This window comes from Paenibacillus massiliensis subsp. panacisoli DSM 21345 (assembly GCF_000426545.1).
Lineage (GTDB): Bacteria > Bacillota > Bacilli > Paenibacillales > Paenibacillaceae > Paenibacillus > Paenibacillus panacisoli.
The window spans coordinates 576,713-634,383 of sequence record NZ_AUFO01000001.1 but is presented as its reverse complement, the minus strand read 5'-3'; the positions used below and the strand labels follow the sequence as shown (position 1 = coordinate 634,383).

The following is a 57,671-nucleotide window of genomic DNA, read 5'->3' as shown; positions in this document are numbered from 1 at the left end:
GGCTGAACCAATCGGGCTGCTGCACCATTCAGGCAGATGACGCCGCTGTCCTTGGGACCACGAATGACGTAAGTCTCCAATCTGGCACCGTTATTGTTGTTCACAATCTGGACCTTCTCGTTCTCCAGCAGATCAGCCTGCTCCATCAGCGTCTCATCTATGGTTATGCTGCCAACATAATTCAGATTGGCTTCCGTGACCGTTGCCCGATGAATCTTGGACTTCATCATCGTTCTATACATGGGACAGAACCTCCGCTTTTTGTAATCTCATATTGTCAATCAGCCGAGTACGGCCAAAATGAACGGCGAGCGCCATAATAACTTCTTCCTCAATTTGTTCCAATCGCTGCGTTAGATCCAGTGGTTGAAGAGACGGGAAAGTCAAAATTTCAACATAATCAATCCGCGCTAATGGTGATTGGTTAATCGTCTGACGCAGTATTGCATCAAGCTCCCCGACTGTCGAAGCTTCCTGCTCTGTTACAGCCGCTTGGGCGGTGCGAAGCGCCTTGGATAGCGCAAGCGCCTGAGAACGTTCCTCCGGGCTCAGATAGACGTTTCTGGAGCTTAACGCCAGTCCATCTCCCTCTCTGACAATAGGACACGGCACAATAGTTACGTTCATGTTGAGATCCATTACCATTTGCTGGAGCACGGCCACCTGCTGCGCATCCTTCATACCAAAGAAGGCTTTGTCAGGCTGTACCATATTGAATAGCTTGGCAACAACCGTGGTCACGCCGTCAAAATGACCTGGTCTGGACGCCCCGCAGAGGCGGTCTGTCAGGTCGCTCACCCGAATTTTCGTCCGAGTAGGCTGAGGATACATTGTATCTACAGTCGGCATAAACAGAATATCTACGCCTTCACGCTCTGCGAGAGCTGCGTCGCGTTGCTCATCCCGCGGATAGCTGTCAAAGTCTTCATTAGGCCCGAACTGAATGGGATTCACAAATATGCTGATCACCACAATATCCGACTGCTCTTTGGCAGCTCTCATCAGGCTCGCATGCCCCTCATGCAGGTAGCCCATCGTAGGGACGAAACCTACGCTGCGCTCTTGCACTGCTGCTCCGTTAGGACGGCGAAGCTCACTTAGCAGACGGCGTAATTCCTGAACATCCTTTACAATTCTCATTTGCTGGTCACCTTCTCTGGAGTCTTCTCGCTCGCAACTTTACCGTAGAGTGCTTGAATTACGCTGTCATCAGCCGTAAATACATGCTCCTTGGCTGGAAAGCTCCGATTTTTGACTTCATTTACATATTGCCCAATACTTTGCTTGATCTGCTCGCCAATGTCGCCGTAGGTCTTCACGAAACGCTTAGGCATATAATCGGACGTATATTTGAGGACATCGTGGTACACAAGCACCTGCCCGTCACAGTCTCGGCCTGCACCGATTCCAATGGTCGGAATTTTCAACTCTGATGTAATGGCAGCCGCTACTTCTTCGGTTACGAGTTCCAGTACAATACCGAAGGCACCAGCCTCTTCCAGAGCCTTGGCATCTCGCATCAGACGCTCAGCATCCGCAGCATCCTTGCCTTGAATACGATAGCCGCCAATCTGATTCACGGACTGTGGTGTCAGACCGATATGCCCAAGCACAGGAACTCCTGCCTGGACCGTAGCACGAACCGTGTCCGCAATCTCCGCGCCGCCTTCCAGCTTGACCGCATGGGCATGTCCTTCCTGCATCAGTCTGCGGACCCCCTGCAGCGCTTCTGTTATGCCGCTGTGATAGGTCATAAAGGGCATATCCGCGACAATAAATGTATGTTCAGCTCCACGTGCCACAGCGCGCGTATGGTAGACCATATCGTCGAGTGTCACCGGAATGGTGGAATCGTAGCCCAGCACGACATTCCCTAATGAGTCACCTACGAGAATGATATCGACGGCGGCCTCTTCCGCAAGCCTCGCGGAAGGATAATCATAGGCTGTAATCATGCTCAGCGGAATTCCATCCTGCTTCATTTTTTTCATCTTCACAATGTTCAGTGGTTGTGCTGCCATTGTTTTGTTGCTCCCTTCAGTTCTTTTTTGGGCAAAGCAAAAAAACCTTTCAACACGTAATGAAAACGCGTCACAAAGGTCCGAACAGCCAAAAAAGAGTCACTCGCGATCGTCCCTTCTGTCTCGGTCCTGTTCGGCTCAGAGCAGAATCCAACGCGGGCCAGCAAATGAAGTATGTTGGTCAGCTTTGTATGGATGGGCAATGCCCCGGAGTGCAGTTCGGCTAAATCCGATACCGCCTCCGTTACATTATAACAAAGCATGTAGCATAAATCCATCCTGGAAGTAAGTTACATTTTGTATAAAGTTACGCTTGATTCGCTAAGGCTTGAGCTCTATTTCTCCCGAAAATACAGGCACCACTTGACCATCATCCAGACGCAATAGCAAGGCACCACTCGTATCCAAACCCGTAGCTGTGCCTTCAACAGTCTCTCCTCGGATGACAGAACGAATTCTACGCCCTAGCGATACCGAGAGCGCCTCCCAAAGGGCTGCAATTGGTGTGAATCCCTGCTCTGCATACAGATCATACAAGCTCTCTAGCTCAGACAAGATCGCCGCGATCAGCTCCGTGCGATTGATGACCTTACCTGATTCCAGTCGTAGCGAGGTTGCTACGCCCTTTAGCTCTTCTGGGTAATCCTCTGCCTCCAGGTTGACATCAATTCCAATCCCTGCAATGCAATACCTTAGTCGTTGGTCCTCAACAGCGGACTCCAGCAGAATACCACATAGCTTACGACCATTCACAAGCAGATCATTCGGCCATTTGATCTCAGCCTGCACACCTGTACATTGCCGAATGGCCCGACATACAGCCACACCCGTCACCAGCGTAAGCTGTGAAGTATACTGAAGAGGCTGTTGAGGTCGGAGAACTATGCTCATCCAGATGCCTTTTCCCGGTGGCGAGAACCATTTCCGACCGAATCGCCCGCGACCTCCAGTCTGCTCCTCTGCAAGCACAGTCAATCCCTCAGCCATCCCAGACTCCGCGAGCTCCATGGCCACCTGCTGCGTCGAGGCTGTACTCATCAGCACACGTAGCTCTTGCCCGAATCGCCGAGTGTCGATGGCTGTAGCCAGCTCTCCCTGCTGCAGCCACTCGGGACGGCGCGACAGGCGATAGCCAAGACGAGGGGATGCAGCAATTTCATACCCCAGCTTGCGGAGCTTGTTTACATGCTTCCAGACCGCCGTACGACTAATGTCCAGCTGGCGACTGATATCCTCTCCGGAAATATCATTGCCTTCTGAGTCCAGCAACAGGCGTAGCAACTGCTCATGCTTGTTCATCGTTCATCACCCGCTTCGCTTCTTCAATTAGAGCCTCACGCTCATTTCCTACTTCCCCACAGGCTACCTTATACAATAAACGAGCCATGAGCTGTCCCAGCCAAGGTCCTCCGCGACGCTCCAATATAGCCGCCAATTCCCCGCCTGTAATCTCCAAATCCTTCAGTTGAAGCACCGGAGCTGAGCTTAGCCATTCCTGCCCACGTGCAGTGATTAGCTCCATATGACTTCGGGCCTCCAAAGAAAGCTCACGATACTCAGTCGGCATCACCCGTTGCACCTCCAGCCAATCCTCTGCTGCTACAGGTCCATATTTTAGAATCAAGCTGATCCACAGCCGATGCAGCCCGACTGCTGGTGTCGCTTGCTCCATGATTTCATTCATTATTCCGCGCTGCAGCGAGGCCTCCATGCGTAGCAGAGCGATTGCACGCTCTCGCACTTCATTCGAGCAGGTCCACCCTCGGAGCACTGGGTCTAGCTCTTCTGCCGATACACGCGTAGACAATGCCAGCATGCCCCAGCGCAGAGGAGGTGTCAGCTCATCCAGACGTGTCAGCAGAGCTGGATCGACCTGCTCCCATGGTGTAGGGACCTTCGTGTAGCTGAGCAGGCCAGAACGTCGCAGCAACTCAAGTCCTCTTAGAGGGTCTGGGCCTTCCAGTAGCTTCTCGATCTCGGTGCGCACACGCTCCATTGCAATATGCTGCAGAAGTTCTCTTTTGTGAAGCAAGGCCTTCCACGTGTTATAAGCAATACTGAAGCCAAAGTTCGCCGCAAATCGCACACAACGAAGCATGCGCAGAGCATCCTCCTCGAATCGCTGCTCAGCCTCGCCTACACAGCGAACAAGCTCCAGGCGAATATCCTCTTCACCTGCAAAGGGATCGACTCTTGTGCCATCAGGCCGCATTGCAATAGCATTCATCGTAAAATCCCGTCTTCTTAAGTCCTCGGTGATCTCCTTGACAAAGGCTACGTCCGCAGGTCTGCGGTGATCCTTGTAGTCGGATTCCGTTCTGAATGTTGTGACTTCATAAGGGTTGCCTTCAAGCATGACTGTAACCGTCCCATGCTGTATCCCCGTAGGAATGGCATCTGGAAAAAGATTCAGTACCTGCTCAGGCTCCGCCGCCGTCGTTATGTCCATATCATGCACGGGGCGCTTTAGCAGTTCATCGCGTACACAGCCACCTACAAAATAGGTCTCATAGCCTGCTGCTATCAGCTTATTCAATACATTTAATCCATTGCTGACCATATCAGGGTCAGCGTAACGCCAACCATACATAGCGTTCCCACCTTTACTGCTGTAATCCGCAAGCGTTACTACCGATATTAGGAGCCTGCCCCATCAAGCCTGAGCTTTCAGCTATGGCAGATGTGGCACATGGCTGGTCGGGTTACTTTTTCAGCCATTTATCGGCTTCAAAGCAGACGTCTCAAGTCCCAGTACCCTGTAGTAAATATCTTCATACTGCTGAGTGATTAATGTATCGCAAAATACGGTCCGTGCGCGTTCAAGGCAGGCTTCTCTGAAGTTTGCCGCGAGCTGTTCATCCGTCAGTAACTGAATGGCATAGTCCGCCATGCGCTCTGTATCGCCAATTCCAGCTAGGAATCCAGTCTCTCCATGAACGATCAGCTCAGGAATTCCACCAGCCGTTGATCCTACTGTCGGTACGCCGCAGGCCATGGCCTCCAGACCAACCAATCCGAAGCTCTCCTTCTCCGAAGGAAGCAGGAGCACATCTGCCATTGAGATGACTTGCGCAATTTCGTCCTGTTTGCCAACAAAGAACACCTCATCCTGCAGTCCGAGCTCTTCAATCTTGCAACGAATTTTCGGCAGATCAGGGCCTTCACCTACCAGCAGCAGTTTGGATTTCACTTTTTGCTGTACTCGGTAGAAGATATCCAGCACATCGCTGACACGCTTAACCGGTCGGAAGTTCGAGATATGCATCAGAATCTTCTCATCTGGCCGGGCAAAATCCCTCCGCAGGGAAGCGGCATCTCTCGGGAAATACACCCGCTTGTCTACAAAATTGTAGGTCAGATCAATCTGACGCTCGATATCCAGCACATCAATCGTCTCTGTAATCAGATCCTGCGATACAGCCGTAACCGCATCGCTCTGGTTAATAGCCAGCCTGATGAGATCCTTAAGCGATTCATCCTGAGCCAGCACCGTAATATCCGTACCATGAAGGGTTGTTACTACTTTTAATTGATCTCCGACCATCTGCTTCGCAAGGAAGGCACATACCGCGTGTGGTACCGCATAATGGACATGCAGAACATCCAGATTCTTCATTTGCGCGACCTGTGCCATCTTGGTAGCGAGCGACAGATCATATGGAGGGTATCGAAACACGTAATAATCGTTGACTTCAACTTCGTGATAAAAGATATTCCGATGGAAATGTCCACCTAACCTAAACGGAATCCCATTCGCGATAAAATGAACCTCGTGACCACGCTCGGCCAAGAGCTTACCTAGTTCTGTAGCAACTACGCCTGATCCCCCCAAGGAAGGATAACAGGTGATACCAATTTTTAATTTGCGATCCATGTTCCAAAGTCACCTCTTTTTCCTACACTTGAATTAACTTCTATATGTACCATCCTTGTACGAAACAAAGACGGGTCTATTCCCGAAAAAAATCCCGCTGTAACGTTCAAAAGCGCTACCCGCGGGAATGAAAATGTTCAACTACAATCGGTGTTTTGCAGGCAAATCCTTCCGCCAGCTGAATCAGCGAGCGCTGCCCGAGTAAGGAATCTCTGGCACGCACGCGCTGTAGATACCCCTGGTTCAGAGGTGTTGCGACTACATCATCGCCTTCAGCAGGTGCATCGAATTGGGAGCGATAGCACATCAGGCTCTGCTCCTTGAGCTCATAATGCTCGCTTACGTCTACGATGACATCGGCCTGTCCAAGATCATTGATAAAGTAATAGTACAGCTGTTGTACATGTACTGCTGGTAGCTCTGACATATACCGACGCAGCTTCGCGTTGAAGACAGCCTCTTCCACCAGCTTACTGCACATTACATGATCCGGATGCCTGTCCTCCCAGTATGGTGCAAACACGATGGATGGAGCATGACGGCGAATCTCTGCTGTTACAGCAGCAATATGCTCTGGTGTTATGTACAGTCCCCGATCTGGCAGTCCCAGATTGCTTCTTGTCGTCAGTCCCAATATCCGCCCGGCCTCGTCGGCTTCCTTCTGCCGAAGTTCTACAGTCCCGTTAGAGGACATCTCGGCACGAGTGAGATCACAGATTCCTACCCGCATTCCTGCCGACACATGCTTCGCAATTGTACCTGCCATTCCAATCTCGGCGTCATCCGCATGAGCACCGAATATCAAGATGTCCAGACTCATGCGTTCCCAGCCTCATCTACACCAGGCTTGTATTTATGAACCAGATTGCGCCAAGCGAAGTCTCCCCGATCTACAGCCTTTACGAGAATTTCAGCAGTCGCAATATTGGTCGCCAGCGGAATCCCCTGTACGTCACACAAACGCAGCAAGGCCGTGATGTCAGGCTCGTGCGGCTGGGCCATAAGTGGATCACGCAGGAAAATGATCAGATCCATTTCATTTTGTGCGACAAGAGCACCAATCTGCTGATCTCCGCCTAGTGGACCGCTCATGAAGCGGTGGATCTTCAACGAGGTCACATCCATGATACGTTGTCCGGTTGTACCCGTAGAGTACAGCTCATAATCCTTAAAGACATGCTCGTAGGCTGTCACAAAATTAACCATTTCGTCTTTTTTTCTGTCGTGAGCGATAAATGCAATTTTCAGCATAGATGTGTACCCTCTCTCATCCAGTTAGATACTAATCAATAAAATGCTCGAATCCATACACCATTCCAGTGCGCTCCATTACCTTTTGAATACCAATCTTAACCCCTGGCATGTATCCAGCACGTTCGTAAGAGTCATGACGAATTTTGAGCGATTGCCCATAGTCACCGAACACAACCTCCTGCTGAGCGAATACACCCGGTAATCGAACACTATGAATACGGAAGCCCTGATAGTAGCCTCCGCGCGAGCCTTCAATTGTCTCTTCCTCATGCGGATTGCCTTGACGGAGCTCCTGACGCTGCTCGGCAATCATCTCCGCTGTCTTCACAGCAGTTCCGGAAGGAGCATCAAGCTTGTGATCCCCGTGATACTCAATAATCTCAAGATGCGGGAAATATTTAGCCGCTTGGGCAGCGAATCGCATCATTAGAATAACGCCAATGGAGAAATTGGGTGCAATCAGCCCACCGATCCCATGCAGCTTGCATTGCTTGTCCAATTCTTCAATCTGCTCAGGCGTGAAGCCCGTCGTCCCCATGACAGGGCGCACACCATGCTGGATGGCAAGCAGTGTATGCTTGTATGCGAATTGTGGGGTTGTGAAATCCACCATGACCTCCGCACCACTGCTTGCCAGTGCCGACTCCAGATCTTCCGTTACGAGCACTCCGGCTGGTTCTAATCCAACCATCGCTCCTGCATCCATCCCAACCTCGGAACGACTCACTGCAGCAACCAACTCAAGCTCTTGATCCTGCAAAGCCAGCTTAACTACTTCTCTTCCCATACGTCCGCCGGCTCCTACAACTGCTACTCTAATTTTATCTGCCATATCTGCATCTCCTTTTGCTGCTGTCTGGAAGTCGTTAGTTTCATCTTCATCAGGCCCGAGTCAATGGGGCTCATGTCCGGTATCCGCCTCTAATTTGCGACGGTGCATATCTACTAACAGACGATTCAACTTCTCCTCATGAGGAAGAAGGGCTTGCGCCTCCTGAATCGCACGAATAGCGTCATCGTATCGGGATAGCTCTCCATAGGCTAATGCCGTCAGTACAAGCGCATCCCCGCTTAAAGGGTCTAGTCTTACTGCCTCCGTCAGGAGGGATAAGGCCAAATGCGTAATCGCCTGATCATGGCGCTGGTCTCCTTCTAGGAGCCTGCGGGCCTCTGCTGTATATTGCCTAGCTTCCAGGGCGTGCAAATGAAGCACATATTCCTCTTGCCCGGGCGCCAGCTGTATAGCTCTTTTTGCGAATTGTACAGCCTGATCCAGGTGATTGCTACGGGCATGAGTGACGGAGCATCGGTAGTGATGGCTGGCAACATGGGGCTCCTGGGCAATAGCCTGTTCAAAATAACGGATTGCCGCTTCAAAATCGCTGTTCAATATGCATTGGTATGCCTTCTGAATGCAATCATCCGCCTTCATGCTGCCGCACCTCCGTAATCCGGTTTAGTACAGCATATGTAAGGATAGCCTAATCGGTGTCCTTTTTGGTCCAGCGATTTGCGTCGCGTGTGTTGAATTTGTGCATCACTTTATCGTGGGCCTGTGTTAGGTCAATGCCAAGGGAATTGGCAAAGCAAATGGTGATAAACAAGATATCCCCAAGCTCCAGTTCAATGGAGTTATCTGCTTCGTCTGCCTTCTTCGGCTTCTCACCAAAAGAATGATTCACCTCGCGTGCGAGTTCTCCCACTTCCTCCGACATGCGTGCCAGCATAGATAAAGGACTGAAATATCCTTCTTTGAACTGCGAAATATACTGATCAACTTCACGCTGCATGTCTGCAAGTGTTTTGTCCATGAATCCAATCTCCTTTTACAACTCACTATAGAACGAACAGTCGCGCCAAAGCTCCAAATTCCAATAAGAGCTGCTTGAGCTGGTCGTTACGATGGTTTATCCATATGTTATCGTAAAGAAGATTTGAAAACAAATATTTTTTATCTTCCATGAACAAGGTATACTATGTAAGGTTGCCCGGAAAAATATTCTAAAGGCAACGCCAAATTATTAACAGTGAGGGATAATATGAAGACGCTGAAGTCTCTGGAGCCTTTTAAAACCATACTACCAATCGTGCTAGGTGCTGCTGTATTTGCTTTTGGAATCCTGTATTTCATCATTCCTAACAAACTGATGGAAGGCGGAGTAACAGGCATAACGCTTTTGCTGAACTATGCCTTTTCCATCTCGCCATCCCTGTCCACCCTTCTTCTTAATATACCTCTCTACTTGATCGGGTGGAAGGTTCTCGGCGGAAGACAGATGATCTACACCGGGATCGGCATCGGAGCGCTAACCTTCTTCCTGTGGCTATTCGAAAGAATGATCAAGGCTGGCTGGATCGAGCCTTTTGCAACCGAGCATGATATTTTACTAGCTGCATTATATGCAGGTGTAACGCTGGGGGCCGGGTTAGGCATCGTATTCCGCTTCGGCGGCACTACTGGCGGCTCTGATATTATAGCCAGAATATTGAATCGTCGGTATGGCTGGAGCATGGGACAAATTATGCTTGGCATTGATGTCATTATCATCGGGACCTCATTACTCTATATTCCCAAGGAGAAGATCTTGTACACACTGGTTGCCGTCTTCATCGCTTCCAAGGTCATTGATTTTATTCAGGAAGGGGCCTATTCGGGCAAAGCCTTCATGATTATCAGCGACCATGCAAATGAGATTGCCTCTATCATTACCAAGGACATGGAGCGAGGGGTAACGATCATTCCAGCGATTGGCGCCTATTCACAGCAGGCCAAGTACGTCGCTTACTGCGTTGTCTCCAGACAGGAAATTCGTCGCTTACAGCAAATCGTGAAATCTGTCGATCCGCGAGCATTCATGATTATTAGTGAAGTTCAGGATGTCCATGGTGAAGGCTTTAGAGAAGAGTAATGAAAAAAATTGCCCCAAGGCTATAAGACCTTATTGTCTCATCGCCATTGGGGCAATTGCTGGTAGAACAACCTATTAGCTCCTGAAGCGTGGCTTCCAGGGGCTTTCTCCATTATACTTGCGATAAGCTGCGTAGCTTAGTGCGCAGGATAGCAGGATGGATATGACCAGCATGGCATTTCGACTGTCAGCCATCGGGACAAAGCTGGCGAATGCAGATGCGTCCTTTTCTCTACCGAATAACACGTTTAACGTCTCACTTCCGCTGCCCATGGCAGACTGAAGTGCAGTAATATCTAATGGCTGCCGATCCGCAACTCCCCGCATATACGACATCCAGGAGTCCATTCGAACCACCGCAGCAGACGACCCGCTCACAATGACGGCTGTACGAATGGTGGCATAATGCTCCTCCATTGATTGAAGCTCTGTTGATACCCCGCTTTTGCTGCCTTTGGAGAATTGAGTCTGCATGGCGTTCAGATCTTCCTTTAATATCTTGAAATACTGCTGCCAAAGTGGATTTTTCGGATGAACAAGCGTGTCCGTAGCCAATCTCAAGCTGGCGGCCACGCGAACGGTCTCCTCCTGGGAAGCCTGTACAGACCGTAAAGACTGCTCCAGATCAAGAATGCTACCTGACAGGGCGTGCACCCCTTCCATCGTAAGCTGTTGCTGAACATCTCCGCTGGCAAAGAGGCTGCGAATACGTTCAAGCTCCTGCTGCACCGCGCTAATATCACCATCAGATGCATATCTATAGAGCAGCTCTGCCCGCTGATTCAATTCTCTAATCGTAGCTTCTTTCGCACCTGCGATCTGAACGCCAGCGTCCGCTATACCTTCAGGAAGCAAAAGAATGCTAGCAAGAAGTATGCTGACAGCAACAGCACATAACTGTTTGAATCGGTTCATCGGACACCCCCTTATCCTTAGCTTATGGACAAGAGGAAGCGACTAGAACTTCCCGTGAAGGGAGACCATCAGAATATGCCCCAGTGCACAGGCGAGTGTGTGATCACCTTTTTCCAAAATGTAATGTAGTCTGTTGAGCTGTGCTTGAAGTGTGTTGTTGTGCTTGAGCTCAGCTGAGCTGGACTGTCGCACCTACTCCAAATATCAATGATATTAGCGCTGCTGTTCCTCTTGCCGAACGCCGCGCACACCCAGATACCTGAACAAGCCCCCGAGCAGGACACTACCAAGCGTCAGCAGGAATGTAAAATTGCGTACAGCCGGAACATGATCATGCAGCGTAGCAGGTAGCCAAGGGAAAATCCCATATGTATAATCCATCGTATCATTCAGGAAGGTCCACCCTGCTGCCAAGGCCAAAGCCCCCGCTCCAAAGGTAAAAAAACGCACATACAGCAATACCTCTACCGCCATAATCGTGTGGGAGGCAACGAGCATCCAGTCGGTAGGCTGAATCATTCCTCCCTGGGCTGCCCCAGCAAAGATAATTGCAGATGCCCATACACCGTATTTCACGCTGGTCACTACCGCAAGAGCTTCCAGTACTGCACGCAGCGCCCTGCCAAGCAAACGTTTGGGAGGATACAGTAAAAATAACAAGGCTGCACAAAAAAATAGACTTGCTGTCGGACTATCGGGTACAAAAACTAACAGCCAGCCTGGGTATTCCTCCCAAGTATAGCGAAGCTGCGCCCCGTACCATACATACCCATACACAGTGCCTGCCAGATTACAAATGAACAGTAGCCACAAAAAATACCGATTCGTCAAAAAAGCCCGACTCCATAACAACGAAATTGACAACCCATGTTCCCCCTCCGGCAAGGACGTGGACCTCATAAACAGATCCAGCCATGTACACACTTTAAAAAGCCAAGAAATCGTCCTTGGACGCTCCTCCACAAAAAAACAGACCGCACTTGGCGGAAGGATTCTTGCAAGCAAGGTCCGATCTCTTCGGCTCACGCAAAGCTTATGTACAATATCTAAAAGTGTACCACCATCTTGAAGAAACCTGACCGCATATACGGTCAGGCTCTGTATTCTATTCTACTGTGGCTGCTGCATTTAAGCAAGCTTGCAGCTTATCGAATCATCGCTTTCAGTTCATCCGTAAGATTCCGAAAAGCTACCTCGTCTTTGGAAGCTAATGCCTCGTCAATGGCTAGGTACAGCTTCTCACTACGATACTTTTGCAAAGCATCATCAAGCACCATTTCAGCTGACAGTCCCAGCATGACTTCATAAGTAACTTTCATTTTATCCATAGGATGCACCTCCAAACTAGGGTTCAAGGAATTTGATATTGCTTGCCTTTCTCTACATAATTCTGTGCCGTAAGAGCCATTCGCTCCAGATCCGCCTCTGTCAGCTCGCGCACTACTCGTGCCGGGGAGCCTAGTGCCAGCGTATAGGGAGGAATCTTGCTACGCTCCGTTATGATGGAGCCTGCCCCTACTAAAGCATATTCACCAATCTCTGCGCCGTTAAGTACGATAGCCCCCATGCCAATTAATGTACCTTTGCCGATCGTGCAGCCATGGATAATAGCAGAATGACCTACCGATACATCCTCTGCCAGCACCAGCGGCTGATTCGTGTTCACATGACCCACGACGTTATCCTGAATATTGGAACGCTCCCCAATGATTACTGGCGCCATATCTCCTCGAAGCACCGCATTGAACCATACTGAGGATTGTGCAGCGATGGTGACATCCCCTACCAGCTTGGCCCCTTCGGCTACATACACGGTAGGATGAACAGAAGGCAGATAGTCCTTGTAAGCAATCTTCATAGAACTCACCCTTTCTACATTTGGATGAGATTCTAGCAACCACCGTCAGGAATGTCAACACAGCTCGATGCCATAGCTTCGAACGGCTTCCTTACCCCATGCTGTCATCTGGATCGCACCTTGCTCCTGATCCGTTGACCTGAGCATTCCCAGATGCATCATCATCCGGAGAAGACGTCTAGTGAATATATCCTCTGCTGTATCATAGTAGAAGGGCTTGATATATCCCTGTACCTGCTCGAACAGCTCTTGACTGGATATCCACTGCTCCGTGCATGTACAAATCCAGTAGACCAGTGAGAACAGATTCGGGATAGCGCCTTTATACAATCTTAACCAAAATCTGAACAACTGTATCATACTGTCCTCAAGCGGTATATCCAGCGCCTCTCGTCCTGCATCTGTCAGGATCAGCAGTCCGTTCCGTTCCTGAATCAATCTGCGGTGCAGTGCATAATCCAGTAGCAATGCCAGACGATCAGGGTAATGCCTGAACGACCTCCCGTATCCAAACCGCCAGCCTCCCTTGGCTGTAAGCTGCTCCGCAATATGCATATGCTCTATGAGCTGCTGTTGGCTTCTTCTGTACATGACACCTTCTGCATTCAAGGTAATCTCATGACCAGCTACAAATTGCAGCATGAGTCTCAGATCCTCAGCCAGCAGATGACCTTCATCCCGATATGCCTGTGGGGGGGGCAGGCTTGTCACTGCCGCTCGCATGCTTTTGCTGATCGTATGGCGAAGTCGCTTCTTCAGATCCTCCGGCATCTGATACAGGTAACGCGTGTTGTGCGTCGAACCGTTGAATAGCCAGCCCGAGTTGCGCAAACGGGATACGACCGTTCGGGGCGTCTGCTCGGCGCTCTCTTCCGCGTCTCCAATAGCTTGACGGGCTGTAGCCAGCAGCTCCTCCATGCTCAGGTAGGGTCTTTCGTCAAAAAGGAGACTGTTCAAAAATCTGCGGTCTGCTACATGCAGTTCCTGCACCTGTTGCTCGAAGAAATCCCTTCCTCCCAGCTTGCTAAGAATTCCCTGAATCAATTCGTGCTTGGAGTTAGGCTTGCATTCACAAGCATAATGATCGGCAATTCTGTTCAGTTGTCCAATATCCGCAAAGGTGAGCATATCTGCAAGGTTCAAGGGTTCCACCGCCTTATCTTCGTCCTGTCGCTGGAGAATGGATTCTAGCCTTAGAAGCAATGCTGTCTATGCACATCTTTGACGAATTTATGCTCTCTTAAACGTAAAATAGAGTAAAAAGAAAAAAAGGCTTCCTTCAGCCGAGGCTGTAAGAAAACCTTTGAATATTTCTTCCTATAGCAGATGCTATGCCTAAAGCAAATGATCCGTGCTGTTGAACAGCACCTTCACCCATTCCAGATCCTCTCTTTTGATAATCGTAAGAGATAGATTCCCAATTCGTTCGCTCACATGCTCGGGGTACAGTCTGGAATACAACTGGGCAAGCAAAGCACCATGCGATACTATAAGCAAATTTTTGTCCTGATGTTTATCCCATACATCCTGCAAAAACTGCATTCCACGCTCAATCAGAGCTGACTCCGATTCCTGGCCAAGATTGAGCAAATGCCATTCCTTGCCCCAACGAGCTTCCCGCTCCTCCTGAGTCAAGCCCTCAACCTCGCCATAAGCCCGCTCTTGTAGTCGTTGGTCCGGCTCCAGAACCGGAATTTTCAGTATTTCGCCCAAAATTTCTCCAGTCTCTCTTGCTCTGGACAAGTGACTTGTAACAATAGCGTGCCATTCAAAAGGCTCCTGGAGTAGCCTTTCTCCTAGCAAGCGGGCCTGTCTTCTGCCCTCGTCATTAAGTGCAATGTCACTTTGCCCCTGAATCTTACCCATTGCATTCCAGTCTGTAAGACCGTGTCTGATCAAACCTAGCAGCATTGTAGTTCCTCCGTAGTTCGATTAGTCCAGCTTCTATATTGCGAGCTCACTGCATACTTGGCATTTGATCTCTTGTTCTTTGTTCACCTAGCGCCTCACTCGGTGCACCCAACTGATGGACACCAGAGCCAGAGCCACCGCGAGTACAGACAGCACCATCCAATACTGCGGATACGTAGGAATCAGATTCCCTACAATCGGTTCCATAATGCCAATATGGCCTTCGGGAACATGCACAATAAAGCTTGATGAAGCCGAATCTGATCCAGCCACACCGGTAGGCATCAGGCCTGATGGTTGCAGGGTTGTCTCTGTCGGTCGGACGTTGCGTCCGCTAAGGTTCAGCACCAAAAAACTGCATAAAAATAGGGCGAGAAATCCTGCAATCCAGAGCGATACATGCCTGCGAAGTGCAGGACTGATTCTGGAACGCCGATTTTCGCCAGGAACTAGCCATGGAGATTCTGCGTAGATCCGCTCCATGACTCTGCGATTTACTTGCTCTGCTTGCTCTTCAGTTACTTCATCTACGAACTCTTGAACAGCCAAGCTTTTCACTTGGCCCAAATCTTGATCTGCCGAACAGTGCTCACAATCCGCCTGATGGTCCTCAGCCATCTTGCGGCGCGGGTCTTGCTCGGACAAATGATCTAGCTTGCCGAACAATTCCTTAGCCTCCCTGCATTTCATCGGCTCTTCAGTCCTTCCCTTTCCTCAAATACGGGTTCAAACAAATAAGGCTCCAATTGGTTCTTAACACTTGAACGCGCCCTGAATAAAAGAGATTTTACAGCACTTACCGTCTGTCCGAGAATCTTTGCAATCTCCTGGTAGTCCAGTTGATCATATTCTCTGAGAATCAAAGCGGAGCGTTGCTTCTCAGGCAGATTCTTGATCGCTTCCCGTACCATCTCGACCTGCTCTGTACGCAAGATCGCCTGCTCTGGTATCAGATCCGTAGGTGCAACCGGCACATAACCACTTTCCTCTAACGGTACACTTCCGCTCCGCTGCTTACGCAGTTCGCTGAGCACCGTATTCCGTGCAATTGTGTACAGCCAGGTTGAGAACGATGCATCCACTTCACGGAAGGTCCCGAGGCTCTTATAAGCCTTGTAAAAGGTCTCTGAGCACAAGTCCTCTGCCATCATCTCCAGGTTGGAGCTTTTTAACATATGATATACAAAAGCCAGAATTTTACGCTGATACCTGCGCATGAGTTCTGAATACATTTCCACATTGCCTTGCTTAATTTCCTGAATCAACTGGGAATCTGTCATCATCCGAGTGAGAGCCTCCTCGCCCCTAACATGCCTGTTCCCCGTTCGACTCTATATATGTATTACCGAACAGGTTATTAAAAGTTGCGGTCAAGCCGCATATTTTTCTGAAAACAAACAAAACAACATCATCAACAAAAAAAGAGCATCCGTCCGTCGAAACACACTAAATATAAATAAAAATAAAAAAAACAACCAGGTTCCAAAAATGCCTAGTTCATTGTATCACAAAAAACCAGTGGTCAAAAGCTCCAAACAAGCCCGAAAATCATGAAAAAATAATGTGAACAATCAGAAACATTTCCAAACCCTTACTGTGCCTCATCCCAAAGGTCTTTTGCTCAAGACTTTTATCATGTAATTTAACACAGACCTTTAGTATAGATTTGGGGAATGACCTAAGCGTGGCCTTAGAAGAGATCTTCAGCCTAGAATATATTTCGAGATTCTACCTCGAAATATACCATATGCTTTCTCAAGCCTGTGAATTCCTTAGTATGAATATCGGATTTTTATAAATCTTTTTTAAGACTCCTTAGAACAAAAAAAAGACCACCTAGGCCAAGGCCTAAGTGGTTACTACTATGTCTCAAGTAGTTTAGTTAAAGGATAGGAGTGGAGAGAAACCATACTGTACTTTTATTATATGTATCCGTTTTCATTTTGTCAACACTCTTTTTTAAGCGTTTTCTTTTTCCTTAATATTGAAAATCGGGTCCCATATAGGCAATGAATGGACGAGCCGCCTGCCCTCCATCCACCCCCGCATGAACCCGAGATGTCTAGCTAAATAACAACATGATGGCCTTGGGACTGCAAGAGCTCCCTTGCCCGGTTCCATGCTTCCTCCTGTCGGAAGGACAGACGCAGGATGCCAGGCACATCCTCCCTACTCTCAATAATCTGCATGTTGCTCAGATTGATACGATGGTCGCCCAGCAATGTCGCAATCTGACCGATGATACCAGGTGTATCCGGTACATCAATATACAAATCGAACGTTGACGTGATCATTCCCTTACGGCGCTCAGGCAATTCACTACGGAATGCTCCGGCTGTCGCAAACTCCTGCTCAACCCCAGAACCATCCTGGCATTCCAGCAGCTCGGTAAAACGTTCGATCTGGCTATTCCAATCTCGCAGTAACCGCAGTAGTACCTGCCTATTGCTAAGCAGGATGTCCCGCCAGACGATAGGATCACTGGAGGCAATCCGCGTAATATCCCTGAAGCCTCCAGCAGCCAGTGTACTGTAGAGTGGATTTTCCTCATCATAAGCCCGCACCTGATTCACGAGTGAAGCTGCGATAATATGCGGTAAATGACTTATTGCACCTACAATATCATCATGCATGATAGGCTCTACTGTCACAACCTGCGCTTTCGTGTGGCCCAGCAGCTCCTTCAAAGCGTTCACGGCTTGCTCAGGCACCTTCGCGTCAGGACACAGCACATAATAAGCATTCTCGAACAGCACAGAAGAAGCTGCTGTTACCCCTGAACGCTCCGAGCCTGCCATTGGATGCCCGCCGATAAAATAAGCTCCTTGAAGGTTCGTCTCAGACGCCAGGCGGGTAATCGAGGATTTAGTACTACCGACATCCGTAATAATACAGCCCTGCTTGAGAGGAAGCTCTGCCAGCTTGAGCAAATAATGCTCCAGCAGACTTACTGGCACGCATAGAAAAATAAAATCGGCATCCTCGGTTGCTTCCTCCAACGAAAGAGTAGCCGTATCCACGACGCCTCGTGTAATCATGGGGTCCATGAGTTCTGGCATATGAGCGTGGCCGACGACGGTGATTCCCGGTTTCCCCTTAAAGCAAAGACCAAGTGAACCGCCAATCAGCCCCACTCCAACTATAGCTATTTTCATCAGAATCTGTCCTATCAGTTATTTACGCTTTAACTGCTCTCAGTACCTCTTCAAGCGCATGAATAAAGGCTGCGTTCTGCTCTGGAGTCCCTACCGTTACGCGAATGAATGTTGGATGTTTCTTAAAGCCTGCACGGATAATGATTCCTTTGCGCAGCAAAGCGTCAAAGACCTCGGATGAAGGACGTCCAACATCCACCAAGACAAAGTTCCCATTAGCGGGGAAGGTCGCAAGCCCAAGACGCGAGAATTGCTCCTGCAAATAAATAATTCCGTCAGCATTCTTCTGACGGCAGTGATCAACAAAGGCCTGATCCTGAAGCGCTGCTCGTGCTGCAGCTTGTCCCAGGCGAGACGTGTTGAACGGCTCCCGCACCTGATTGATCAGCTTGATCACGGCTGCACGTCCAATTCCATAACCTACACGCAGAGCAGCAAGTCCATAGATCTTGGAGAACGTACGAAGAATGACAAGATTATCGTATCGGGATAGCAATTGAATGCTATTGGGATATGAAGCATCGGTTACATACTCGAAGTAGGCTTCGTCCAGTACGACCATTACATGCTGTGGAATACGATCCAGGAAAGCAGTGAGCTCATCCTCGGTAACAATAGTTCCTGTAGGATTATTCGGATTGCACACCCAAATGATTTTGGTCCGTTCGTTCACACGAGACAGCATCGCACTCAGATCATGAGTCCCATTTTCCAATGGAACCTCAATGGTTGTGGCTCCTTCGATATCAGCATTGCTCTTATAAACGGAGAATGTCGAATCTGCCATGATCGTCTCGTCGCCTGGCTGCAAGAAAGCACGCGCAATCAGAGCAATCACTTCATCCGAGCCACACCCGAAGATAATCTGATCAGACTGAACACCAACATGCTGAGCCAGCTGTGCTGTCAGCTCAACAGCACTCCCGTCCGGATACAAGAACAGCTGTGATAGCTCATTTTGAATCGCTTGGGCTACTAGAGGGGAGCTTCCATATGGATTCTCATTGGAGGCCAGCTTGATGACCTCGCTCAGACCCAGCTCCTTCTTTACTTCTTCAATCGGCTTGCCCGGCTTATAGACCGGAAGACCGACAATACGCTGTTTTGGCTGCATGCCAGTTTCCCCCTTCTAGATGCATCATTGCGCGTACGTGAGCACGTACGCGCAATGCAAAAAATTATACTCTCAATTGTGCCACAAACTGACGAATTTGCAATAGTCCATCCTGTCTGCTACCAGACTCGCGAAGCAGAGGAATAGTCTCTTCAATCTGCCGCACGATGGCACTGCCCACCACGACGCCATCGCACATCTGCGAGAAGTGCTGCACTTGCTCCCGTGTAGAGATCCCGAAGCCGACAGCAACTGGAATATCAGTGAAGCTCTTGACTTTGGCGATGAAGCTATCCACTTCATTATGGAAGGAGGACCGCTCACCCGTTACGCCAAGCGAGGATACACAATAAATAAATCCGCGTGCATTCTTCACGATCTTCTCAATTCGCTGATCGGATGTCGGGGCTACCAGCGGCACGAGATGGACATCGGCCTCTTCCGCCATCTTACCCATGACTTCCGCCTCCTCAATGGGGAGGTCGGGAATGATCAGACCACTGATATCATGCGTCCGAATCGTTGCAAAAAAGGTCTCCAATCCCATCTGTAGAATAGGATTATAGTAGGTGAAGAGAATGAAGGGTAGCTGTGACCCGGCTTCTCTCGCTTGCTTGGCAACCTCCAGACACGAGTGAATCGTAATTTGGCTCTGTAAGGCCCGCTCGGAGGCACGCTGGATGACCGGACCATCAGCAAGAGGGTCCGAATAGGGAACTCCCAGCTCCAGAATATCTGCCCCGGCCTCCTCCAGCTCGTGAATGATATCCAAGGTCGTATTCAGATCCGGGTCTCCCACCGTCAGGAAAGGAATTAGCGCTGTTCTCCCTTCACCGCGCAGACGCGTGAAGACTTCATCCATTCGATTCATGACGGCTCACCCCCTGTATACTTAATGATCGATTCTACGTCTTTATCACCGCGTCCAGACAGGCAAATGACTACAACATCATCACTGCTCAGTTGAGGCGCCAGTTTGATGACCTGGGCGATTGCATGCGAGGATTCAAGCGCCGGCAGGATTCCCTCCAAGCGGCACATGAGCTGCAGGGCCTCGATAGCCTCATCATCGGTAATCGGTACGTATTCCGCTCGTTCAATATCCTTCAGATAGGAATGTTCTGGACCTACCCCCGGATAGTCCAGGCCCGCCGAGATCGAATGTGCAGGCTGCACTTGCCCGTATTGGTCTTGCAGCAAATAGCTCATGGAGCCCTGGAACACGCCGTGTGTCCCTTTTGTCATCGTAGCCGCATGATACTCTGTATCTACACCTTTACCTGCTGCCTCTACTCCGACCAGCTTCACAGTCTCATCCTCCAGAAAAGGATAGAACATGCCGATCGCATTGCTACCCCCTCCGACAGCGGCTACCACGACATTCGGCAGTCGGCCCTCTGCCTCCAGAATCTGACGGCGCGTCTCATCGCCGATGACTCGCTGGAAGTTACGAACCATCATCGGATACGGATGCGGTCCAACCGCAGAGCCCAGAATGTAAAAGGTATCATGCACATGGCTAACCCAGTAACGTAGCGCTTCATTACCGGCATCCTTGAGGGTCCGTGTCCCTGAAGTGACAGTAACGACCTCTGCACCAAGCAGACGCATGCGAAATACGTTCAGCTGCTGGCGAACGGTATCCTCCTCGCCCATGAAGACTTTGCATTCCAGCCCAAGCAATGCAGCCACAGTCGCTGTAGCTACACCATGCTGCCCTGCACCAGTCTCAGCAATAACCTTGGTCTTGCCCATTCGCTGTGCCAGCAGTCCTTGTCCCAGTGCATTATTGATCTTATGCGCACCTGTATGGTTCAGGTCTTCACGCTTCAGGTAGATCTTGGCTTGTCCGAGATGCTCACTGAGTCGCTTCGCATAGTACAGTGGCGTCTCCCGTCCCGAATAATTCTGCAGCAGATCATTCAGCTCCGCATTAAATGCTGGATCATCTGCATACTTCCGGTAAGACTCCTCTAGCTCAAGCAAAGCATTCATCAGGGTCTCAGGCACAAATCTGCCCCCGAACACCCCAAAGCGTCCGTTCATATCAGGATATTGTGTCAAGCCGCTTCACCCTCTCCACAAAACTTGTAATTTTCTGTATATCCTTCATCCCATCTGTCTCTACGCCACTGGATACGTCCAGTCCGTCAGGAGCATATAGCGCTATGAGTTCTGTGACATTCTCTGAATGCAGGCCTCCAGCGACGAGCAGTGTAATTCCATGCTGCTGTGCCCAGTCTTGATAAGCAGGAATTCTGTCCCATGCAAAGGTTCGACCCGATCCTCCCCCATATACGGGGTCATGTGTATCTAGCAGTAGAGCATCTATAGTCCCGATATAGTCATCCAACTGGTTATGTACAGATGCTTCTGTACCATCCGTAATAGGAAGTGCTTTGATCACCCTTAGGCCCAATTGTTCCTTAACTGCACGGCAAAATTCAGGACTCTCCTGCCCATGTAGCTGAATAATATCCAGCGGGGCTGTGTGAAGCAGTTCCCTCAGCTCTTGTAGCTCGGGATTAACAAATACGCCGACACTTTGCGGCGCAGCTTCCGTCTGCCATTCCCTTAGAATAGGGATCAGCTCGGCCGCCTGCTGTGCTGTGACCCGACGCTTGCTTGGCGCAAATACGAATCCGATATAATCCACTGGTAAATGTACCATAGATTTTAGCACTTCAACGCTTTGAAGTCCACAAATTTTTACGACCGTCCTTTCCATGCTGTTGCTCCTTTCCCCAAGCTCATAAAGCATGATCCCCAATACTATTAGCGTTGCATTGCTGTTATCATTAGCATTACTGCGCTGCTTCTGTGTTGCTTCTGTTCTGCTTTCATTCTGTAGCTGTTGTCGCCACTTTCCTATTGCTGTAGCTTACCTTCCATTAATTCGAGCACAGCACGTCCGATATCCTGCTGACGCATGAAATATTCCCCTACCAGTATCCCCTGTGCTCCTGTTCCTCTAAGAAACTCTACATCCTGCGGCCCAGCTATGCCACTTTCACTAATTAGTGTTACATCATCCGGTACCAAGGCAGCTAATTGCTCCGTCGTCTCCAGTCTGGTCTCGAATGTACGCAGATCCCGGTTGTTCACCCCGATGAGGGTTGCTCCATCCACCTCTAATACCGTTTCCAGTTCTTGACGATCATGAACCTCCACGAGTACATCCATACCTAGTTCACGAGCTGTGCGATGGTAGCTGGCGATCTGCTCTGGTTCCAGAATGGCCGCGATCAACAGAATTGCATCTGCACCCAGCACTCGTGCTTCATAGATTTGCAGCTCATCAATAATAAAATCTTTCCGCAGCAACGGAATGCTGACGGCATTTCGAATAGAGCGCAGTACCTCGGGTCCCCCTTGGAAATATTCCACATCCGTAAGCACCGAGATGCAATCTGCACCAGCCTCTTCATAGGCACGAGCAATGTCCAACGGATGAAAATCAGGGCGAATCAAGCCCTTGGAGGGTGAGGCCTTCTTGACCTCTGCGATTAGGCCCATAGGCCGTGTGCGATTTTGTGAGAGCGCAGCCTCGAAGCCCTTGGTAGCAGGTAACTCTCTAATCACTCTTTCTGCCTCTGCGATAGAAAAGCTTTCCTTAAGTCTCGCAACTTCTTTGTGCTTGGTGACGACGATTTGATCAAGATACATGCTCATATCCTCCTGTTGCCATAATTAACTGCTGTAGTTTTTCCTTTGCTTTGCCTGTATCAATGACCTGTGCAGCGGTGGCTACACCTTCCTGCAAAGAATCGGCCAGACCTGCGACATAGATGCAGGCACCTGCATTGGCCAACACTACATCACGATACGGTCCCTGCTCTCCGTTCAGGACACGGTGGATGATATGTGCATTAGTAGCTGTATCCCCACCCAATACCTGCTCCAGAGGATATGTGCTAAGCCCCAATTGCCCGGGATCTATATCGTATGTCAGTATATCTCCATTCCTGAGCTCCGACACCGTCGTCGGGGCTGAAATGCTAATCTCATCCAGTCCTTCATGACTGCATACAACCAAAGCCCGTTTAGAACCTAGTCGCTGAAGCACGGCTGCCACAACATCCGTCTTGCTCCGATCATAGATACCAAGTAGCTGACGATCAGCTCCTGCCGGATTCGTAAGCGGACCAAGCATATTGAATACTGTTCTGACCCCAAGCTCACGTCTTGGAGCTGCTGCATACTTCATAGAAGGGTGATACAGCTGAGCGAACAGGAAGCATATACCGACATGCTCCAAGCACTCCTTCGCCTGCTCCCCGTTCAGATGAATATTCACACCTAGAGCTTCAAGTACATCTGCGCTGCCAGCTCTACCACTAGCCGAACGATTACCATGCTTGGCGACTCTCACAGAGGCTGCTGATGCGATAATAGCAGATACAGTAGAAATATTGAATTTATGAATACCAGATCCCCCAGTACCACAAGTGTCAAGGAGCTGACGCTGCTCTACCTGTACGCCTTGTGCATGCCCACGCATCGCTTCTGCGAAGCCCGTAATCTCCTCGACCGTCTCCCCCTTCATGCGCAGTGCTGTCAGCAAGCCGCCAATCTGAGCGGACGTGGCCTTTCCATTCATAATGTGCTCCATCATGCTCCGCGCTTCGAACTGGCTCAAGTCCTTGCCTTCCAGTATGTGGTTCAGTCCGTTCTGCATCAAGTGCTCCATGTTCATTGCCTACTCCTCCTCTTCTCAATTTGTAATCCTTCTTATGAATAATGCAGTGTCTGCCAGCGACACCTTTGTCTTATATGCTTATTGCATGCATGTCATCTGAATCAAATCAAGGAGCGAACAAGTAATCCTGATTCAGCACATCTCCCAATTTAGCAGGCTGTGGGAACATTTCTTCAGCCGTTCGAATCGCCTTCAGCATCGCCTTGGCCTTATTGATGGTCTCCATGTATTCACTCTCTGCCACAGAGTCCCATACAATCCCCGCTCCAGCCTGTACGTAGGCTCTGCCCTTGCGGAATACAATTGTCCGGATCGTAATACAAGTATCCATATTTCCCGTGAAGCCCAGATAGCCGATCGCTCCAGCATAGGCTCCTCTGGACTCACGCTCAAGCTCCCCGATAATCTCCATCGCTCTCAGCTTCGGAGCGCCCGAGACGGTTCCAGCTGGCAGGCAGGACAGGAAAGCATCAAAGAAATCCTTGTCCTTGGCAAGCTGTCCCGATACGTTGGAGACAATATGCATAACGTGTGAGTACCGCTCAATCTCCATGAATGTGTCACAGGTGACCGTGCCGAATTCAGACACTCTGCCCAGATCATTCCGCCCAAGGTCCACCAGCATCAGATGCTCTGCCCGTTCCTTCTCGTCCTTCAGCAGCTCCTCTGCCAAAGCCTGATCCTCTGCCTCTGTGCTCCCGCGTGGTCTCGTGCCTGCAATGGGTCTCGTCTCTACGCGGCCATGATCGACCTTGACCAACGCCTCTGGAGATGTACCGACGATGATTTCCTCGCCCATTTTCAAGTAGTACATATACGGAGAAGGATTCATTGTCCTCAGTACGCGGTAGACATGCAACGGCGATACCTCGGTATCAATATGGAAGCGTTGGGACAATACCACCTGGAAGATGTCCCCAGCGCGAATGTATTCCTTGGCCCGCTCCACATTCCCTATAAATTGCTCCTTCGTCACATTGGAGTGGATCGTTCCCAGCTCTACATCACCAGGTACTGTAGCTGCACTGAACGGGTCCTCCTTCACAGGCTGCCGCAGCTGCATGGCCGTCGCTTCCAGCTTCCGCTCTACAGCGGCATACGCCCGGCGAATATCATCATCCGTTGCACCTTCTGGGACATGTACATTGCCTACCAGCAGCATCTGCTGCTTGACATGGTCAAATACAATGATTTGATCACAGAACATGAAGCGAATATCATCCATATTGAGGTCATCCACCGCATGAGCGGGTAGCTTCTCATAATATTGCAGGAGATCATAACCGAAGAATCCGATCGCCCCTCCAGTGAACGGCGGCATCTCATCCAGCTTGGGGCTGCGGTATTTCCGCAGCAGCGTCTTGAGCGCCTCAATCGGCTTGCCGTGCACCTCTTGCTCCTTCCCGTTGCTGTTGATGACGAGCCGTCCTTTTTTGCCGGAGATCATCAGAAAAGGGTCTTTGCCAATGAAGGAATAGCGAGCCCATTGCGCCCCACCCTCCACACTTTCCAGCAGAAAAGCATGCTCCTGCTCCGCATAACGGCGGAAAATCCGAATGGGTGTCTCCATGTCAGCCAGCACCTTTTTATGTACCGGGATCAGATTGTATTGACCGGCCATCGAAATTACAAGCTCTACATTAGGGGTCAGCATTTGATCGCTTCCTTCCTTCAATTCAAATATTTGCACTGCGACTTGTGATGGATAATATCTGGGCAAATAAAAAAGTCCCTACCGTAAGGTAGAGACTGTTGTCGTTAATGGATGTCGATTGCCGCCATATTTTGGGTAGTCCGATACTTGACATTAGAGTAACATCTATCGACGCCATTCTAATGAAGCAAGACTGCTCGAGGCTATATAGCTCCAGAGACTATAGAATGGCCCAGCTTCGCTGAACACGTAGTACTCTATAATCCTCGGTGAACTCATGCCTTTAGAACCCTTCGCAAGTCTATTCGTCTTACACCGATCCCGTTCAAACACACAACAGGATACTGCTGTATTAATCTCGTAGACAGACTTTTGCGAAAAATATGGACCTAGCTTATCTCAACTCTTCTCATCTCGACTCAACTGACTCTACTTCACTCAACTTAGCTATCCACAATATATGGAATTATTCTTAGCCAAATTAGACTGTCGTGATCTGACCAATAGTTCATCATATCACTATAACCAGCTTCACTTGGGCACTCTAACTTTCACTCATCTATACTAGGCGCTTCCGCGCTAGCACTCATCTACTTATCTAATAACCTAACAATCCTGCCTAGCTTGCATTACATACTCATCTCGTGCTGAACTCATCTGAACTATAGGTACACTATAGCGTAAAATGACACTCCTTGGCAACTCCCAAATTCATGAGCTGCTCTTGGAGGACGACAAGTCTGGTCGCAGGACCTTCGCGCCGCGTAAATACACATGGTTGATCTCACGCTGCGTCTTGTTCGTATTGATCTGAACCATAAAGCGGATACAACGCTCTAGACTTCCTTGCACTGGTATCTCAACAGCGCACATCAGCGGGACGAGCTCCCAGCCCTCCAGCTCCCGAATGGCCTTGGCGGGAAAAGCGGCATCCAGATCCTGTGTCATAGTGATCCACACATGGCAGATCTGCTCCGGCTGAATCTGATTCCGGGATACAATATCATTCAATAGCTCTGCGGTCGCTTCGAGAATCTCGTCCGCATTGTTCGAGCTTACGGTCGTTGCTCCCCGAATTCCTCGATTATACACGCTTACTCCTCCTCTCTAAGCTGCTCGATGACCTCTCTGACCATCTCTATGGAAATATCCTTCACAATATCCACACGACCTATCGCCCGTGGCACTACGAAAGTGACTACTCCCTCTTTGAACTTCTTGTCATGCATCATGGCGGCCAGCAGCTGCTCTGTATCCAGATGCTTGGGCAGTACAGTGGGCAGCTTCAGTGCCTTCAGCATGCTCCGTGTCTCCACAGCGAGGGACGGGTCAGCTCCCAGACGTACGCCGAGCAGAGCTGAACCTACCATCCCGATTGAAATGGCCTCTCCGTGCAAAAATTCTCCGTAGCCAGCAATTGCTTCAATGGCATGACCGATCGTATGTCCCAAATTCAGAATGGCACGCAGTCCCTCTTCTCGCTCATCCTGAGAGACAACCGCTGCCTTGACTGCACAGCCTTGGCCCAAGCCATATTCAAGCGCATCGGGCTGCAGTGCCAATAGCTCTTCGGCATGCTCAAGACACCAGTATGCGAAGGCTTCATCCCAGATCAGACCGTGCTTCAGCATCTCTGAGAGTCCCGCTGACACCTCACGTGGAGGCAATGTCAGCAAGGTGTCCACGTCATACAATACAAGCTCGGGCTGATGGAAAGCGCCAATCATATTTTTGGCCAAAGGATGGTTAATGCCTACCTTGCCCCCTACACTGCTATCGTGCGCGAGAATGGTCGTCGGTACCTGGATGAACTTGATGCCACGCATGAAGCTCGCAGCCACAAAGCCCGCCAGATCGCCTACTACTCCGCCGCCCAGTGCAATGACAGCAGAGCTCCGATTCAGTCCAGCCTCCAGTGCAGTAGTGATGACTTGCTCATATACCGTCAATGACTTGGATGTCTCTCCAGCCTTCACGATCGAGGCAACTGTCATGTAGCCCTGCTCCCGCAGGCTGTTCTCCAGTATCTTCAAATATCTCGGAGCAGTATTATCATCAGCTACAATGAGTAGCGGGCTCTTGCTCGATATACCATGTTGGCGGAAATAAGTGCCGGCCTCTGGTAGTAGCCCCCTACCGATATAGATAGGATACGTGCGTTCTTGATCCAATTGAACTGTAATGGTCTGCATCTTAGTAGCTATCCAGCTGTGCCTGATATGCTTTCATATTGGCATGCATCTCTTCAATGGAATCTCCGCCAAATTTTTCGAGCAGGGCCTTGGCAATCTCCCAGGCAACCACATGCTCCATGACGACACTTGCAGCAGGTACAGCACAAGCATCAGAACGTTCTACCTGAGCCGTGAAGGCCTCTTTTGTATCAATATCCACGCTTTGCAGCGGCTTATACAGAGTAGGAATTGGCTTCATAACCCCGCGCACAACGACAGGCATTCCGTTCGTCATGCCGCCCTCGAATCCACCCAGACGATTCGTTCTGCGATGGTAGCCTTTGTCCTCTGTGTGCAGAATCTCATCATGCACCTGGGAACCACGGATGGTTCCTGCTTCGAAGCCGATACCGATCTCAACACCCTTGAAGGCATTGATAGACATAACCGCCTGCGCAATCCGAGCGTCCAGCTTGCGGTCATATTGCACGTGGCTGCCGAGTCCAATCGGAACACCCTCTACGATGCATTCTACGATGCCACCGACCGTGTCGCCTTCCTGCTTGATCTGATCAATGTACGCTTCCATCTTTTTCTCAGTCTCAGGGTCCGTTACACGCACCGAGGAAGCTTCCGTCACCTCAATCAACTCATCAATTGGCATGTCACGGTACGGTGCTTCAATCTCACCGATTCGAATGACTTGACCAGCCACTTTGATGCCGAACTCAGCCAGCAGCTGCCGTGCCAATGAACCACATGCTACGCGAATGGCCGTCTCACGAGCACTGGAGCGCTCCAGTACATTTCGCAGGTCCTTCAGGTTGTATTTCATACCACCATTCAGATCAGCGTGTCCAGGACGAGGACGATGCACGCGACGCTTCTCTTCGTCACTGCCCTCAATCGGCTCAATGTTCATGATTTTCTGCCAATGCTTCCAATCCTTATTCTCCACAATGATGGCTACAGGTGCACCCGTCGTATACCCGTGACGCACTCCACCAGCAAAGGTAGCCGTATCTGTCTCGATCTGCATGCGCCGACCACGTCCGTACCCCTTCTGTCTGCGCTGCAGTTGAAAATTAATTTCCTCAAAATTCAGTTTCAAATTACTAGGCAATCCCTCTACAATCGCTGTCAGTTGGGGTCCGTGTGTTTCCCCTGCCGTTAAGTAGCGTAGACTCATATTGCGCGTTCCCCCTTTAAACTGTTAAACTGTGCATCGCTAAAATCCGTTAACTCATTATAGTACAGCCAATGTGCTTTGACAAGAAATGCCGTGCCTGTGAAAAAACACACGCCGGCTCTCCTAAAGAGTCATGCGTGTGTTTCCCCAAACCTTGATGCTAGGCCTTTTTCCGATAGAAGAATGTCTCCGTAGCCTCCAGGTTGTACTGTCCTGGCGAGAATATCTGCTCCGTGCTGCCTACGAACAATACGCCTCCTGGCCGAAGACTCTTAGCGAATTTCTGATACAGCAGATGCTTGGCCTCTTCTGTAAAATAAATCATGACATTGCGACAAATGATTAGATCATACCCATCCTCAAAGGTATCCAGCAGCAAGTTCTGCTTCTTGAACTGCACAGCCTTCTTGAGCTTCTCATCAATTCGATACACCATGCCATCAGGCTTGAAGTATTTGCTAGCCACTTCCTTAGGTACATCCTTGAGTGACCTCTCCAAATACTTGCCTTCCTTCGCCTTCCCGAGTGCGCCGTCATCAATGTCTGTGGCATGAATCGTAGATTCCGCAAGCAGACCTTTTCCATCCAGAACCATAGCTAGGCTGTAAGGCTCTTCTCCTGTCGAGCAAGCTGCACTCCACAGCTTCAAGCGACGTTTTCCGGCAAGTAGCTCCGGCAATACAACATCCCGCAGCACTTCCCAGCGATTCGGATTTCTCCAGAATTCAGACACGTTGATGGTCATCCGATCCAAAAACTCATAGAAAAGCGGCTTTTCCTTCATCATTGCCTCATAGAAGGAGACAAATGTCGTGTAGCCGTTCTTATTGCGGAGTGTCGTTAGACGCCGCTTCATCTGGGCTTCCTTATACTGTGCAAGATCAATACCCGTGCTTGTCTTAACGTTGCGAATGAACGCTGCGTAGTCAGGATCAGGCTGACTTTGTTCTAGCTGACTCATGATACCCATCCCTTACATGTATATTCTCCTAGATCCAGGTCGCCACGCTTTTCTCATACTGTACCAATTCTGTTGAAGCAAAAAAATTCGCAATTTCGCGCTCGGCACTCTGCGGAGAGTCCGAGCCATGAATCAGGTTGAAGGGCGTATGGGCGGCAAAATCTCCGCGAATCGTCCCTGGCAGTGCTTCAGTTACACTCGTCTTCCCGATTAGCATACGGGACAGCGTGACGATATCATCTCCCTCCCACACCATCGCAAAGACAGGGCCGGAAGTGATAAAGCTAACGAGCTTCTCAAAAAAAGGCTTGCCGACATGCTCTGCATAATGCCGCTCCGCCTGTTCTCTAGTAACCTGAACAAACTTTCCAGCAACCAGCTTGAAGCCTTTGTCCTCCAGGCGGCTGATAATTCTGCCGATTAACCCCCGTTGAACTCCATCTGGCTTAACCATTAGAAACGTGCGATCCATAGGCTCACTCTCCATCCGAATACGATTTCAGTATGTTATCGACTGAATCAATTTCATAACTTATTCATAGTCATTACGAAATTGATTCAACTTCCATTGTATTCTAACAGAAACCATGTAAACGTTTAAAGTACTTTGTCATCTGTTTAAGAAGTTACGATAAACATGAATTCATGCTTCCCATTCATCTGTCAATACGTACGTCTGGTCACGAAATGGGCAATGTCTCGCAGTGTCTTCTTGACCTTCTGATCCGGTAAAAGATCCAGGGAACTCAAGGCTTTCTCTATATATCGGTCAGCCAGCTGCTCCGCTTTAGCCAATCCTCCGCTTGCCTTGATCAACTCAATCGCCTTCTGAGTGCTGTAACCGTCCTCATGAGCTCGAATCAATTCAATCTCATCTCTGAGCAGCCTATTAAGCTCCGGCTGCTGCAGCGCATAGATCACCGGCAATGTAATATTGCCTTGTCTCATATCACTACCAGGCGGCTTACCAATCTGTTTTTCTGTTCCACACAGATCGAGAATGTCATCCTGAATCTGGAATGCCATGCCCACATTGTACCCATAGCTATACAGCAATGAACCCACCGCCGGGGAGGCATCCGCAGCCATAGCACCAAGCTGACAGCTTACCGCGATTAGTAGCGCAGTTTTGCGGCGAATGCGCAGCAGATAGTTTCGCACGCTCTGCTCTGTATTGAAGAAATCTCGAATTTGTTCCATCTCGCCGATGGACATCTGCACCAAAGCCTTGGAGAGCACGCGGTGAATATCCGGGTTAGGTAGCTCCGCCACCATAGCCAGTGCCCGTGCATATATGTAGTCGCCAGTATACATCGCTATCCGATTGTCCCATTTGGCCTTCACCGTTAGCTGCCCACGCCGGGTCTCGGCATCATCAATGACATCATCATGAACAAGTGAGGCTGAATGAATCAGCTCCAGTGGCACCGCCACACGCTTCAGCCTTTCCAGATCATACGTGCCAAATTTGCCCCCCAGCAGTACGAACACAGGACGAAGCCGCTTGCCGCCTGCCTTGAGCAGATGCATGGAAGTCGCCCCAATCAACGGCTCATGCGTATCAATGCTACGGTAGAGCTCATCCTCGATGTAGCCCATATCTTTTTTTAATAAACCGAACAATTCCAATCGTTTCATTCTTTCACCCGTATCAGCATATTGTCATTCCATAATTCCAGGTTAATCTCTTGCGCAAGCAGACCCATCTCATGTGCATAACGTAGATACAGCTCAAGTCCACTTTGTTCCCTCTTGCCAAAATCATAACATAGATTGGTGAAATATTGCTTCCAGTATGTTTCTGTTCCGCCAATGTCCTTCATGGCCTGCTCTATGACCGGAGTCAGATTTTCCAGACTTTGACGCTTGCTGGCATGAAAGGCCTCCACGATCTCCGCGACAGCCTCAGGTCTATGCTCGGCGACTTCCCGTCGGACAGCCCATACAGCAAAGGTCATGCTGTGTCCCGTCCACTCCTTCCATAGAGCGCCAAGGTCAGTCACGACATAGTCCTCGTTGGCCCAGGAAGCACGAATCGCATGATCTCCGATTAACAATGCCGCATCAGCCTGTCTCATCATTGTATCCAAATCTGGCTCACAGTCAAAATATTCCGGCTTCCCACCCAAATACCTGCTCATGAGGATCTTCAACAAATTAATCGAGGTTGCTGATGTATTCGTCAGTGCTATCCTTCCGTTGCGGATCTCCTCCAGCGGCTTGCGTGAGAAGAGCAAAATGGATTTCACCGCTCCGTCCACGCTGACTGATAATTGTGGAAGAATCAACAGATGCTCCGCCGCAGATGCGTAAGCAAAAGAAGACATAGCGCTCATATCAAGTAGACCCTCTGTAATTCTGCGGTTCAGCACTGCCGGAACCTTCGTTACTAGCTCAGCCGATGTCCGAAGTTGCTCTGGATGAAAATGATGGAACACTGGCCATGCATTCGTATATTGAATTTTACCGATGAACAGAGGTTCATGATTGTCCTTGGTCATCTGGCTCACCCCATCTCGTATACAGCTTATGCTCTATGCGAAGACTGTCCAGCACCTTTCCGACAAGGAAGTGGACAAGATCTTCTATGCTACGTGGTTGAAAATAAAAAGCCGGCATGGCCGGAATGATCTTAACGCCAAGCTGTGCCAGCTTCAGCATATTCTCCAGGTGTATCGCATGAAGCGGAGTTTCGCGAGGTACCAGCACAAGCGGTCTCCCCTCCTTGATCATAACGTCAGCCGCCCTGGCCATCAGGTTATCTGAGGTCCCGTGAGCAACCGCAGACAACGTGCCCATGGAGCAAGGCATGACAATCATCGCATCCACCAGGAAGGAGCCACTAGCTACCGAAGCACCAATATCCGTTACCGGATGATATATAAGAGAACCGGGACGGTCTCCGAACATGTCGTTCAGTGTTCCTTCCCGGTCAGTCACATTCCAGCCAAGTTCTTCCTTCAATACGCGCCAGCCGGCATTAGAGACCACCAGGTGCACCTCGATGCCAGCATCAAGCAGCGTCTCGATTAGTCTGACGCCATAAATACTCCCGCTTGCACCTGTAATACCCACAACGATTCTCTTGTATGCTGCTGCAGCCATCATAATTGTCGCACCACTAAATCCAGGAAGGTAAAGACAAACACAACAATACTCAGCGCACCATTCATAGTGAAGAACGCCGTCTGCAGTCTGCTCAAGTCTTTAGGTGTCACAATGTAATGCTCGTAGAACAGGATAATGTAAGATAGAATCATGCCCGCCAGATACCACCAGCTCAGATTGGCTGCGAAGAACAGCACCACAAAGCCAATCGCCGTTACGATATGAAATGCCCGAGCAATATGAAGCGAACGAGCAACACCAAATCGTGCAGGTATCGAATACACACCTTCACGCTGATCGAACTCAATATCCTGACAAGCGTATATGATATCAAAGCCTGCCGTCCAGCAAGCAATGGTCAGATAAAAAACAAATGCAGCCCAATCAACCTGCCCGGTTACAGCAACCCAGCCGCCAAGCGGCGCCAGTCCAATGGTCAGACCCAGTACGACGTGACAGAGCCAGGTAAAGCGCTTCGTGTAGGAGTAGAATACCAGCATGAACAGCGCAATAGGGAACAGCTTGAAGGCCAGTGGGCTCAACTGGTACGATGCCCATAGCAACAAAGCAAGGCAGATCAGTGTAAAGATCAGGACCTCGGAGGACTTCAAGAGTCCTGCTGGAATCGCTCTACCAGCCGTACGCGGATTCTTGGCATCAATAAAGCGATCAATCATCCGATTGAAGCCGAACGCTGCGCTTCGAGCACCGAACATTGCGAGTAAGATCCAGCCGATCTGCGCCCAGGTAGGCAGTTGGTTGCTTACTACGAAGGAGCCCAGAATCGCTCCCATAAATGCAAAAGGCAAAGCAAATACTGTATGCTCGATCTTGATCATTTCAGAGAAAATTTTGACTTTTTTAAACATGCTGACTCTCCTTAATTCCGATATGCAGTGCCGCAATTCCTCCAGTTAACGGATAGGCTTTGACCTCTTTCAATCCGATCTCGCGGAAGATGCCGGCAAGCTCTTCCCTTCCGGGGAACAGTGCCAAAGAATCAGGAAGCCACTTGTACTGCTCGTATCTTTTCGCGAACCATTTGGCCAAACGAGGTAATACCTTCTGGAAATAAAAATAATACAGTCCCTTGAATGGCTGCCAAGTCGGCTTGGACAGCTCCAGACATACCACTTGTCCACCGGGCTTGACTACCCGATGCATCTCACGAAGCACCTGATGAAGATCAGGTACATTACGCAGCCCGAACCCAATCGTGATATGGTCAAAGGAATTATCTGCAAAAGGAAGCTCCATGGCGTTCCCCTGCACAAGCGTAATCTGCTGTTCACGCGATGCTTCCTTAATCTTTCGTCTGCCTACATCCAACATATTGTGGCTGAAGTCCAGTCCATGGATGTGCCCTGTTTCACTTGCATACGCCAGTGACAATGTCCAGTCACAGGTGCCGCAGCACAGGTCTAGAGCCGTGTCCCCTGGCCTGACCTCCATTTTCTTCATCGTGAATTTGCGCCAAGCCTTGTGTCGGCGAAAACTCAGGACATCATTCATAATATCGTACTTACCCGCAATACTCTCGAAGACCTCATGAACAAATTGTTCTTTCGGCTTGGTCTGACTTGAACCCACTGTATTCACCTAACCTTCCCTTGCAACCTGGCGATGATAATGTACGAGAGACAAGAACGGATCGATCATCCGCACAATGTCGGAACGGATATCGGATTGTACCCCACTCCAGCGTTCGATCTGCTCCAAGGCTGCATCCAGCTTGCCGAGAAGACCTTCTCTCACTTTATACTTCACTATGAGCCTGTCCCAAGACGCCCCATCTAGCTGACCATCAGCTAGCAATCCCCTGTCCTCCGGCGCTCCGGAGTTCCGGAACAGCCAATAGGCATAGCTGCACTTCGTAAGCATCTGCTTCGAGAGTGTTGTCAGCTCCTGTCCAATTGTCTCACATACAGCAAAGGACTCAAGCAGCCCTGCCCACGACTCCTGGTCAGCGACTGCAACCCTGCTCCCGAATGACTCGAACAAGGTCTTCTTCAACTGAACGCTCGCTCCCAGGTACTCTTGTGCTGTCAAGTTGTCTTGTCCCATCTTGGCATACAGCACCATCTTATCCTCATTCACCTGACAGACCGCACGGCTGAGGCTGGATATCGTCTCTATTTGTCCTGCATGAGACAACAGCTGATAGAAGCGGCTGCTGAAATAGTCCCCCGCAAGCACCTTCAGCTGCCTGGAGCGCATCTCACGCATCCCGAGTGTCCCTGAAGCATCTATCATGTCGTGGGTATCCAGACCCATCTGTACCAGCGAAGTGACGAGGGGATAGAGCTCCTCATATCCGTCATTCAGACCAGGATTCTTCTGTAAAAACAGAAACAACAGCCTGGCACGGCTGTCTGGAAAATCAGGCATATCCGTATGTTGCTGTATCATATCGTATTCCACGTATTTCGTAGCCATCTGGGGTATGCAGTACGGTTTCATCCTTAGCCTCCGAGCCTAAACTTTACTGTCAATTAAGATATCGCAATACTGTCTATTATATCACATCTACACTTTCAGTGCGACTTAAGAACCTTTATAACTCGCTCTTTTTTCGTTCAGTTCTGCTTGGAGTCCTGCATCCTAGTCATACGATGAAAAGCTGCTACGCCACAGTAAGGTATCTGTCACCCTGAAGCTCCGCTTGAGCTCCTCACTCAGTTCGGCTCTGTTCCAGCCACGGAGCTCTGTAAGAGACTGCTGCGGCCATTCATTTCGGCGTATGTCTGCCGCCAGCAGCAGATGGCGTCCTCCAGTCCAGGCATCCTCGGCCACAACGCGCAGCAGCAACTGCCTGACATTGGTCGTACCATAGAAGCAAAAGGCCGCTGCCTCAGCCATACTCCGATATACAGCCTCGGGTCCCATCTCCTGGGCTTCTAATTTAAGATCAAGCGTCAGCACCTCCTCGTCCCAAGACACTCGCATGATCGGCACATCCAGAGGGAGCACATTCATTTGGTCTACCAGGTTGTTGTCATTAAGCTCAATCCGCGGCTGGGGAAGTAGTACCTCCTCTGCCGACTGGTTCAGGCTGCTACCCGTCTCAAGCTGATAGAGGCTGGGGAGCAGCACCGCAGCTGCGGCAGTGATAAGCAGGGAGCCCGCAAGCGTGATCCAGGGTTTCATGGGACCTCTCTCCTGTCTGTACAATTGGCTATATGTTCTATTATCGAATGGATCTTGAATCTATAATCTTGGCTGCAGAACTCCGCCCGATAATTCGTCCATACTTCATTGTACATAAGAAAAAAGCAGGCTATGCCTGCTTTTTAATCCTCAGTATCTACTTCACCGTGCTTAGTCAGCACGACAGCCTTACCGCGAATCTTAATCGCCGAGGTATGCTCGGTGAACTGGACGATCAGAATTTCACCCTTATCCAGCTTCTCGGAATGATGTAGCCTTGTATCCTGACCCCGTGTCAAGCCGAAGACCTGACAGCCGTTGCTTTTCGCCTTGATGACGACATATTCATTGTTGTTGGGCGTAGTGTTCTCCATTGCCGATTCCTCCCGTTCTCAATATCTATATGATGGGATAGGCCCATAGGCTTTGTCAACTATCGGCAGCCCTTCTTCGCTGCTCATTCAACTCAAATGAAAAGGCTGTGAATTTTTATTCACAGCCTCTCTCTGCGTATCGGAAATATGTAAGAAAAACATCTATTGTCGTACTATCATAGTAGACAGACCGCCCTTAAGCAGAAGTTTTTCTTGCGATACTATTTAATTCCGTCCTTGAGTGCTTTACCCGGCTTGAATGCTGGGATTTTGCTAGCTGGAATTTCGATCTCTTCTCCTGTTTGCGGGTTACGACCTTTACGGGCGGAACGCTCACGAACCTCGAAGTTACCAAAACCCACCAATTGTACCTTGTCACCGGATTGCAGAGCCTCAGAAATCGTATCAAACAGTGCATCCACTGCTTTGGTTACATCCTTCTTGGACAGCTCAGTTTTCTCAGCAACTTGATTGATCAAGTCTGTCTTGTTCACGTTATTCACCTCCTGAATCCAATGTGTATTGCTGGAAATGACGATCCGCAGAACATCCGTCCTTTAGATCGCTGCTAACGAAGTAGTATCAACTCTTTCCGTTTTGCCGTCAAATATACGTATAACCGCTTATTTTTAGTTAGCAATGCCCAAAATCGCTGATAGAACAACATACTTAGGCCGGAACAAGGTTTATAGTAATACAGAAGATCAACAATTTCAAGTACGACGGCGATTCAAAACATAAAAAGTGACTGCAAGCGCCAGCACGAGCACCGTTCCTTTGATAATGTCATGCGCAAAATACTGTACATTCATCATGGTCAAGCCATTCACCAGCACGCCAATGAGCACAGAGCCAAAGAAGGTACCGATAACATTGGCCTTCCCCGCCCCCCATACAGAAAAACCTACGAATACAGCCGCGACAGCCTCCATCAGCAGAGGAGCACCAGCATCAATCTGACCTGAGCCGACACGCGATGCATACAAAATCCCGCCGATCGCAGCAAATATACCCGAAGCCACATAAGCCAGTGTACGCACACGGTTGACCTTGATCCCCGACAATCTTGCAGCTTCTCTGTTACCGCCAGTCACATACATCTGGCGTCCATACTTCGTATAGGTCAGGAAGATATGAACGAACAGTACAGCAATGATGAGCAATAGGACGGAGATCGGAATCCCCAGCAGCTTGCCCTGTCCCAGTAACAGAAACCCTGGAGACATGGAGCCTGGAGCCTTACTGCCATCCGGAAATTGCATGTTATTGTAGATGGTATAGCCCTGTGCGTACGTCTTGTGCAGACCACTGATAATATACATGACCGCAAGGGTCGCCAGCAGATCGGGAATGCGCAGCTTGACGATGAGTAGAGCGTTCATTAGCCCTACGATAGCACCAATAGCTAGGGAGACAATAATGACGATATATACGGGCTGCTCATACCAGATCATAAGCGTAGCAGCCGCTACCGTCGTCAGAGATACCGTCGAGCCCACAGACAGATCAAAGCCATCCACGATCTGGGAAAGGGTAACCCCAATGGCCACGAAGGTTACAATCGCAATGGAGCTTAGAATATCTGTCAAATTGTCATATGTGAAAAAGTACGGTAGTGTGATCGAAAAATAAATGAATACGGCAGCAATAACAATAACAGCCCCGTATCTAAAAGATGCGTTTAACCATGTGTCCTTCATGCCTTACTCCTCCCTACTGCCGCTGGCATACAGCAGCAGCCGTTCCTGATCCGTCTCACCTCTGGCAAATTCCTTCACAATGGCGCCATCGTACATCACGGCAATTCGATCCCCGATTCCGAGGCCTTCTGCAAATTCACAAGTCAGATAAATGACCGCCTTGCCAGCAGCAGCCAGCTCACCAATCAGCTTGAAAATGTCGCTTTTTGCTCCAATATCGACGCCCTTGGTCGGCTCATCAAATACGAACACACTTGCTCCCGTATTAAGCCACTTGCCGATGGCTACCTTTTGCTGATTGCCACCACTCAAATATTTGACCTCCTGCTGTATAGATGAGGTCTTGATTCCAAGGGAAGCGACAAGCTGCTGCCCATGAATACGCTCCTTCACGCGATTCACCCATCCGAACGAACTAAGCTGCTTCAGCATCGGCAGACTAAGATTACGCTCAACAGATTCATCGATCAGAATTCCCTGCTTGCGCCGCTCCTCTGGAACAGATACAATCCCTTGCTCGATCGCATCAGCAGGCTGCTTCATCCGCACCCTCTGACCAGACAGCATAATAACTCCTTCATCTGGTAGGTCCGCACCAGACAGCAGTCGGGACAGCTCGGTTTTCCCAGCTCCTACAAGACCGACTACCGCAAGTACCTCCCCCGCCCGCACCTTTAGATCGACTCCACGGACCTTGACCCCTTGCTTGAGCCCCTGCGTCTCAAGAACTACACTACCTATAGCAGTATCCGACTTTGGGAACTCCTCCTCAAAGGTTTTGCCAAGCATGTGCTGCACAATGCCCGCTGTATCTGTATCTTGGGTAAAGCCTGTCCATACCTGCTGCCCATCTCGCATGACCGTGACGCGGTCGCTGTGCTCTATAACCTCAGGAAGGCGGTGTGTAATGAGAATACAAGCTACCCCTTCCTGCTTGAGCTGATGCATAATCTGGAACAATCGCACAGTCTCGCTCTGACTTAATGGCGCCGTAGGCTCATCAAAAATAATAACCTTAGCGTCATGGGTTAGGATGCGCGCGATCAGCACCATCTGTTTCTCTGCTAGCGCCAGATCCGCTGCCTTCTGCTGAAGGTCCAACTGAATTCCAAGCCGCTGCAGTGCCTGCTCAGCTTGCTGTCTCATCCCCCTGCCACCGAACCACAGCCCGCTGCCACGCGCGGAAAGTTCATCGAGCATGATATTTTCAGCTACTGTGAGCTGAGGCACCAGGACCGAATCAACCTCCTGATACACACAATGAATCCCCGCTTGCTTGGCCTCAAGTGGATCACGAATGCTCAATATTTGTTCATTCGCAGCAATTGTCCCGCTATCAGCGGTATATGCTCCTGATAATACCTTCATAAGCGTGCTTTTACCTGCACCATTGGCACCGAGCAGTGCATGTATCTCTCCACCACGTACGGAGAAATCCACTCCCTGTAGTGCCGGAACGCCCGAGAACTCTTTAGAAATTTCTTTCATCGTGAGCTCGTACATCGAATTACCCAAGGGGACCACCCTCCTGACTTTAGCCTTACATACAAGAACAGACGCGCCGTAGCGCGCCTGCCCGAACTTTCTGTCCTATCTCGTGCCTACGAAAGCCTTCTAAACTAGCTATAAAATGCTCCCGCATGGCGCCCCAACTCTGGTCACTAGTACGACTTATTGCGCAGACTCATATTCGCTCATCCAATCCTTCTTGCCTTGCTCACTTTGCCCCCATCCCTCTACATATTGAGAGAGTTCACTGGTGGAGATTTGCTGGTCAGGAAGGGCATCACGATGCACATACACGGGCTCCAGCACGACCTTCTCCTCTGGATTGTCTCCATGGAGCTTTTGATATGCGTATCGTACCTGAACTCGTCCAATATCTGTAGGATCTACAGCCGCTGAAGCTACCCAAGGATTGCTAGGATCCTGGATCATTTGCAGATCCTCGTCGCTCATATCAATGCCATAGATCTTGATCTCATCGCGTCCAGCCTGTTGAATCGCACGTGCAGCCCCTTTGGCGAACTCATCCCAAGCAGCCCATACGGCTGTAATTTCGCCTTTCGGATATTGCTTCAGGACAGCTTCCATTTTGGCCTGTGTGTCCAATGCCGGGTTTTGTGCGGAACCAAAGGTCGCAATCTCTTTAATGTCTGGATTCTCCTCCAGGAACTTCGCATAGGACAGCTGTCGACGCTCCATTGGTGCAAAGCCTGCTACCCATACTTTGACAATGTTCCCTTTGCCGCCAATATCCTTCTTCATCTGTTCCAATGTCAGCTCTGCCATCTTCTGATCATCCTGTGATAAGACGACGGCTCCTGGCACGTTCACCGCTGCATCGAACACGATTACCGGAATCCCACGCTCTACCGCTTTCTTCAGACCTGGCTCCAGCAACGCATCTCCATGATCTGTCAGAATGGCATCAAATTGCTGTGTAATAGCACTATCCAGCAGCGAAGCCATCTTCGCTTTGTCATTATCTGCTACGAACTTAGTAAGCGTACCTCCGAATTTCTTAACCTCTTCTTCTACCCCCTGCACGTATTGCTGTGAGAAGGTACCTGTATTAAATTCCATAATTAACGCAATTCGTTTGCCTCTCAGATCTCCAGGTTCGGAGGAGCCTGCTGTGTTAGAGCTATCCCCGCCCCCGGCCGTCTGTGCGCTCTGACCACATGCACTCAGTATAACTACCAGCGCCAGCATCAAGGATAATCCCCATACTTTTCTCTTTGTCTTCAACATCGTTCTGTTCCCCCTCGTCCTGCTTGTCCTAGCCTGTAGGTGATTACATATTCATTCATGTTTATGAATTATTAAATAATATATCGCTTTAATCCGACAATGTAAATAGGTTTTAAAAGTTTATTTTTAAAATTCCAGCTACTCATGATTTAGCTTAAAAAAGTCTAACAAACACAAATAAGGCACCTCCGCCATGGGCTTGAAGGCACCTTATCGTTGTCTCTATTTTCTGTTGCAAATCAGACGATCTTGCGCAGCATCTGCTTAAAGAATAATAGCAATCAGACCGCCAGAGCCCTCATTAATAATGCGTCCCAGCGTCTCTTGCAATTTGTATCTGGCATTGTCCGGCATCATGGCAATCTTACCCTGAATTCCTTCACGAACAATGGAATGGAGCGAACGACCGAAGATATCCGATTCCCAGATTTTGATCGGGTCATTCTCAAAGTCCTGCATCAGATAACGCATCAGTTCCTCGCTCTGCTTCTCGGTACCGATAATCGGAGCGAATTCAGATTCAACATCCACCCGGATCATATGGATGGAAGGCGCTGTTGCCTTCAGTCTCACCCCAAAACGTGACCCTTGTCGGATCAACTGCGGATCATCCAGAGCCATCTCAGATAGTGAAGGTGCCGCTATACCATAGCCTGTAGTCTTCACCATCTCCAATGCTTCCGCGAATCGGTCATATTCGCGCTTGGCATGAGAGAAATCCTGCATAAGCTGCAGCAAGTGGTCTTTTCCACGAATCTCCACACCAACAACCTCGATGAGAATCTGGTCATACAGTTCGTCTGGAGCATACAGGTCAATCTCAGCGACGCCTTGCCCCATGTTCATCCCGCTTAATCCGGCACGGTCAATGAAGTCATATTCCATGAAATGCCCTACGACTCGATCCACATCACGCAATCGCCGAATGTCCTTCACAGTGTCTCGCACTGAGTTCTCATAGTTGTTCCGGAGCCAGTGATTCTCACTCAGGACCATCACCCAGCTCGGAAGATTGACATTCACCTCATGCACAGGAAATTCATATAATACCTCGCGAAGCACGCCTGTAACATCATCCTCAGTCATCGTAGCTGCACTGAGTGTCATGACAGGAATATCGTACTTGGCTGCCAGTTCACTCCGCAGCTGTAAGGTCTCCTCGCTATTAGGACGAGTGGAGTTAATAACAAGCACGAATGGCTTGCCAACTTCCTTTAGCTCCTCAATGACCCGCTCCTCGGATTCTACATAAGAGCTGCGAGGTATCTCGGCAATCGTTCCGTCCGTCGTTACGACGACGCCAAGCGTCGAGTGCTCCTGAATGACCTTACGTGTTCCGATCTCCGCCGCTTCCTGGAATGGAATCGGCTCCTCGAACCATGGTGTAGAGATCATACGCGGGCCGTTCTCGTCCTCATAGCCCTTCGCACCCTCCACAGCATACCCTACACAGTCCACCAATCGCACGTTTACATCCAGGCCCTCTGCTACACGTATCTGTACAGCATTGTTGGGTACAAATTTAGGCTCTGTTGTCATGATTGTCTTGCCAGCGGCACTCTGCGGAAGTTCATCCACTGCGCGCACCCGATCAGCTTCATTCGCAATATTCGGCAAGACTACCGTTTCCATAAAGCGCTTGATAAATGTTGATTTTCCTGTACGAACGGCGCCGACGACTCCCAGATAGATATCTCCCCCGGTGCGCTCGGCAATGTCTTTAAAAATGTCTACTTTCTCCAATGAAATCCCCTCCTCAAGATTCTCCGAAGGAAAAATGCTATAAGAGCATCCGCTTCGTGTTCGATCAGAAGACTTGGTACCCAGCTGCGGCAGAGCAAGCCTGGAAGTCGTCCGCCGCCGAGCGTCATGGCTGATAGAATCGGTCATAGCGGCCTACACTCGTACATGCAATTGGACTGGTATCATCATATGTATCAGGCAGTGAAGATATGACTGATAACTCTGGCACAAAATCACTCCTCCTCTTCACAAGCCTGTGCTGAACCGCCACAGTCATTATATGCACGTGTAGCGCCGAACAGACCTGCACCGGTATGAGTTTTACATAAACATGTCCATTGAGGTAACAATTAAGCAAAAAAAAAACGAATCCATAACGGATTCGTCTCCAGGTCCACTTAGCCAAAAGCCAATTCTTTTAAATAATCATTTTACCACAGGCTGTCATCGTCCCCCTGCTGCTTCTCCAGTTGTCTGCGCACCGCAGCCTTTAACGGGTCCTCTGGTATAGTGACTACCAGCGGCCCCCAAGCTCTGGCCTGGCAAGACAGACGTTGTCCCTCCTGAAGCAGTGAGTCAAGCTTACGCTTCTCTGCTTCGGTCGGCACGCCTGCAGCCTCAGCCCACTCTGGAGCAATAGTCACCTTGCACATCAGACAGGAGGCCTTGGCATCGCAGCGTGAAGAAATATGAACAGCAGCCTTCCGCGCGGCTTCCAGAATAGTTGTGCCTGAGCGAACCGCTATACGCTTGCCAGATGGCATAAAGCAAACCTCATGACTCATCAGGATAAGCACCTCCCAGCAAAGCTTGTATTAGAGCCAGTTGAGCAACCGTCTGAGCTGATCTACATGTGCATCAGACCATACATTCCGGGCTAGCAAGAGCTCCAGCAAGTCTCTATGCTCGTCCGGTTGCGTATTCATGGTTTTGGCAATCGACCGATACCGATCCTCCCTGCCACGCAGGAGATTGAACAAGAGCTCGTGGGCCAAGGGCATCAGACGGACGGAGTAGTTATTGATCGTTATCCCGGGGGCAGCGGATTGAAGCACCTGTTCAATCTCTACCCGATACAGAGAATTTGTCGCGTACACCTCGAAACCTCCGACCAATTCCAAGGTCAAGCCCTCCAGCTCATAGTGACTCAGCAGAGATAAATAAGCCTCGCTTCTGCTCAGCTGTTGCTCGTCCAGGCGCCGACCAGGTGCGTGCCCGTGCAGCTGCTTGGCTGCGCGAAGATCAGCATATACATCAATATCATTCGGAGACTTGTCCAGCTCCACGCCTTGTAGAAGTAAAGAACAGCTTCCTCCCAGGAGCCAGCAAGAGGACGAAGATGACCACGCGGCAGCCAGCTGCCGGATGGCTTCATGGAGCTGTGGCATCGAGGTCAGCCTCGCAGACAGATCAAGCTTTTTCATCTGCGCTCCACCTTTCTTAACCAATTGTTCTATTGTTACGGCAGCCTGAGCGCGAGGTTCACAAAAGCCCACGAACCTCAGAAGTTCGCGGGCCCCTTGCAGTCAGGCAGCACATTATTTTTTCATCATCATTTTCATCAAGGCCTCCATATTGGAAGGATTCATACCGCTTTTCTTGACAGCCTTTACGATATCCTGAATAGTCCCTTCCGATACAGGCACTTTCGCCATAGCCGCAACTTGCTTGATCAGTTGACGTAACTGAGCTTCACTCTGCATCGTCTCCGAATTCACCTTGCTAGCCAGCTTTTTGACGGCGTTCTCGGAAATGCTTTTTCCACTCTTCTGATTGATAGCCTTCAGTGTATCCTTTGGAAAGTTCTTACTCACAGTCTCCCCTCCTCCGACATTGCTCAAATTAGTGTATGAGCTTAGTCTGAAAAAGGTGAATGCCCCTGTGATCAGGAATTCCACTGTTCCCAAGTCTTCAAGGGCATAAGTTCCATCTCGGTCTTGGGATCTCGACCCATCAAGGCCTCTACAGCCTCACGGACATCCTGTCCTTCGAACAGTACTTTGTATAACTGATCCGTAATCGGCATCTGAACACCAAGCGATGCTGCAATGGCATGGGCAGCCTGAGTCGTACGAATTCCCTCAATGACCATGCCCATGGTGTGTTGTACTTCCTCTAACGGCATACCCTTACCCAGCATAGAGCCTGCTCTCCAATTACGGCTGTGCTGGCTGGTTGCTGTTACGACGAGATCACCGATTCCTGCGAGACCAGCAAAAGTGAGCGGATTGGCACCCATCTCCACGCCAGCACGGGTAATCTCTGCGAGTCCTCGTGTCAGCAGCGCAGCTTTGGCATTATCCCCGAAGCCAAGTCCGTCCGACATTCCTGCACCTAGCGCAATGATGTTCTTGAGTGCACCAGACAGCTCCACACCAATGAGATCACGATTGGTATAGACGCGGAAATACGAGTTCATGAACAAATCCTGAGCCCGTTGCGCAGCCTGATCCTCCGAGGAAGCAACGACAACCGTTGTTGGGCATTTACGAACAACCTCTTCAGCATGACTGGGACCAGACAGCACAACGACATGTCCTTCCTCGCAACCAAGCTCATCAGAGATGACCTGTGACATGCGCTTGAGTGTCTCCGTCTCAAAGCCCTTCGTCGCATGAACGATGAGTGTATCTTGCCCAACATGGCGAGCAAGCTCTCGTGACACCTGGCGCATGGCTGAGGAGGGAGCAACGATGAGGACAGCCTCTGCTCCACTGACCGCCTCCCCCATCTCAGTCGTCGCCCGTATGGCTGGGGACAGCTGTGCGGAAGGAAGATAGCGGCTATTCGTATGGAGCATGTTGATCTCCTCAGCCTGTTCCGCGTTTCGGGTCCAGATTACAACTTCAGATCCGTTATCGGCCAGAACCGCGGCCAAAGCAGTTCCCCAACTACCTGCTACCAATACCGCAACCTTTTCCGACTTAGACACGATGATTCCCTCCCTTGGAACCAAGCTTGTTCTCCTGACCCTTCATCAGCTTCACGATGTTGGTACGATGTCTCCAGACGGCGAACAAGCAGATGATCACGCCAGACCAGAACAGGGGCCATGAGTAGCCAAGCACCAGCATCATCCAAGGAGTCAGAATGACAAAAATCAGAGAGCCTAGCGATACAAAACGGGTAATTACAATCGAGAGAATCGCAATGACACCAGCAAGTAGAGCAGGAATGAGCGCAATCGAAGCCAGCACCCCAATCGCAGTGGCAATTCCTTTGCCTCCCCGAAAGTTGAAGTAGATCGGCCAATTATGCCCGATAATCGCTGCTATTCCTGTGAGAGCAGGAAGCCATTCAGAGTCTCCACCCAGCCAATAACCAATCCAGACAGCAAGCACGCCTTTAAGTACGTCCAGCACCAATACCATGATGGCAGGTCCCTTACCTAACACTCTAAGTGTATTTGTCGCACCAGCATTACCGCTGCCATGCTGTCTGATATCGACTCCCTTCAGCAATCTGCCGAATAGAACACTAAAGCTGATGGAGCCGAGCAAATAACTGATTACTATTGCAACCGTCTGTAGTAGCAAGTTGTTCTCCCCTAACTTTCGTCAGACTTGCGCCGGGTAAAGATCCGTATCGGAGTCCCTTCAAAATTGAAGGCGGCGCGAATTTTATTTTCCAGGTAGCGTTCATACGAGAAATGCATCAGCTCTGGATCATTCACGAAGACAACCATCGTCGGCGGCTTCACAGCCACTTGCGTCACATAGTTCACGCGTAAGCGACGGCCCTTGTCCGTAGGTGGTGGTGTAATAGCAACCGCATCGGATACCACATCGTTCAGCAGATGCGTCTGTATACGCATAGCGTGCTGCTGAGCCACATTCTGTACTACAGGAAGCAGCTTGTGCAGACGTTGCTTGGTCTTCGCTGACAGGAACACAACTGGTGCATACGTCATGAACAGGAAGTGATCGCGGATTTTGGTCTCGAACTCCTTCATGGTTTTGTCATCCTTCTCCACGACATCCCACTTATTCACGACAAACAGTGAAGCCTTACCTGCTTCATAAGCGTAGCCGGCAATATGCTTGTCCTGTTCGATAATACCTTCTTCACCATTAATGACAACGAGTACGACATCTGCACGTTCAATAGCACGCATGGCACGCATAACGCTGTATTTCTCGGTTGTCTCATACACTTTACCACGCTTACGCATCCCTGCAGTATCAATAAGTACGTACCGCTGACCATCTTTCTCAAACGGAGTGTCAATAGCATCTCTAGTCGTACCAGCAACATCGCTGACGATGACTCGCTCTTCACCGAGAATGGCATTGACCAGAGATGATTTGCCGACATTCGGACGGCCAATCAAGGCCACACGTATAACATCATCATCGTACCCATCATCCTCCAGCTCAGGCAGCTTCTCTGTAATCGCATCCAGAAGATCACCGATTCCTGTACCGTGGCTACCGGATACGCCGATCGGATCACCGAAGCCGAAGCCATAGAATTCATAAATCAGATCACTCCGCCCAATGTTATCCACCTTGTTCACAGCGACGATTACTGGCTTGCCTGATTTGTACAGCATCTGAGCGACCTCTTCGTCAGACTGTGTAACACCGCTTTTGGCATCACACATAAAGACAATGACATCCGCTTCCTCGATTGCGAGTTCAGCCTGCATCCGTATGGACTTCATGATCTCATCTGTACCATCAATTTCAATGCCGCCAGTGTCAATAATGCTGAACGGCTTGCCATTCCATTCCCCAATTCCATAGATCCGATCACGGGTAATACCTGGCTTATCTTCTACAATAGCCAGACGATCTCCAATAACTCTGTTAAAAATAGTCGATTTCCCTACATTGGGTCGACCAACGATCGCCACAACGGGTCTTGCCATAATTCAACTCCTCCTGTCAGTATCGGAAGTAACAACAATCGGCGAACCCTCTGGGTCCGCCGATGGTGTACCTAATGCCTATTCTAACCTCATGGGTATTGCTTATTTGAATTTGCTGAGCTTGTCGCCAAAGCGCTCGCCAAGGGTCACGCTCATGCTTTCGTTATGGGAGACACCACCGCTGTTGTGTTCTCTTGGTGCACGAGTCTTCTCAGCCTTAGGTGCAGGTGCAGGAGCTTCTTCAGTCTCCTTGATGCTCAAGCTTACACGCTTCTCAGCCGTGTTCAGGTCAAGGACCTTCACTTGAACTTCTTGTCCTTCTTTCAGTACTTCATGAGGAGTACCGATGTGCTTGTGAGAGATCTGGGAGATATGCACCAGTCCTTCAACACCAGGAGCAATTTCAACGAAGGCACCGAAGTTCACCAGACGTTTTACAACGCCAGTCACTACATCACCGATGTTGAATTTCTCAGCAGCCGTTTCCCAAGGACCTGGTTGAACTGCTTTCATGCTCAGGCTGATTTTGCCCTTCTCAGGATCAACCTTCAGAACCTTAACCTTCACTTGGTCACCCTCGGACACTGCATCGGAAGGCTTGTCAACATGAGTCCATGCGATCTCGGATACATGCACCAGACCATCAACTCCGCCTACATCAACGAAGGCACCGAATTGTGTCAGGCGTTGAACCGTACCCACGATTTCTTGACCTTCTTGCAGCTCGGACATGATTTTGTGCTTGTTAGCTTCGTACTCAGCTTCAAGTACGTCCTTTTGGGACAGGATCACTTTGTTGTTCTCACGATCCAGTTCCTTCACTTTAACACGCAGAGTGCGACCTTTGTAATCGCTGAAATCTTCTACGAAATGACGCTCTACCATAGAAGCAGGAATAAATCCACGTACACCTACGTCTGCTACTACGCCACCTTTAACAACATCAGTAACAACAACTTCGAACACTTCATTGTTATCGGAATAGCTTTGCAGTTTTTCCCAAGCATTCTCGCTGTCGATCGCACGTTTGGACAATACAAGCTTTTCCTTGTTGTCGTCGATGCTTACGACCTTAGCTTCGATCTCTTGGCCTACTTGTGGAGCTTCCTCACCTGGCTGTGCGGAAGACAACTCGCGGAGTGCAATAACACCATCGTATTTATATCCAATGCTTACTACCGCTTGGTTATCTTCTAATTTTACGATTGTTCCTGTTACCGTATCACCTTTTTTCAATGATACCATTTGGTCCAGTTCATCTTGATTTGACACTTCTTGATTTTTAGTTTCTTCCGACATGTCAATACCCTCCTCAATTCAAAAAAGCCATTTATTTAAACCTGCTCGTAGCAGAGTTCAAAACATTCATATATCAGTATTCTTCCAGCGAAAACAGAAAACATGCACCCGCTACTCGCGGGTTGGTTGTCCTGTCTCCTTCATAGTGCGAATGCGTGACATAATTGCTTCCGTAGCCAGCTCCAGTGGATCACCCTCGGTCGAGCTCTTAAAGCTCTCAAGGTCCACGGGCTGCCCATAAATAACTTTCAATTTACGGAACAATTTGTACTCACCTACTATGGCGACAGGTACAGCTGCGGCCCCACTACGAAGTGCGAAGCTTGCGGCTCCTTTTTTGACAATCCCAGAAGAGTTACGAGAACCCTCCGGAAAAATGCCCACCACATTGCCATCACGCAAAATCTGAATGGCCAGCTTAATGGATTCCTTACTGACGCCACCACGCTTCACCGGGAAAGCTCCCAGCTTATCAATCAGTGGGCCTAGTACTGGAACCTCGAAGAGCTCAGCCTTCGCCATGAAATGGACTTTGCGCTTCAATAGTATACCTACCGTCGGCGGGTCCAGATTACTGATGTGGTTGGAGCATAACAGTACGCCCCCCTGTGCAGGCACATTCTCGGCTCCTACAGCCTCAATTCTGAACAGTAAACGGTACAGCAGTCGTAAAATACCGCTGCATATGGTATAAATCATGAATTAATCTCCCCATCCTATCGCGGTTTTGCAGTAAGATACAATCGTATTGACTACCGTATCGAAGTCCATATCGGTCGTATCGAGTTCAACGGCATCCTCACTGCGACGCAGCGGCGAAACCTCGCGTTCCTCGTCGAGCTTGTCACGTACAGCAATGTCACGTTCCAGCTGCTCCAGTGTGATGTCTGCCTCCCGCATTTCCTTGAATCGGCGGAGAGCTCGTTCCTTGACACTAGCTGTCATAAATACCTTCAGTTCGGCATCAGGCAACACTGTTGTACCAATATCCCTGCCATCCATGACAACTCCCTTGCGCTCTGCCATCTTCCGCTGACTTGCTGTCAGCTGCTGGCGCAGGCCAGCTATTCGGGCGTATTGGGATACGACACCAGTAACTTCTCTGGAACGTATAGCCTCTGTAACATCTGTTCCATTGCACAGCACCTTTTGACCGGAAGGATCAGGTATTAATTCAATAACCAATTGCTGTGCACGTTGAAGCACAGTGGATTCATCTTCAGCCGAAATATTCTGCTTCAGCATGTACCAGGTTGCAGCCCTGTACATTGCTCCGGTATCCACATATACATAGGAGAGTATTTCAGCCACTTTCTTGGCTACGGAACTCTTCCCAGCCCCTGCTGGTCCGTCTATTGCAATGTTTATTTTCCCGTTTAGTTCTGTCATTTGGCTTACCAACGGGGCACTCCTCCTCAAAGCTGATCCTCAAGAAAAAAGCAGGCATTGCCTGCGACGTGAAAATTATACCACAGATCGCTTGCGCATGCAAAAACACAAGTCTTATAAAATTCATAGATTTTCAGCATTCTCCATCATACGCTCCAGATATTGCTGATCTACAGGTATGCCTTCAAGCTCACGCAAAGGGGCAAGAAGCCCGTAGGTAAAAGGAATATGCAGCAGCACCTGCCAGACCAGGCCAACACTGAGCAGGCAGCAAATGACGAGGAAAATGAAGGGGATGTTCGTGCGCTCCTTGGACGAGCCTCGCTTATGATCGTTTGATGTCATGTAGGTCCCTCCACATGGTCTTCTGATGTCTGCGAGTTAGTGTACCAGAGCTCTATGTATTTTATTCCCATTCATTTTCAAATATAGGCCATTTACTATGGAATATCGATTACTTGTCTCGGAACACTAGCTGGTGCTCAAAGCAGTACTTGATTATCTTCTGCCGTTCCATATCTGTAATTGCTTTATAGGCAAGCATAATCTGCTGTCTACCATTCTCTAAAGCGACCGTCCTGACAATCTCTGCCTTGAAGTCCGCGTGCTCACGTGTACCATTCTGATAAGGAAGCAGCAACCAGCAGGTAAGCTGCTGTCCAGCGCTCAGATCCTTTCGTCCCGTATCAAACGATACACCCCCGCCTCCAACATCCATCGTTTGAGCAACGAAGCGATCACCGAACTCATTCTGAACCGCCAGCTCAAGGTTGGACTGAACACGCAAATAGCTACGACGCTGTACCGAGGATATTTCATCAGGAAGAGGCTTATGTAGTCTTACCAGACGCAGATTATCCTGCTCGAATCCGAGCACATGGGTAATAAAATAGTGTGTTTTGCCATCCTCCTGAATGTATTTCACAGACAGCTCATCACCAAAATGAAGCTTTCGAAGTCTACCGTTGTGTACATTCATGGGCACATCGATGAGAATGCCTTCATCCGTAATGTCGTGAATTCTTGCCTTGTACTCCTCGTCGCGTTCACGCTCGTCAGCAGAGGCTATTTGAATATATAATGTCTCGTTGTGTTTCGGATACACGATCTCACCGTCCTGAAAATGATGGCAGCATGTGCCGCTATACCCGATTATAGCACGCACGCACCCGCTAGGAATTATAAAATAACTATAATTTTAAAGAAGTGTGACATAGCCATGAGCTATCTAATGAATATGATTGAGCCTATTTTATCAATGGGACACAATCCATCGAAGTTACCCGAACAGTCTTCTCACAATTGGATGGCTCCTCTGGAACTCGGATCGAATCCGTCTGGCCATATTGTAGCAGTGTTGTACAGAGCACCTTCGAATTCGGCCTCTTCGAGCACTGCTTCGCTCAGGTTGACTCCTTGCAGGTTGGCATTCCTGAACACCGCCCTACTGACATCCGTATGACCTAGATTCGCATTGGCAAGATTGGCATTTTGAAAATTTGCATTCATCGCAAATGAGTCCACCATTCGAATTTGCTCTAAATTAGCGTTTTGCAGATTGGCATAATTAAGTCGAACACCGCTCAGATGCGCAGCGGTTAGATTCGCATTTTGCAATACACAAAGAATCAAGGAGCAATGATCCAATCTCGTATTACTTAGATTCGTAGCAGCCATCTCGGCAGACCGCAGATCAACATGCCGAAAACGCGCTTTCATGAAATTCAGTCCATTTAATAATGCACGATGAAAGTTAAGCGCTTCAAGTTCAGCGCAAATGAAATGATCCAGGTCAAGTACCAGGGGATCATTAGCCAAACTATACACGGTGATCACAAATCTTCCCTCTCTCTCCCTACTTTTTGTTTCACCCTCTCAGGCTCCAGCTTATTATAGAGCAGATTGCCTTTTCGTGGAGCTTAGCTTCAATAAGAAAAACGACTATCGACGTACTTTCACAGAAAACAGACCGCGTATAGTTGAAGTTTTTCTTGCGATAATCAAATTGTTCACCTCCGCTGAAAAGTTATAAATTCTATTATCAAAAAAAAGGGCCGAACAGGAATATTCATCCGTTCAGTCCCTTAAGCACATTCAATATTACACACCTTCGCAACGGCATGTACAGCTATTACCCAATCCTAAATACCATCTGTACGCTGATGCGGCTCATCAGAATCCTTCACTACCTCAATACTCTCCTCAAGCCCAGTATCTGCATTCAGGTAAATGCGATACACCGATCCATTAATTCGACCGCCAAATTCATGTGTCAGCACTTGCTTGGACATTTCATTTTTGATCAGAGACATCCGGTGATAAGATTCCTTGAATTCCGGATTCAACCTTTTACGTGCTTGCTCGATCGTCAGCTTAGCCTTAGGAATGATACGCTTGTCGCTGTGCTCGTATACATAATCGGCAGCCTGTACACCTACTACCTCTCCATTATCAAGCGCTGTGCGGACGGTTACCTTCTCCGGATAAAGGAATACGTTATCCTTGACAGGAACGAAGGTGATATTAGCAAGATTATCGTACTCATCGTATGCGACAGGGCTCATCTCGCCATATTCCTTATTTCTCAGGAACTGCTTCCCGGCTTCAATCGCCTCTTCACGCCCCGCTTTCTTCTGCCCCACTTCACGGGTGTACGTGTAAGAAATCAGCAACCCGCCATTGCGAGTGAAATCCATCGACTTCGCATTCCCTTTACCCAGATCAATCTTGGCCGTATAGGACGGCCATTCCGTATTCTTTCCGTTCTCTGTCACCTTCACAGACTCCGGCTTCACATCCGCGAATCTGGCAGACTTCTCCTTCACCTGCTGCGCAGTGATCGGCAGTGCATTCAACTTCTTCACAGAGCGCTTTTCATACATGCTGGAGATGGAAGGTCCCCAATCAAGCTCTGGATACTCCTGCACCTTTTTGTCCACAGTCTTGAATCCATCAATAATTGTATTGTCAGCTGATTTGTTCTCTGTGGCCATGGCAGTTTCGACATCCATCCAGCGCAAGTGATTGGAGAGCACCTTCTCCCGCACCTGCTGCATATCCTTGGAGATTTGTTTCGAATTCTCATACAGCGATTTGAGATTCTTCATTTCTCGCTCATCCAATGGCTCCTTGCTCAGGTCACGGATCGAGGTTTGATAGGCGAAATTGGACATCCGCGACAACAGCTCCTCTGCATGATTGAAGGGCAACAGTGTGAGTGGAAGCTGATTGACCTCATTTTGCGCCTCACTGGTCAGACGCCATACATTGAGAAGACTCTTGCGGTGCATGCCATGTGAAGCCGAATTGACAGCAAGCGTATTCCCGAGCTCCGTATGGAGCTGGTCCATATGGTAAGACAGATCATGGAAGGCTCGCTGGTACTGATTCTCTGCCTTCAGCAAGATAGAGTTCTTTTCCTTGTTCTCCTGATAACCCCACACGGCTGTACCAATCAGTAATACAGTCATGATGGGGAACATTACCGCACTCAGACGCTTATACATGATTCGCTCTCCTTTCATCAGGTACACTAACCATAGTGTGACAAGTTAAAAGGAAGGTTATGCATCTTGGTTATACAGATTCTTCTTCAATGATAAAATCATCCACATTATCGCACAGGCAACGCTTGAAGCCTGTCTCGATCCGGTCTGGCTCCTTGTGCCCTCTGAGCACAAATTTTTCGCCACAGCAGGGACAGTAGATTTTCACCTTTACACGCACAAAAAAAGACACCTCCATTAGCAGAATGATGACCCTCTTCTGCTAAGTGTGTCCATTTTTGTCACATATTAACCTCTTCATCCCGCTTCACGAAACGGTGAGGTGATCTGCTGTTCGCTCGTTTGATTTTCCCCATGCCACGGTACCACAGGAAAGCCATCAATGGAATGATGAACCATATCCAGTTGTTCACAACGGTATCCAAAATAATATCGTAGACCCCGTGCCAGAACCAAGGCAACAGCAGTGCGACCGTGAGATATGAACGAGTCCTTTTGGTCTCGCAAAATTTGGCCAACCCCATATAATAACCCATCATGACTCCGAACATCGCATGACCAGATACAGGCAACAGCGATCGCAATAGCAGCGTTCCCACGGAAGGCTGCCCTGCCCATACGTAGAGCAGATTCTCCGCTGTCGCGAACCCGAGTGAGATGGCCGCCGCATATACGATTCCATCATAGGGCTCATCGAATTCTGTATGATTGTAGATCAAGTGGACCAGCACGAACCATTTAACGACCTCCTCCACTCCAGCGGATACTGCAAAGGAATCCCAGAATGGATGAGTGCCGAGCCAAATTGAAAGCCCACGCTGAATAATCATAATTGGCAGCACGATCAGAAATCCCAGCAAAAAAACTTTAATCACCATATGCAGAGGCTCTGAGTCGTACTTGTCCTTTAAGTAAACATACGTAAGCAAGGCGATTCCCGGCGCTGTGGCTACGGCTAATAAAGAGAACACAAGCACCGAATCATCCCCCCGCAAAATGAAATCTATATCTAATGTCACATCGTAAAAATTGGCCGATTCTGAAATCAGAACCGGCCTACTCAGGTCTACGGTAAAGCAGATGTGCAAGGCTTCGTTCCACCACCAACTCGTGCGAACTCATTAGCCTGGCAATCAACTGCGACTATCAAAATGCTCACAGATCATGCTTACAGCATTCTCGGGCATTACAAGCTTGCCGTATTCCTCCAGTACTGCTGGTGTGAGGGATGAGCCCTCACCGAATTCGGCCAACACAGCAATAAGCGCACCATGCTTGGCTTCCTCTACTTGCTCTGGTTCAAGATATAGAATCCATTTTCCTTTATAATGATACAGCTTGCCAGCTTCGGTAACATTGCCCGCCAGCATATGTGCCGCCTCAATTAAGACCTCGAAGTCATTAAATGCATAAATAATGGAATCGCTTTGCTCCAGCGTTACTTCCATTTCATAAATTTCTTCAGGCAGATCGTCATCCTGACCCGAGCCGTATTGAGAGTGATCATATTTCCCTCGGGTAACAATAACAACCATGCCCTGGGCCGGGAGCGCGAACACTTCAACCGCCAGAGGACCCGTAGCATCAAAGCCCAGTTCACTATAAGCCTGGTCCATCATTTCGGTGAACAGCTCATGAACTTTAGGCATTTCCTGCCACATATCCTCCTTCTGGATGCCTCGTTCGCTAAGGTCATCAAATGTAAGGAAAATCCGTATCTTGTCCTGACCTAATCTTTCTATTTTCATACTGGATCCTCCTCTGCAACCGAGTATTATAAACAGATTATGATGCAACAAAGATACCTGTGATAAAAATGGTTCTATGTAGCTATGTTATCATTTTATACCCTTAAATGCACGCAATAAAAACGACAAAAAAAGAATCATTTACCCGGCGAGAAAAGCCGCGAAATGATTCTATACAGCCTTCTTGATGTTAGATCCCCGGTATGGCGGTGTTCGTCTCTTTGAGAATCATCTCAACTTCCTTTTTGACATCCGGAGTGGAACGTATAAATTCTTTGATCAATCTCAGATTGGTCTCTTTGTCCAAGGGCTGGCTCGTCTTGCTGTGGCTGGTATGGGTCTCATGTCTCTCATGCTCATGGGCGACAGTATGCTCATGCTGATTTTTGTCTCGGGAATGGCTCTTGTCCTTCCCCAGATTCAGGTTATCCAGTCCCGCCATTCCTGGCAGAGCTGCATCCATCAGCTTCGTTCTGGCCTTATGCATCATGTGGTTCAAATTACGCATATTGCGACGCTGGACTACGGAGCTGGCCACAGCACCAAGAACCACGCCCATAAAAAATGACGATGTCTTCACAATTTGCTCCTCCTTTTTGTGATAAGATCGACGTTAGTGTTGACATTAGGGCATGAACTCATGCGGTACAGACACAGATAATTTCAGGAAAGCGAGAGTGACATCATGCGAATCAGACTGACGGTCCTGCTGCTGACTGCCGTGCTTCTGTTAAGCGCCTGCAGCCAGACAAAGCCTACGAGTTCGCCAGCAGACACAGCCTCCGGGGATTCCACATCATCGCAAGAACAAAAGTCTCAACAGACTAAGGTGGACACAGAGGGTGATACGTCACAGGGAACGGAACCTGCTGCGAATGCAGGTAATGACAGTACTCCTGCAGCTTCCACGGATGCCACAAGCTCGGAGATCAGTTCAGCTAATGATGGTACTGCAGAGGGTAACGCGTCCATTCCAGTTATCTACCGGATGAACAACAATTATGACATTGTGCCAATCGATGAAGGGACCGAGCGCAAGGTGGTGCTGCTCACGTTCGATGATGGACCGAAGGATCGAGATATGATCACCAAGATGCTGGATACCTTAGACAAGCACCAGGCTAAAGCCATCTTCTTCGTGAACGGCTACCGCGTCAAGGAGAACCCGGAGCTGCTGAAGCTGATTCATGAGCGCGGACAAATTATTGGCAACCACAGCTATGATCATATTGTGCTCAAAAATGAGTCCGAGACCAAAGTCAAACAACAGATTGAGGATGTACAGAAGCTGGTACAGGATACAACAGGTGTAACCCCTGTGTTCTTCCGCCCCCCGCATGGTGCAGGCGGGGATGTGGGTCGTAAGGTTGCCAAGGAGAACGGTCTACTCTATATGACCTGGTCTAACGGTTCACTGGACTGGACCATGAAAGCGAGCAACTCCAACAATCCTGAGACATTAATTAAAAATGTCATGGAGCAGCTTCACGCAGGCAGCAACATCCTTATGCATGAGCTTCCATGGACAGCAGAAGCATTAGACACGCTGTTGACCCAGTTGGAGGAAAAGGGATATAGCTTCGTGGACCCTCGCAGCATTAAGCTGGAGAACTGATAATGTTAAGTTCGTTTTATGAGCAATCAGCCTCTACGGGGGCGAACAAAACGCGCTAACAAACAAAACTAAACAAGCCCTGCCCTTGAAGGTGCTTTTGGCTCCTTACCCAAGGACAGGGCTTGTTTGATTGAAAAAATTATATACAGCGTCTATTCCCCGAACATCTCTGGCAGCAAGGTTTTTACGGGAGGTGCTCCTTGGATTCCCCACCATACCAGCACTGCTGTGATTAGCATGAACAGTGTGCTCAGGAAATTAAGAAACCATTTGCTAACGCGAAGCCTTCTGGAAGGGAATAGCTCCGCACGCGAAGGGTAGGCATCCGGCAATTCCTCGCTTCCCTCCTGTTCATCAGTCCGTGAACGCTCCATGCGAGTCATCGGTTGTTTATTATGTATATCTAGCACAGACGAGTCTTTGAGCGATACGCCTACAACAGGCGCTTCATGCAAGGTCAAAGGCTGCAATGCAGCTTCACCCGCAGCTTCTTGTAAAGGCAGTCTTTGCCGTGCTGCCAGATGTCGCGGACGCGGCTTGCCCCATAACTGCTTGAACCGATCGAAGCGCTGACTACGCTGTATTTTGTTCCGCTCTACTCTGCTCAACTCCTGATTCATGTCTCCCTCCGAAAACGCAGTACCAGCCCAGAGATCAGGTCAATCACAAAATGACACAAGATTGGGGCCCATAATGTATCTGCTTGAATGTATATGTACCCAAGACCGTA

Annotated in this window: 67 protein-coding genes (2 of these 67 running past the window's edge); 2 read left to right on the top strand and 65 right to left on the bottom strand. The window is 49.3% G+C overall.

The features are described from left to right. The 12 genes from panD to K331_RS0102880 all read right to left on the bottom strand — a co-directional run. On the bottom strand, positions 1-242 hold the 5' portion of the coding sequence (gene panD, locus K331_RS0102935; RefSeq protein ID WP_028589111.1) for an aspartate 1-decarboxylase. It extends 142 nt beyond the left edge of the window; only the first 242 of its 384 coding nucleotides appear in the window; its start codon is at positions 240-242; its stop codon lies off the left edge, out of view. After that, on the bottom strand, positions 235-1,140 hold the full coding sequence (panC, locus tag K331_RS0102930; RefSeq protein ID WP_028589110.1) for a pantoate--beta-alanine ligase: 906 nt from the start codon (positions 1,138-1,140) through the stop codon (positions 235-237). The genes panD and panC overlap by 8 nt, the downstream gene beginning before the upstream one ends. Further along, the gene (gene panB / locus K331_RS0102925) at positions 1,137-2,021 is read right to left on the bottom strand and encodes a 3-methyl-2-oxobutanoate hydroxymethyltransferase (RefSeq protein WP_028589109.1); all 885 of its coding nucleotides are present in this window, start codon (positions 2,019-2,021) and stop codon (positions 1,137-1,139) included. Before panB ends, panC begins: the two co-directional genes overlap by 4 nt. Beyond that, a complete protein-coding gene (locus tag K331_RS0102920; protein WP_028589108.1) occupies positions 2,003-2,284 on the bottom strand; it encodes a hypothetical protein in 282 nt (93 codons plus the stop codon). Before K331_RS0102920 ends, panB begins: the two co-directional genes overlap by 19 nt. 58 nt (positions 2,285-2,342) lie before the next feature. Continuing rightward, a complete protein-coding gene (locus tag K331_RS0102915) occupies positions 2,343-3,320 on the bottom strand; it encodes a biotin--[acetyl-CoA-carboxylase] ligase (RefSeq protein WP_028589107.1) in 978 nt (325 codons plus the stop codon). Then, a complete protein-coding gene (locus K331_RS0102910; protein WP_028589106.1) occupies positions 3,307-4,611 on the bottom strand; it encodes a CCA tRNA nucleotidyltransferase in 1,305 nt (434 codons plus the stop codon). Before K331_RS0102910 ends, K331_RS0102915 begins: the two co-directional genes overlap by 14 nt. Before the next feature lie 120 nt (positions 4,612-4,731). Then, positions 4,732-5,895, bottom strand: coding sequence for an N-acetyl-alpha-D-glucosaminyl L-malate synthase BshA (gene bshA, locus K331_RS0102905; RefSeq protein WP_028589105.1), 1,164 nt, complete (start codon positions 5,893-5,895; stop codon positions 4,732-4,734). A 115-nt stretch (positions 5,896-6,010) separates the two neighbouring features. Continuing rightward, complete coding sequence (bshB1, locus tag K331_RS0102900; protein ID WP_028589104.1) at positions 6,011-6,715, bottom strand: bacillithiol biosynthesis deacetylase BshB1; 705 nt, start codon at positions 6,713-6,715, stop codon at positions 6,011-6,013. Next, positions 6,712-7,146: a methylglyoxal synthase gene (gene mgsA, locus K331_RS0102895; RefSeq protein ID WP_028589103.1), complete on the bottom strand. Its 435-nt coding sequence runs from the start codon at positions 7,144-7,146 to the stop codon at positions 6,712-6,714. The genes bshB1 and mgsA overlap by 4 nt, the downstream gene beginning before the upstream one ends. A gap of 31 nt (positions 7,147-7,177) precedes the next feature. Beyond that, the gene (gene dapB, locus K331_RS0102890; RefSeq protein WP_028589102.1) at positions 7,178-7,981 is read right to left on the bottom strand and encodes a 4-hydroxy-tetrahydrodipicolinate reductase; all 804 of its coding nucleotides are present in this window, start codon (positions 7,979-7,981) and stop codon (positions 7,178-7,180) included. A 60-nt stretch (positions 7,982-8,041) separates the two neighbouring features. After that, a complete protein-coding gene (locus tag K331_RS0102885; protein ID WP_028589101.1) occupies positions 8,042-8,581 on the bottom strand; it encodes a tetratricopeptide repeat protein in 540 nt (179 codons plus the stop codon). A 49-nt stretch (positions 8,582-8,630) separates the two neighbouring features. Continuing rightward, positions 8,631-8,960 (bottom strand): nucleotide pyrophosphohydrolase, encoded by a 330-nt coding sequence (locus tag K331_RS0102880; protein ID WP_025677795.1) that lies wholly within the window; start codon positions 8,958-8,960, stop codon positions 8,631-8,633. Positions 8,961-9,188: 228 nt separating this feature from the next. Between K331_RS0102880 and K331_RS0102875 the strand changes: the two genes are divergently transcribed. Next, positions 9,189-10,058 carry a YitT family protein gene (locus K331_RS0102875; RefSeq protein ID WP_028589100.1) on the top strand — a complete coding sequence of 290 codons (870 nt, stop codon included), beginning with the start codon at positions 9,189-9,191 and terminating at the stop codon, positions 10,056-10,058. A 75-nt stretch (positions 10,059-10,133) separates the two neighbouring features. Here K331_RS0102875 and K331_RS28770 read toward each other — a convergent pair whose 3' ends face one another. From K331_RS28770 to K331_RS0102610, 51 genes are all read right to left on the bottom strand, one after another. Beyond that, positions 10,134-10,973, bottom strand: a complete 840-nt coding sequence (locus tag K331_RS28770; protein WP_036633922.1) for a sporulation protein YpjB — start codon at positions 10,971-10,973, stop codon at positions 10,134-10,136. A gap of 213 nt (positions 10,974-11,186) precedes the next feature. Next, entirely contained in the window at positions 11,187-11,837 is a 651-nt protein-coding gene (locus K331_RS0102865; protein ID WP_028589099.1) for a DUF1405 domain-containing protein, read from the bottom strand. A gap of 281 nt (positions 11,838-12,118) precedes the next feature. After that, the gene (locus tag K331_RS0102860; protein ID WP_018886220.1) at positions 12,119-12,301 is read right to left on the bottom strand and encodes an IDEAL domain-containing protein; all 183 of its coding nucleotides are present in this window, start codon (positions 12,299-12,301) and stop codon (positions 12,119-12,121) included. A gap of 23 nt (positions 12,302-12,324) precedes the next feature. Continuing rightward, positions 12,325-12,831, bottom strand: coding sequence for a gamma carbonic anhydrase family protein (locus K331_RS0102855; protein WP_018886221.1), 507 nt, complete (start codon positions 12,829-12,831; stop codon positions 12,325-12,327). Between the two features lie 54 nt (positions 12,832-12,885). After that, a complete protein-coding gene (locus K331_RS0102850; protein WP_028589098.1) occupies positions 12,886-13,974 on the bottom strand; it encodes a hypothetical protein in 1,089 nt (362 codons plus the stop codon). 192 nt (positions 13,975-14,166) lie between these two features. After that, complete coding sequence (locus K331_RS0102845) at positions 14,167-14,742, bottom strand: histidine phosphatase family protein (protein ID WP_028589097.1); 576 nt, start codon at positions 14,740-14,742, stop codon at positions 14,167-14,169. An 87-nt stretch (positions 14,743-14,829) separates the two neighbouring features. Further along, positions 14,830-15,408 carry a hypothetical protein gene (locus K331_RS0102840; protein ID WP_051289553.1) on the bottom strand — a complete coding sequence of 193 codons (579 nt, stop codon included), beginning with the start codon at positions 15,406-15,408 and terminating at the stop codon, positions 14,830-14,832. Positions 15,409-15,428: 20 nt separating this feature from the next. Next, on the bottom strand, positions 15,429-16,025 hold the full coding sequence (locus tag K331_RS0102835) for an RNA polymerase sigma factor (protein WP_018886225.1): 597 nt from the start codon (positions 16,023-16,025) through the stop codon (positions 15,429-15,431). 783 nt (positions 16,026-16,808) lie between these two features. Next, positions 16,809-17,897, bottom strand: coding sequence for a prephenate dehydrogenase (locus tag K331_RS0102830; RefSeq protein ID WP_028589095.1), 1,089 nt, complete (start codon positions 17,895-17,897; stop codon positions 16,809-16,811). Between the two features lie 22 nt (positions 17,898-17,919). Further along, positions 17,920-19,011: a histidinol-phosphate transaminase gene (gene hisC / locus K331_RS0102825; protein ID WP_028589094.1), complete on the bottom strand. Its 1,092-nt coding sequence runs from the start codon at positions 19,009-19,011 to the stop codon at positions 17,920-17,922. 64 nt (positions 19,012-19,075) lie between these two features. Next, on the bottom strand, positions 19,076-19,882 hold the full coding sequence (trpA, locus tag K331_RS0102820) for a tryptophan synthase subunit alpha (RefSeq protein WP_028589093.1): 807 nt from the start codon (positions 19,880-19,882) through the stop codon (positions 19,076-19,078). Continuing rightward, a complete protein-coding gene (trpB, locus tag K331_RS0102815) occupies positions 19,879-21,075 on the bottom strand; it encodes a tryptophan synthase subunit beta (RefSeq protein WP_028589092.1) in 1,197 nt (398 codons plus the stop codon). Before trpB ends, trpA begins: the two co-directional genes overlap by 4 nt. Then, entirely contained in the window at positions 21,059-21,739 is a 681-nt protein-coding gene (locus K331_RS0102810) for a phosphoribosylanthranilate isomerase (RefSeq protein WP_028589091.1), read from the bottom strand. Before K331_RS0102810 ends, trpB begins: the two co-directional genes overlap by 17 nt. 140 nt (positions 21,740-21,879) lie before the next feature. Further along, a complete protein-coding gene (gene trpC, locus K331_RS0102805) occupies positions 21,880-22,677 on the bottom strand; it encodes an indole-3-glycerol phosphate synthase TrpC (protein WP_028589090.1) in 798 nt (265 codons plus the stop codon). After that, on the bottom strand, positions 22,667-23,707 hold the full coding sequence (gene trpD, locus K331_RS0102800; RefSeq protein ID WP_028589089.1) for an anthranilate phosphoribosyltransferase: 1,041 nt from the start codon (positions 23,705-23,707) through the stop codon (positions 22,667-22,669). Before trpD ends, trpC begins: the two co-directional genes overlap by 11 nt. A gap of 109 nt (positions 23,708-23,816) precedes the next feature. Next, positions 23,817-25,364, bottom strand: a complete 1,548-nt coding sequence (trpE, locus tag K331_RS0102795; RefSeq protein ID WP_028589088.1) for an anthranilate synthase component I — start codon at positions 25,362-25,364, stop codon at positions 23,817-23,819. A gap of 711 nt (positions 25,365-26,075) precedes the next feature. Continuing rightward, positions 26,076-26,456, bottom strand: coding sequence for a chorismate mutase (aroH, locus tag K331_RS0102790; RefSeq protein WP_018886234.1), 381 nt, complete (start codon positions 26,454-26,456; stop codon positions 26,076-26,078). A 2-nt stretch (positions 26,457-26,458) separates the two neighbouring features. Continuing rightward, complete coding sequence (aroB, locus tag K331_RS0102785) at positions 26,459-27,556, bottom strand: 3-dehydroquinate synthase (RefSeq protein WP_028589087.1); 1,098 nt, start codon at positions 27,554-27,556, stop codon at positions 26,459-26,461. A 1-nt stretch (position 27,557) separates the two neighbouring features. Beyond that, positions 27,558-28,727: a chorismate synthase gene (aroC, locus tag K331_RS0102780; protein WP_028589086.1), complete on the bottom strand. Its 1,170-nt coding sequence runs from the start codon at positions 28,725-28,727 to the stop codon at positions 27,558-27,560. 160 nt (positions 28,728-28,887) lie between these two features. Beyond that, positions 28,888-29,688 carry a CheR family methyltransferase gene (locus K331_RS0102770; RefSeq protein ID WP_025677774.1) on the bottom strand — a complete coding sequence of 267 codons (801 nt, stop codon included), beginning with the start codon at positions 29,686-29,688 and terminating at the stop codon, positions 28,888-28,890. A 28-nt stretch (positions 29,689-29,716) separates the two neighbouring features. Next, on the bottom strand, positions 29,717-30,160 hold the full coding sequence (ndk, locus tag K331_RS0102765) for a nucleoside-diphosphate kinase (RefSeq protein WP_028589085.1): 444 nt from the start codon (positions 30,158-30,160) through the stop codon (positions 29,717-29,719). Between the two features lie 191 nt (positions 30,161-30,351). Then, the gene (locus K331_RS0102760; protein ID WP_028589084.1) at positions 30,352-31,326 is read right to left on the bottom strand and encodes a polyprenyl synthetase family protein; all 975 of its coding nucleotides are present in this window, start codon (positions 31,324-31,326) and stop codon (positions 30,352-30,354) included. Next, on the bottom strand, positions 31,323-32,189 hold the full coding sequence (locus tag K331_RS0102755) for a menaquinone biosynthesis protein (protein ID WP_028589083.1): 867 nt from the start codon (positions 32,187-32,189) through the stop codon (positions 31,323-31,325). Before K331_RS0102755 ends, K331_RS0102760 begins: the two co-directional genes overlap by 4 nt. After that, the gene (locus K331_RS0102750; RefSeq protein WP_025677769.1) at positions 32,170-32,793 is read right to left on the bottom strand and encodes a UbiX family flavin prenyltransferase; all 624 of its coding nucleotides are present in this window, start codon (positions 32,791-32,793) and stop codon (positions 32,170-32,172) included. Before K331_RS0102750 ends, K331_RS0102755 begins: the two co-directional genes overlap by 20 nt. Then, a complete protein-coding gene (locus K331_RS0102745; RefSeq protein ID WP_028589082.1) occupies positions 32,793-33,665 on the bottom strand; it encodes a UbiA-like polyprenyltransferase in 873 nt (290 codons plus the stop codon). The genes K331_RS0102750 and K331_RS0102745 overlap by 1 nt, the downstream gene beginning before the upstream one ends. Next, positions 33,658-34,386, bottom strand: coding sequence for a demethylmenaquinone methyltransferase (locus K331_RS0102740; RefSeq protein WP_025677766.1), 729 nt, complete (start codon positions 34,384-34,386; stop codon positions 33,658-33,660). The genes K331_RS0102745 and K331_RS0102740 overlap by 8 nt, the downstream gene beginning before the upstream one ends. A gap of 9 nt (positions 34,387-34,395) precedes the next feature. Next, entirely contained in the window at positions 34,396-35,256 is an 861-nt protein-coding gene (locus K331_RS0102735) for a heptaprenyl diphosphate synthase component 1 (protein ID WP_028589081.1), read from the bottom strand. Between the two features lie 141 nt (positions 35,257-35,397). Continuing rightward, complete coding sequence (locus K331_RS0102730) at positions 35,398-35,943, bottom strand: hypothetical protein (protein WP_028589080.1); 546 nt, start codon at positions 35,941-35,943, stop codon at positions 35,398-35,400. Positions 35,944-36,086: 143 nt separating this feature from the next. Continuing rightward, the gene (gene mtrB, locus K331_RS0102725) at positions 36,087-36,317 is read right to left on the bottom strand and encodes a trp RNA-binding attenuation protein MtrB (protein WP_018886247.1); all 231 of its coding nucleotides are present in this window, start codon (positions 36,315-36,317) and stop codon (positions 36,087-36,089) included. Positions 36,318-36,538: 221 nt separating this feature from the next. Next, the gene (locus tag K331_RS0102720) at positions 36,539-36,820 is read right to left on the bottom strand and encodes an HU family DNA-binding protein (protein WP_407667801.1); all 282 of its coding nucleotides are present in this window, start codon (positions 36,818-36,820) and stop codon (positions 36,539-36,541) included. Positions 36,821-37,030: 210 nt separating this feature from the next. Continuing rightward, positions 37,031-38,017, bottom strand: coding sequence for an ABC transporter permease (locus K331_RS0102715; protein WP_025681411.1), 987 nt, complete (start codon positions 38,015-38,017; stop codon positions 37,031-37,033). 3 nt (positions 38,018-38,020) lie between these two features. Further along, positions 38,021-39,532: a sugar ABC transporter ATP-binding protein gene (locus K331_RS0102710; protein ID WP_028589079.1), complete on the bottom strand. Its 1,512-nt coding sequence runs from the start codon at positions 39,530-39,532 to the stop codon at positions 38,021-38,023. 156 nt (positions 39,533-39,688) lie between these two features. Continuing rightward, positions 39,689-40,771: a sugar ABC transporter substrate-binding protein gene (locus K331_RS0102705; protein ID WP_025681409.1), complete on the bottom strand. Its 1,083-nt coding sequence runs from the start codon at positions 40,769-40,771 to the stop codon at positions 39,689-39,691. 264 nt (positions 40,772-41,035) lie between these two features. After that, positions 41,036-42,514 (bottom strand): stage IV sporulation protein A, encoded by a 1,479-nt coding sequence (spoIVA, locus tag K331_RS0102700; RefSeq protein WP_018886252.1) that lies wholly within the window; start codon positions 42,512-42,514, stop codon positions 41,036-41,038. 431 nt (positions 42,515-42,945) lie between these two features. Beyond that, the gene (locus K331_RS0102690) at positions 42,946-43,299 is read right to left on the bottom strand and encodes a 2Fe-2S iron-sulfur cluster-binding protein (RefSeq protein WP_028589077.1); all 354 of its coding nucleotides are present in this window, start codon (positions 43,297-43,299) and stop codon (positions 42,946-42,948) included. Between the two features lie 30 nt (positions 43,300-43,329). Beyond that, positions 43,330-43,938 (bottom strand): hypothetical protein, encoded by a 609-nt coding sequence (locus K331_RS0102685; RefSeq protein ID WP_028589076.1) that lies wholly within the window; start codon positions 43,936-43,938, stop codon positions 43,330-43,332. 114 nt (positions 43,939-44,052) lie between these two features. Beyond that, a complete protein-coding gene (locus tag K331_RS0102680) occupies positions 44,053-44,328 on the bottom strand; it encodes a stage VI sporulation protein F (RefSeq protein WP_028589075.1) in 276 nt (91 codons plus the stop codon). A 71-nt stretch (positions 44,329-44,399) separates the two neighbouring features. Beyond that, positions 44,400-45,446, bottom strand: coding sequence for an NAD(P)H-dependent glycerol-3-phosphate dehydrogenase (locus K331_RS0102675; RefSeq protein WP_028589074.1), 1,047 nt, complete (start codon positions 45,444-45,446; stop codon positions 44,400-44,402). Continuing rightward, positions 45,439-46,050, bottom strand: coding sequence for a glycerol-3-phosphate 1-O-acyltransferase PlsY (gene plsY / locus K331_RS0102670; protein WP_028589073.1), 612 nt, complete (start codon positions 46,048-46,050; stop codon positions 45,439-45,441). Before plsY ends, K331_RS0102675 begins: the two co-directional genes overlap by 8 nt. A gap of 11 nt (positions 46,051-46,061) precedes the next feature. After that, positions 46,062-47,384 (bottom strand): ribosome biogenesis GTPase Der, encoded by a 1,323-nt coding sequence (gene der / locus K331_RS0102665; protein WP_018886258.1) that lies wholly within the window; start codon positions 47,382-47,384, stop codon positions 46,062-46,064. Positions 47,385-47,486: 102 nt separating this feature from the next. Next, entirely contained in the window at positions 47,487-48,683 is a 1,197-nt protein-coding gene (gene rpsA, locus K331_RS0102660) for a 30S ribosomal protein S1 (protein WP_028589072.1), read from the bottom strand. Between the two features lie 111 nt (positions 48,684-48,794). Next, positions 48,795-49,382 (bottom strand): lysophospholipid acyltransferase family protein, encoded by a 588-nt coding sequence (locus K331_RS0102655; protein ID WP_018886260.1) that lies wholly within the window; start codon positions 49,380-49,382, stop codon positions 48,795-48,797. 3 nt (positions 49,383-49,385) lie between these two features. Beyond that, positions 49,386-50,072, bottom strand: coding sequence for a (d)CMP kinase (gene cmk / locus K331_RS0102650; protein WP_084165322.1), 687 nt, complete (start codon positions 50,070-50,072; stop codon positions 49,386-49,388). 123 nt (positions 50,073-50,195) lie between these two features. After that, the gene (locus tag K331_RS0102645; protein WP_028589070.1) at positions 50,196-50,417 is read right to left on the bottom strand and encodes a hypothetical protein; all 222 of its coding nucleotides are present in this window, start codon (positions 50,415-50,417) and stop codon (positions 50,196-50,198) included. 109 nt (positions 50,418-50,526) lie between these two features. Further along, the gene (locus K331_RS0102640; RefSeq protein ID WP_028589069.1) at positions 50,527-51,177 is read right to left on the bottom strand and encodes a flagellar brake protein; all 651 of its coding nucleotides are present in this window, start codon (positions 51,175-51,177) and stop codon (positions 50,527-50,529) included. Between the two features lie 191 nt (positions 51,178-51,368). Then, on the bottom strand, positions 51,369-51,908 hold the full coding sequence (locus K331_RS28765) for a pentapeptide repeat-containing protein (protein ID WP_051289551.1): 540 nt from the start codon (positions 51,906-51,908) through the stop codon (positions 51,369-51,371). A 305-nt stretch (positions 51,909-52,213) separates the two neighbouring features. Next, on the bottom strand, positions 52,214-53,578 hold the full coding sequence (ypeB, locus tag K331_RS0102630) for a germination protein YpeB (protein WP_028589068.1): 1,365 nt from the start codon (positions 53,576-53,578) through the stop codon (positions 52,214-52,216). 70 nt (positions 53,579-53,648) lie between these two features. Beyond that, complete coding sequence (locus K331_RS32120) at positions 53,649-53,798, bottom strand: hypothetical protein (RefSeq protein WP_166653132.1); 150 nt, start codon at positions 53,796-53,798, stop codon at positions 53,649-53,651. 61 nt (positions 53,799-53,859) lie between these two features. Further along, a complete protein-coding gene (gene prsW, locus K331_RS0102620; RefSeq protein WP_028589067.1) occupies positions 53,860-54,555 on the bottom strand; it encodes a glutamic-type intramembrane protease PrsW in 696 nt (231 codons plus the stop codon). A 156-nt stretch (positions 54,556-54,711) separates the two neighbouring features. Next, positions 54,712-55,326: a genetic competence negative regulator gene (locus tag K331_RS0102615; protein WP_018886268.1), complete on the bottom strand. Its 615-nt coding sequence runs from the start codon at positions 55,324-55,326 to the stop codon at positions 54,712-54,714. Positions 55,327-55,516: 190 nt separating this feature from the next. Continuing rightward, complete coding sequence (locus tag K331_RS0102610; protein WP_028589066.1) at positions 55,517-55,906, bottom strand: hypothetical protein; 390 nt, start codon at positions 55,904-55,906, stop codon at positions 55,517-55,519. Between the two features lie 105 nt (positions 55,907-56,011). Here K331_RS0102610 and K331_RS0102605 point away from each other — a divergent pair, with 105 nt between their 5' ends. Further along, positions 56,012-56,941 (top strand): polysaccharide deacetylase family protein, encoded by a 930-nt coding sequence (locus K331_RS0102605; protein ID WP_028589065.1) that lies wholly within the window; start codon positions 56,012-56,014, stop codon positions 56,939-56,941. A 152-nt stretch (positions 56,942-57,093) separates the two neighbouring features. Here K331_RS0102605 and K331_RS0102600 read toward each other — a convergent pair whose 3' ends face one another. Continuing rightward, the gene (locus K331_RS0102600) at positions 57,094-57,561 is read right to left on the bottom strand and encodes a hypothetical protein (RefSeq protein WP_028589064.1); all 468 of its coding nucleotides are present in this window, start codon (positions 57,559-57,561) and stop codon (positions 57,094-57,096) included. Beyond that, on the bottom strand, positions 57,558-57,671 hold the 3' end of the coding sequence (locus K331_RS0102595; RefSeq protein WP_018886272.1) for a CPBP family intramembrane glutamic endopeptidase. It continues 474 nt past the right edge of the window; only the last 114 of its 588 coding nucleotides appear in the window; its start codon lies beyond the right edge, outside the window; the stop codon is at positions 57,558-57,560. Before K331_RS0102595 ends, K331_RS0102600 begins: the two co-directional genes overlap by 4 nt.

Coding starts and splice junctions, on each gene's coding strand:
- K331_RS0102605 (WP_028589065.1), top strand. CDS start 56,012: ATGCGAATCAGACTGACGGTCCTGCTGCTGACTGCCGTGCTTCTGTTA.
- K331_RS0102885 (WP_028589101.1), bottom strand. CDS start 8,581: ATGAAGGCGGATGATTGCATTCAGAAGGCATACCAATGCATATTGAAC.
- K331_RS0102745 (WP_028589082.1), bottom strand. CDS start 33,665: ATGTTTAAAAAAGTCAAAATTTTCTCTGAAATGATCAAGATCGAGCAT.
- hisC (WP_028589094.1), bottom strand. CDS start 19,011: ATGCAGCCAAAACAGCGTATTGTCGGTCTTCCGGTCTATAAGCCGGGC.
- K331_RS0102810 (WP_028589091.1), bottom strand. CDS start 21,739: ATGGAAAGGACGGTCGTAAAAATTTGTGGACTTCAAAGCGTTGAAGTG.
- K331_RS0102875 (WP_028589100.1), top strand. CDS start 9,189: ATGAAGACGCTGAAGTCTCTGGAGCCTTTTAAAACCATACTACCAATC.
- K331_RS0102600 (WP_028589064.1), bottom strand. CDS start 57,561: ATGAATCAGGAGTTGAGCAGAGTAGAGCGGAACAAAATACAGCGTAGT.
- trpE (WP_028589088.1), bottom strand. CDS start 25,364: ATGCTGACCCCTAATGTAGAGCTTGTAATTTCGATGGCCGGTCAATAC.
- K331_RS0102735 (WP_028589081.1), bottom strand. CDS start 35,256: ATGAAACCGTACTGCATACCCCAGATGGCTACGAAATACGTGGAATAC.
- cmk (WP_084165322.1), bottom strand. CDS start 50,072: ATGACAGAACTAAACGGGAAAATAAACATTGCAATAGACGGACCAGCA.
- dapB (WP_028589102.1), bottom strand. CDS start 7,981: ATGGCAGATAAAATTAGAGTAGCAGTTGTAGGAGCCGGCGGACGTATG.
- ndk (WP_028589085.1), bottom strand. CDS start 30,160: ATGGATCGCACGTTTCTAATGGTTAAGCCAGATGGAGTTCAACGGGGG.
- K331_RS0102645 (WP_028589070.1), bottom strand. CDS start 50,417: ATGACATCAAACGATCATAAGCGAGGCTCGTCCAAGGAGCGCACGAAC.
- aroC (WP_028589086.1), bottom strand. CDS start 28,727: ATGAGTCTACGCTACTTAACGGCAGGGGAAACACACGGACCCCAACTG.
- K331_RS0102920 (WP_028589108.1), bottom strand. CDS start 2,284: ATGCTTTGTTATAATGTAACGGAGGCGGTATCGGATTTAGCCGAACTG.
- trpD (WP_028589089.1), bottom strand. CDS start 23,707: ATGAACATGGAGCACTTGATGCAGAACGGACTGAACCACATACTGGAA.
- K331_RS0102715 (WP_025681411.1), bottom strand. CDS start 38,017: ATGAAGGACACATGGTTAAACGCATCTTTTAGATACGGGGCTGTTATT.
- K331_RS0102685 (WP_028589076.1), bottom strand. CDS start 43,938: ATGAAAAAGCTTGATCTGTCTGCGAGGCTGACCTCGATGCCACAGCTC.
- panC (WP_028589110.1), bottom strand. CDS start 1,140: ATGAGAATTGTAAAGGATGTTCAGGAATTACGCCGTCTGCTAAGTGAG.
- K331_RS0102760 (WP_028589084.1), bottom strand. CDS start 31,326: ATGAAACGATTGGAATTGTTCGGTTTATTAAAAAAAGATATGGGCTAC.
- K331_RS0102845 (WP_028589097.1), bottom strand. CDS start 14,742: ATGCTGCTAGGTTTGATCAGACACGGTCTTACAGACTGGAATGCAATG.
- rpsA (WP_028589072.1), bottom strand. CDS start 48,683: ATGTCGGAAGAAACTAAAAATCAAGAAGTGTCAAATCAAGATGAACTG.
- K331_RS0102655 (WP_018886260.1), bottom strand. CDS start 49,382: ATGATTTATACCATATGCAGCGGTATTTTACGACTGCTGTACCGTTTA.
- trpA (WP_028589093.1), bottom strand. CDS start 19,882: ATGAATCGAATGGATGAAGTCTTCACGCGTCTGCGCGGTGAAGGGAGA.
- K331_RS0102750 (WP_025677769.1), bottom strand. CDS start 32,793: ATGGCTGCAGCAGCATACAAGAGAATCGTTGTGGGTATTACAGGTGCA.
- K331_RS0102880 (WP_025677795.1), bottom strand. CDS start 8,960: ATGGACAAAACACTTGCAGACATGCAGCGTGAAGTTGATCAGTATATT.
- panB (WP_028589109.1), bottom strand. CDS start 2,021: ATGGCAGCACAACCACTGAACATTGTGAAGATGAAAAAAATGAAGCAG.
- K331_RS0102910 (WP_028589106.1), bottom strand. CDS start 4,611: ATGTATGGTTGGCGTTACGCTGACCCTGATATGGTCAGCAATGGATTA.
- aroB (WP_028589087.1), bottom strand. CDS start 27,556: ATGCAGACCATTACAGTTCAATTGGATCAAGAACGCACGTATCCTATC.
- K331_RS28770 (WP_036633922.1), bottom strand. CDS start 10,973: ATGAACCGATTCAAACAGTTATGTGCTGTTGCTGTCAGCATACTTCTT.
- bshB1 (WP_028589104.1), bottom strand. CDS start 6,715: ATGAGTCTGGACATCTTGATATTCGGTGCTCATGCGGATGACGCCGAG.
- K331_RS0102915 (WP_028589107.1), bottom strand. CDS start 3,320: ATGAACAAGCATGAGCAGTTGCTACGCCTGTTGCTGGACTCAGAAGGC.
- K331_RS0102730 (WP_028589080.1), bottom strand. CDS start 35,943: ATGAAACCCTGGATCACGCTTGCGGGCTCCCTGCTTATCACTGCCGCA.
- ypeB (WP_028589068.1), bottom strand. CDS start 53,578: ATGTATAAGCGTCTGAGTGCGGTAATGTTCCCCATCATGACTGTATTA.
- trpC (WP_028589090.1), bottom strand. CDS start 22,677: ATGTATCTTGATCAAATCGTCGTCACCAAGCACAAAGAAGTTGCGAGA.
- der (WP_018886258.1), bottom strand. CDS start 47,384: ATGGCAAGACCCGTTGTGGCGATCGTTGGTCGACCCAATGTAGGGAAA.
- K331_RS0102860 (WP_018886220.1), bottom strand. CDS start 12,301: ATGGATAAAATGAAAGTTACTTATGAAGTCATGCTGGGACTGTCAGCT.
- K331_RS0102755 (WP_028589083.1), bottom strand. CDS start 32,189: ATGACCAAGGACAATCATGAACCTCTGTTCATCGGTAAAATTCAATAT.
- K331_RS0102830 (WP_028589095.1), bottom strand. CDS start 17,897: ATGAAAATAGCTATAGTTGGAGTGGGGCTGATTGGCGGTTCACTTGGT.
- K331_RS0102835 (WP_018886225.1), bottom strand. CDS start 16,025: ATGATGACAGATTCCCAGTTGATTCAGGAAATTAAGCAAGGCAATGTG.
- K331_RS0102770 (WP_025677774.1), bottom strand. CDS start 29,688: ATGAGTCAGCTAGAACAAAGTCAGCCTGATCCTGACTACGCAGCGTTC.
- mtrB (WP_018886247.1), bottom strand. CDS start 36,317: ATGGAGAACACTACGCCCAACAACAATGAATATGTCGTCATCAAGGCG.
- K331_RS0102615 (WP_018886268.1), bottom strand. CDS start 55,326: ATGAAAATAGAAAGATTAGGTCAGGACAAGATACGGATTTTCCTTACA.
- K331_RS0102690 (WP_028589077.1), bottom strand. CDS start 43,299: ATGAGTCATGAGGTTTGCTTTATGCCATCTGGCAAGCGTATAGCGGTT.
- bshA (WP_028589105.1), bottom strand. CDS start 5,895: ATGGATCGCAAATTAAAAATTGGTATCACCTGTTATCCTTCCTTGGGG.
- K331_RS0102855 (WP_018886221.1), bottom strand. CDS start 12,831: ATGAAGATTGCTTACAAGGACTATCTGCCTTCTGTTCATCCTACCGTG.
- mgsA (WP_028589103.1), bottom strand. CDS start 7,146: ATGCTGAAAATTGCATTTATCGCTCACGACAGAAAAAAAGACGAAATG.
- K331_RS0102705 (WP_025681409.1), bottom strand. CDS start 40,771: ATGTTGAAGACAAAGAGAAAAGTATGGGGATTATCCTTGATGCTGGCG.